The organism is Halobacteriovorax marinus SJ (assembly GCF_000210915.2).
GTDB lineage: Bacteria > Bdellovibrionota > Bacteriovoracia > Bacteriovoracales > Bacteriovoracaceae > Halobacteriovorax > Halobacteriovorax marinus.
In genome coordinates, this window is sequence record NC_016620.1 from 346,030 (window position 1) to 403,700 (window position 57,671).

The 57,671-nt window shown below is 35.1% G+C and carries 55 protein-coding genes (2 of these 55 only partly in view); 39 read left to right on the plus strand and 16 right to left on the minus strand.

All coding sequences use genetic code 11. The features are described from left to right. Positions 1-657, plus strand: the 3' portion of a protein-coding gene (gene galE / locus BMS_RS01615; protein ID WP_014243040.1) for a UDP-glucose 4-epimerase GalE. The gene continues 318 nt to the left of window position 1, outside the view; the window shows 657 of its 975 coding nt (coding positions 319-975); its start codon lies beyond the left edge, outside the window; the stop codon is at positions 655-657. A 12-nt stretch (positions 658-669) separates the two neighbouring features. Then, positions 670-1,866 (plus strand): O-antigen ligase family protein, encoded by a 1,197-nt coding sequence (locus BMS_RS01620; protein WP_014243041.1) that lies wholly within the window; start codon positions 670-672, stop codon positions 1,864-1,866. Between the two features lie 33 nt (positions 1,867-1,899). Here the strand turns inward: BMS_RS01620 and rfbB are convergent, their stop codons facing one another. The 3 genes from rfbB to BMS_RS01635 are packed head-to-tail and all read right to left on the minus strand — an operon-like array spanning position 1,900 to position 5,346. Beyond that, a complete protein-coding gene (gene rfbB / locus BMS_RS01625) occupies positions 1,900-2,910 on the minus strand; it encodes a dTDP-glucose 4,6-dehydratase (protein WP_014243042.1) in 1,011 nt (336 codons plus the stop codon). 1 nt (position 2,911) lies between these two features. Further along, positions 2,912-3,781, minus strand: a complete 870-nt coding sequence (gene rfbA / locus BMS_RS01630) for a glucose-1-phosphate thymidylyltransferase RfbA (protein ID WP_014243043.1) — start codon at positions 3,779-3,781, stop codon at positions 2,912-2,914. Then, positions 3,778-5,346, minus strand: coding sequence for a hypothetical protein (locus BMS_RS01635; protein WP_014243044.1), 1,569 nt, complete (start codon positions 5,344-5,346; stop codon positions 3,778-3,780). Before BMS_RS01635 ends, rfbA begins: the two co-directional genes overlap by 4 nt. 104 nt (positions 5,347-5,450) lie before the next feature. Here BMS_RS01635 and BMS_RS16580 point away from each other — a divergent pair, with 104 nt between their 5' ends. After that, entirely contained in the window at positions 5,451-6,137 is a 687-nt protein-coding gene (locus BMS_RS16580) for a class I SAM-dependent methyltransferase (protein WP_014243045.1), read from the plus strand. 24 nt (positions 6,138-6,161) lie between these two features. Then, positions 6,162-6,791, plus strand: a complete 630-nt coding sequence (locus BMS_RS01645) for a class I SAM-dependent methyltransferase (protein WP_014243046.1) — start codon at positions 6,162-6,164, stop codon at positions 6,789-6,791. On the opposite strand, the gene BMS_RS01650 is transcribed toward BMS_RS01645, so the two are convergent. From BMS_RS01650 to BMS_RS01660, 3 genes are read right to left on the minus strand one after another with little or no spacing between them, the layout of a single operon-like run. Continuing rightward, on the minus strand, positions 6,763-7,731 hold the full coding sequence (locus tag BMS_RS01650) for a glycosyltransferase family 2 protein (protein ID WP_044557174.1): 969 nt from the start codon (positions 7,729-7,731) through the stop codon (positions 6,763-6,765). The genes BMS_RS01645 and BMS_RS01650 overlap by 29 nt on opposite strands. Continuing rightward, positions 7,724-8,659 (minus strand): transketolase family protein, encoded by a 936-nt coding sequence (locus BMS_RS01655; RefSeq protein WP_014243048.1) that lies wholly within the window; start codon positions 8,657-8,659, stop codon positions 7,724-7,726. The genes BMS_RS01650 and BMS_RS01655 overlap by 8 nt, the downstream gene beginning before the upstream one ends. Beyond that, positions 8,656-9,426 carry a transketolase gene (locus BMS_RS01660; protein ID WP_044557175.1) on the minus strand — a complete coding sequence of 257 codons (771 nt, stop codon included), beginning with the start codon at positions 9,424-9,426 and terminating at the stop codon, positions 8,656-8,658. The genes BMS_RS01655 and BMS_RS01660 overlap by 4 nt, the downstream gene beginning before the upstream one ends. Before the next feature lie 272 nt (positions 9,427-9,698). Between BMS_RS01660 and BMS_RS01665 the strand changes: the two genes are divergently transcribed. Both BMS_RS01665 and BMS_RS01670 read left to right on the plus strand, forming a co-directional pair. Next, the gene (locus tag BMS_RS01665; RefSeq protein WP_014243050.1) at positions 9,699-10,997 is read left to right on the plus strand and encodes a hypothetical protein; all 1,299 of its coding nucleotides are present in this window, start codon (positions 9,699-9,701) and stop codon (positions 10,995-10,997) included. 9 nt (positions 10,998-11,006) lie between these two features. After that, complete coding sequence (locus tag BMS_RS01670; RefSeq protein WP_014243051.1) at positions 11,007-12,137, plus strand: glycosyltransferase family 4 protein; 1,131 nt, start codon at positions 11,007-11,009, stop codon at positions 12,135-12,137. Here BMS_RS01670 and BMS_RS01675 read toward each other — a convergent pair. Further along, entirely contained in the window at positions 12,134-12,910 is a 777-nt protein-coding gene (locus BMS_RS01675; RefSeq protein ID WP_014243052.1) for a hypothetical protein, read from the minus strand. The genes BMS_RS01670 and BMS_RS01675 overlap by 4 nt on opposite strands. Before the next feature lie 82 nt (positions 12,911-12,992). Here BMS_RS01675 and BMS_RS01680 point away from each other — a divergent pair, with 82 nt between their 5' ends. The 10 genes from BMS_RS01680 (at position 12,993) to BMS_RS01725 (ending at position 24,670) form a co-directional block, all read left to right on the plus strand. Then, positions 12,993-14,177 (plus strand): hypothetical protein, encoded by a 1,185-nt coding sequence (locus tag BMS_RS01680; RefSeq protein ID WP_157868211.1) that lies wholly within the window; start codon positions 12,993-12,995, stop codon positions 14,175-14,177. A gap of 83 nt (positions 14,178-14,260) precedes the next feature. Continuing rightward, positions 14,261-15,538 carry a nucleotide sugar dehydrogenase gene (locus BMS_RS01685; RefSeq protein ID WP_044557177.1) on the plus strand — a complete coding sequence of 426 codons (1,278 nt, stop codon included), beginning with the start codon at positions 14,261-14,263 and terminating at the stop codon, positions 15,536-15,538. Further along, the gene (locus BMS_RS01690; RefSeq protein ID WP_044557178.1) at positions 15,538-16,566 is read left to right on the plus strand and encodes an SDR family oxidoreductase; all 1,029 of its coding nucleotides are present in this window, start codon (positions 15,538-15,540) and stop codon (positions 16,564-16,566) included. The genes BMS_RS01685 and BMS_RS01690 overlap by 1 nt, the downstream gene beginning before the upstream one ends. An 11-nt stretch (positions 16,567-16,577) precedes the next feature. Then, positions 16,578-18,500 (plus strand): asparagine synthase (glutamine-hydrolyzing), encoded by a 1,923-nt coding sequence (gene asnB, locus BMS_RS01695; protein ID WP_044557179.1) that lies wholly within the window; start codon positions 16,578-16,580, stop codon positions 18,498-18,500. 201 nt (positions 18,501-18,701) lie between these two features. Next, on the plus strand, positions 18,702-19,646 hold the full coding sequence (locus BMS_RS17775; protein ID WP_075053413.1) for a glycosyltransferase: 945 nt from the start codon (positions 18,702-18,704) through the stop codon (positions 19,644-19,646). After that, complete coding sequence (locus tag BMS_RS01705) at positions 19,609-20,364, plus strand: CDP-alcohol phosphatidyltransferase family protein (RefSeq protein ID WP_014243058.1); 756 nt, start codon at positions 19,609-19,611, stop codon at positions 20,362-20,364. Before BMS_RS17775 ends, BMS_RS01705 begins: the two co-directional genes overlap by 38 nt. A 19-nt stretch (positions 20,365-20,383) precedes the next feature. Next, positions 20,384-20,812 (plus strand): adenylyltransferase/cytidyltransferase family protein, encoded by a 429-nt coding sequence (locus tag BMS_RS01710; RefSeq protein ID WP_044557181.1) that lies wholly within the window; start codon positions 20,384-20,386, stop codon positions 20,810-20,812. 148 nt (positions 20,813-20,960) lie between these two features. Beyond that, entirely contained in the window at positions 20,961-22,046 is a 1,086-nt protein-coding gene (locus BMS_RS01715) for a hypothetical protein (RefSeq protein WP_157868212.1), read from the plus strand. Further along, positions 22,024-23,442, plus strand: coding sequence for an O-antigen polymerase (locus BMS_RS01720; RefSeq protein WP_014243061.1), 1,419 nt, complete (start codon positions 22,024-22,026; stop codon positions 23,440-23,442). The genes BMS_RS01715 and BMS_RS01720 overlap by 23 nt, the downstream gene beginning before the upstream one ends. Next, positions 23,435-24,670: an MATE family efflux transporter gene (locus BMS_RS01725; RefSeq protein ID WP_044557182.1), complete on the plus strand. Its 1,236-nt coding sequence runs from the start codon at positions 23,435-23,437 to the stop codon at positions 24,668-24,670. Before BMS_RS01720 ends, BMS_RS01725 begins: the two co-directional genes overlap by 8 nt. Here the strand turns inward: BMS_RS01725 and BMS_RS01730 are convergent. Beyond that, on the minus strand, positions 24,665-25,678 hold the full coding sequence (locus BMS_RS01730; RefSeq protein WP_157868213.1) for a glycosyltransferase family 4 protein: 1,014 nt from the start codon (positions 25,676-25,678) through the stop codon (positions 24,665-24,667). The genes BMS_RS01725 and BMS_RS01730 overlap by 6 nt on opposite strands. A gap of 279 nt (positions 25,679-25,957) precedes the next feature. Between BMS_RS01730 and pseB the strand changes: the two genes are divergently transcribed. The 11 genes from pseB to BMS_RS01785 all read left to right on the plus strand — a co-directional run bounded on the left by pseB (position 25,958) and on the right by BMS_RS01785 (position 37,202). Continuing rightward, entirely contained in the window at positions 25,958-26,968 is a 1,011-nt protein-coding gene (pseB, locus tag BMS_RS01735; RefSeq protein WP_014243064.1) for a UDP-N-acetylglucosamine 4,6-dehydratase (inverting), read from the plus strand. A 3-nt stretch (positions 26,969-26,971) separates the two neighbouring features. Then, the gene (gene pseC / locus BMS_RS01740) at positions 26,972-28,138 is read left to right on the plus strand and encodes a UDP-4-amino-4,6-dideoxy-N-acetyl-beta-L-altrosamine transaminase (protein ID WP_014243065.1); all 1,167 of its coding nucleotides are present in this window, start codon (positions 26,972-26,974) and stop codon (positions 28,136-28,138) included. Then, a complete protein-coding gene (locus BMS_RS01745) occupies positions 28,138-28,590 on the plus strand; it encodes a GNAT family N-acetyltransferase (RefSeq protein WP_014243066.1) in 453 nt (150 codons plus the stop codon). The genes pseC and BMS_RS01745 overlap by 1 nt, the downstream gene beginning before the upstream one ends. Further along, entirely contained in the window at positions 28,587-29,639 is a 1,053-nt protein-coding gene (gene pseI, locus BMS_RS01750) for a pseudaminic acid synthase (RefSeq protein ID WP_014243067.1), read from the plus strand. Before BMS_RS01745 ends, pseI begins: the two co-directional genes overlap by 4 nt. 2 nt (positions 29,640-29,641) lie before the next feature. Continuing rightward, a complete protein-coding gene (gene hisH / locus BMS_RS01755) occupies positions 29,642-30,238 on the plus strand; it encodes an imidazole glycerol phosphate synthase subunit HisH (RefSeq protein ID WP_014243068.1) in 597 nt (198 codons plus the stop codon). After that, positions 30,238-31,023, plus strand: a complete 786-nt coding sequence (gene hisF, locus BMS_RS17705; protein WP_044557183.1) for an imidazole glycerol phosphate synthase subunit HisF — start codon at positions 30,238-30,240, stop codon at positions 31,021-31,023. Before hisH ends, hisF begins: the two co-directional genes overlap by 1 nt. Further along, positions 31,013-32,185 (plus strand): N-acetyl sugar amidotransferase, encoded by a 1,173-nt coding sequence (locus BMS_RS17710; protein ID WP_014243070.1) that lies wholly within the window; start codon positions 31,013-31,015, stop codon positions 32,183-32,185. The genes hisF and BMS_RS17710 overlap by 11 nt, the downstream gene beginning before the upstream one ends. A gap of 10 nt (positions 32,186-32,195) precedes the next feature. After that, a complete protein-coding gene (gene pseF, locus BMS_RS01770) occupies positions 32,196-32,897 on the plus strand; it encodes a pseudaminic acid cytidylyltransferase (protein ID WP_014243071.1) in 702 nt (233 codons plus the stop codon). Then, entirely contained in the window at positions 32,897-33,973 is a 1,077-nt protein-coding gene (gene pseG, locus BMS_RS01775) for a UDP-2,4-diacetamido-2,4,6-trideoxy-beta-L-altropyranose hydrolase (protein WP_044557184.1), read from the plus strand. The genes pseF and pseG overlap by 1 nt, the downstream gene beginning before the upstream one ends. A 53-nt stretch (positions 33,974-34,026) precedes the next feature. After that, positions 34,027-35,661 carry a hypothetical protein gene (locus tag BMS_RS01780; RefSeq protein WP_157868214.1) on the plus strand — a complete coding sequence of 545 codons (1,635 nt, stop codon included), beginning with the start codon at positions 34,027-34,029 and terminating at the stop codon, positions 35,659-35,661. 74 nt (positions 35,662-35,735) lie between these two features. Beyond that, a complete protein-coding gene (locus BMS_RS01785; RefSeq protein ID WP_157868215.1) occupies positions 35,736-37,202 on the plus strand; it encodes an MATE family efflux transporter in 1,467 nt (488 codons plus the stop codon). On the opposite strand, the gene BMS_RS01790 is transcribed toward BMS_RS01785, so the two are convergent. Next, on the minus strand, positions 37,181-37,717 hold the full coding sequence (locus BMS_RS01790) for a class I SAM-dependent methyltransferase (RefSeq protein ID WP_014243075.1): 537 nt from the start codon (positions 37,715-37,717) through the stop codon (positions 37,181-37,183). The two genes, BMS_RS01785 and BMS_RS01790, sit on opposite strands and share 22 nt — an antisense overlap. A 98-nt stretch (positions 37,718-37,815) precedes the next feature. On the opposite strand from BMS_RS01790, the gene BMS_RS01795 reads away from it, so the two are divergent. From BMS_RS01795 to BMS_RS01815, 5 genes are read left to right on the plus strand one after another with little or no spacing between them, the layout of a single operon-like run. Further along, on the plus strand, positions 37,816-38,748 hold the full coding sequence (locus tag BMS_RS01795) for an NAD-dependent epimerase/dehydratase family protein (protein ID WP_044557186.1): 933 nt from the start codon (positions 37,816-37,818) through the stop codon (positions 38,746-38,748). Then, a complete protein-coding gene (locus BMS_RS01800) occupies positions 38,738-39,979 on the plus strand; it encodes a glycosyltransferase family 4 protein (protein WP_014243077.1) in 1,242 nt (413 codons plus the stop codon). The genes BMS_RS01795 and BMS_RS01800 overlap by 11 nt, the downstream gene beginning before the upstream one ends. After that, a complete protein-coding gene (locus BMS_RS01805; RefSeq protein WP_014243078.1) occupies positions 39,976-40,413 on the plus strand; it encodes a dTDP-4-dehydrorhamnose 3,5-epimerase family protein in 438 nt (145 codons plus the stop codon). Before BMS_RS01800 ends, BMS_RS01805 begins: the two co-directional genes overlap by 4 nt. 3 nt (positions 40,414-40,416) lie before the next feature. After that, a complete protein-coding gene (locus BMS_RS01810) occupies positions 40,417-41,343 on the plus strand; it encodes an NAD-dependent epimerase/dehydratase family protein (RefSeq protein ID WP_014243079.1) in 927 nt (308 codons plus the stop codon). A gap of 6 nt (positions 41,344-41,349) precedes the next feature. Next, positions 41,350-42,222: a glycosyltransferase family 2 protein gene (locus BMS_RS01815; protein WP_014243080.1), complete on the plus strand. Its 873-nt coding sequence runs from the start codon at positions 41,350-41,352 to the stop codon at positions 42,220-42,222. On the opposite strand, the gene BMS_RS01820 is transcribed toward BMS_RS01815, so the two are convergent. The 4 genes from BMS_RS01820 to BMS_RS01835 all read right to left on the minus strand — a co-directional run bounded on the left by BMS_RS01820 (position 42,200) and on the right by BMS_RS01835 (position 46,479). Continuing rightward, on the minus strand, positions 42,200-43,111 hold the full coding sequence (locus tag BMS_RS01820) for a lipopolysaccharide biosynthesis protein (protein ID WP_157868216.1): 912 nt from the start codon (positions 43,109-43,111) through the stop codon (positions 42,200-42,202). The two genes, BMS_RS01815 and BMS_RS01820, sit on opposite strands and share 23 nt — an antisense overlap. Before the next feature lie 313 nt (positions 43,112-43,424). Further along, a complete protein-coding gene (locus BMS_RS01825) occupies positions 43,425-44,411 on the minus strand; it encodes a glycosyltransferase (RefSeq protein ID WP_014243082.1) in 987 nt (328 codons plus the stop codon). Then, positions 44,401-45,774: an undecaprenyl-phosphate glucose phosphotransferase gene (locus BMS_RS01830; protein WP_014243083.1), complete on the minus strand. Its 1,374-nt coding sequence runs from the start codon at positions 45,772-45,774 to the stop codon at positions 44,401-44,403. The genes BMS_RS01825 and BMS_RS01830 overlap by 11 nt, the downstream gene beginning before the upstream one ends. A 3-nt stretch (positions 45,775-45,777) precedes the next feature. Continuing rightward, on the minus strand, positions 45,778-46,479 hold the full coding sequence (locus BMS_RS01835; protein WP_014243084.1) for a glycosyltransferase: 702 nt from the start codon (positions 46,477-46,479) through the stop codon (positions 45,778-45,780). A 98-nt stretch (positions 46,480-46,577) separates the two neighbouring features. Here BMS_RS01835 and rfbH point away from each other — a divergent pair, with 98 nt between their 5' ends. From rfbH to BMS_RS01870, 7 genes are read left to right on the plus strand one after another with little or no spacing between them, the layout of a single operon-like run. Continuing rightward, complete coding sequence (rfbH, locus tag BMS_RS01840) at positions 46,578-47,867, plus strand: lipopolysaccharide biosynthesis protein RfbH (RefSeq protein ID WP_014243085.1); 1,290 nt, start codon at positions 46,578-46,580, stop codon at positions 47,865-47,867. Continuing rightward, on the plus strand, positions 47,864-48,883 hold the full coding sequence (locus tag BMS_RS01845; RefSeq protein WP_014243086.1) for a GDP-mannose 4,6-dehydratase: 1,020 nt from the start codon (positions 47,864-47,866) through the stop codon (positions 48,881-48,883). Before rfbH ends, BMS_RS01845 begins: the two co-directional genes overlap by 4 nt. Before the next feature lie 10 nt (positions 48,884-48,893). Continuing rightward, entirely contained in the window at positions 48,894-49,670 is a 777-nt protein-coding gene (gene rfbF, locus BMS_RS01850) for a glucose-1-phosphate cytidylyltransferase (protein ID WP_014243087.1), read from the plus strand. Continuing rightward, entirely contained in the window at positions 49,655-50,767 is a 1,113-nt protein-coding gene (rfbG, locus tag BMS_RS01855; RefSeq protein ID WP_157868217.1) for a CDP-glucose 4,6-dehydratase, read from the plus strand. The genes rfbF and rfbG overlap by 16 nt, the downstream gene beginning before the upstream one ends. Next, positions 50,733-51,587, plus strand: coding sequence for an NAD-dependent epimerase/dehydratase family protein (locus BMS_RS01860; RefSeq protein ID WP_014243089.1), 855 nt, complete (start codon positions 50,733-50,735; stop codon positions 51,585-51,587). Before rfbG ends, BMS_RS01860 begins: the two co-directional genes overlap by 35 nt. Then, entirely contained in the window at positions 51,565-52,998 is a 1,434-nt protein-coding gene (locus BMS_RS01865; RefSeq protein WP_014243090.1) for a DUF2079 domain-containing protein, read from the plus strand. The genes BMS_RS01860 and BMS_RS01865 overlap by 23 nt, the downstream gene beginning before the upstream one ends. After that, on the plus strand, positions 52,988-54,421 hold the full coding sequence (locus tag BMS_RS01870) for an ArnT family glycosyltransferase (protein ID WP_014243091.1): 1,434 nt from the start codon (positions 52,988-52,990) through the stop codon (positions 54,419-54,421). The genes BMS_RS01865 and BMS_RS01870 overlap by 11 nt, the downstream gene beginning before the upstream one ends. Here the strand turns inward: BMS_RS01870 and BMS_RS01875 are convergent. The 3 genes from BMS_RS01875 to BMS_RS01885 form a co-directional block, all read right to left on the minus strand. Then, on the minus strand, positions 54,343-55,326 hold the full coding sequence (locus BMS_RS01875; protein WP_157868218.1) for a hypothetical protein: 984 nt from the start codon (positions 55,324-55,326) through the stop codon (positions 54,343-54,345). The genes BMS_RS01870 and BMS_RS01875 overlap by 79 nt on opposite strands. A gap of 388 nt (positions 55,327-55,714) precedes the next feature. Continuing rightward, the gene (locus BMS_RS01880; RefSeq protein ID WP_014243093.1) at positions 55,715-57,217 is read right to left on the minus strand and encodes a glycosyltransferase family protein; all 1,503 of its coding nucleotides are present in this window, start codon (positions 57,215-57,217) and stop codon (positions 55,715-55,717) included. Further along, on the minus strand, positions 57,217-57,671 hold the 3' end of the coding sequence (locus BMS_RS01885) for a glycosyltransferase family protein (protein WP_083885931.1). It continues 826 nt past the right edge of the window; only the last 455 of its 1,281 coding nucleotides appear in the window; the start codon falls outside the window, past its right edge; its stop codon occupies positions 57,217-57,219. Before BMS_RS01885 ends, BMS_RS01880 begins: the two co-directional genes overlap by 1 nt.

Below are 57,671 nucleotides of genomic sequence, written 5' to 3' on the forward strand. Positions count from 1 at the left end.
AATAATATTAATAAATTTATATTCTCATCAACTGCTGCTGTTTATGGGGAGCCTGCGGGTGGAGTTTGTACTGAAGAAACTTCAACAAATCCGATTAACCCATATGGACGAACTAAGTTGATGACAGAATGGATGTTACAAGATGTAGCAAAAGCTCATAAGGACTTTGAATATATTGCTTTAAGATACTTCAATGTTGCAGGTGCAAGTGTTGACGGAAGAGTTGGGCAATGTTCCCCTCTTTCAACTCATCTTATAAAACTTGCTTGTGAAGCGGCGCTTGGAAAAAGAGAAGAACTTTTAATCTTTGGAGACGACTATGAGACGAGAGATGGAACCTGTATAAGGGACTATATTCATACTGATGATTTGGCTCGGGCCCACTTAGATGCTCTTGATTATCTTCTTGGTGGTGGTAAGTCTGAAGTAATGAATTGTGGATATGGTAATGGATTTACCGTTAAAGAGGTTATTGATGTTGTAAAGAGGGTGTCAGGAGTGAACTTTAGAGTTAAAGTTGCTCCAAGAAGGGATGGTGATCCTCCTGTGTTAATGTCAAAAACGGAAAAGATTTCAAAAAAGCTTAGGTGGAAACCTAAATATAATGATCTAAGTGTAATTGTAAAAACTGCACTAGATTGGGAAAGAGAATTGTAGGGAAATTATATCATGCACAAAATCTCACTTAAACTTACCTATGCATCTTTATTTATTCTTGCTGTTGGAATCTTTACTTCGGTAAGTATAAGTGCGATCAGTCATGTACTCTTAATTATTCCGGGTGTTTACTTTTTTTATAAAGACTTTATTAAGAAAGAAAAACCAATTGAATTATCTGGAAGTTCAGTTTTTCTACTTCTTATGATTGGGTCTATTATTCTCTCAGTAATCTTTAATTTAGATATCCTAGAGAATCCTTTAAAGAATCTCTTTAAAATTAAATACTTCATTATTCCATGGCTTGGAGTCTTTGCAGTGCAAAGACTCATTGATGAAGACCTATCTCCAAAAAAGAAGAATATTCTCATCAATACTTTCTTGATTGCAACAACGGTAGCTACTATCTCAGGCCTAATTGGTCTCTATACTGGCTTTAATCCAATAAAGATGAAGTCAGCTTGTCATTCGACAAGAGCATGTGGTCTGTACGGAATGTATATGACTTATGGTTATGGAGTAAGTCTTTTTGCTGTTCTTATGACTTCACTTGTATTTCTAAAGAAAAATATTGTGAACAGACCCCTTTTATATATCGCCACACTCTTTGGATTAGTTGGTACTGTGCTTTCTTTCGCTAGAGGAGGATGGCTTGGCTATATCGCAGGTGTTGGGGCCTTCTTTTTTAAGAAAAATATTAAGGTCTTCCTAGTTTCAATTGTAGTTTTAATAACTCTAGTCACAACTGCATTTTTTACAAGTAGCACAGTAAAAGACATGGTGAGCAATAGATCTACTTCCAATGATCAGAGAATTGCCTTCTATCTGACGGCGTACGCTGCTTTCAAGGAGAGACCACTCTTTGGTTGGGGTTATAGAAACTTTGAGCCAAATGTAAAAGAAATAAAAAAGAAGTATAATATAGCTTATCCAGATTTTGGGGGACATGCCCACAATAATATTCTGGAGCATTTAGCGTCAACGGGAATTGTAGGGTTTATTTGTACTCTCGGCTTCTTTGTTACGTGGTTAATGGAGTCATATAAAAGAAAAGATCTTACAGGCATTCTAACATTTCCATTTGTGGTAAGCTTTCTTACTTCTGGATTATTTCAGTACACCTTTGGAGATGGAGAGAACTTATTTTTGCTTATGGGAGTTTGGACAATTTTTAGACTTAAGAAGTGTAGTAGTGAGGGGACTCCTTGAGTTGTGCTTCATGTTATGTACACTTAATTGATATTATATGATCCTTGCTTGTGCTAGCTGTACCCATTTCTGATTTTCTTTGTACCACTCAATAGTTTTGTCTATTCCTTCGGGGAAAGAAGTTTTCGGCTTCCAACTAAGTTCCTCTTGAGATTTTTTAATGTCAACAGCATAGCGCCAATCGTGTCCAAGTCTATCTTCGGTGTATATAATTAAATCTTCACTTCTATTTATTCTTTTTAAAATATTCTTAGCAATCTCTATATTTCTTTTTTCACATTCTCCTCCTAGGTTGTAAGTTTCTCCAGATTTTCCCTTGGTGTATGCAGCCCAAACTCCTCTATTATGATCATCTACATAAATCCAGTCACGTATATTCATTCCGTTTCCATAAATAGGTATTGGCATACCGCTTAGTCCATTGATTATAGTTTTAGGAATAAGTTTTTCCGGAAACTGAAAAGGGCCATAGTTGTTGGAACAGCGAGTAATAACAGTATTGAGTGAGTATGTATGAAAATATGATTTTACTAAAAGGTCGGAGCCTGCTTTTGAGGAACTGTAGGGGCTGCTTGGTTTGATTTGATGATTTTCTGTAAAAGCATTTTCAAGTTCTCTTAGGGAGCCGTAGACCTCATCAGTGCTTATGTGTAGGAATCGAAAGTTGGAATTTGTTTCTCTGAGTTTTAGTGATAAGTTGAGTAGATTTAACGTTCCGATTATGTTTGTTTCAATAAATATATTGGGATTTTTGATTGAGTTGTCAACATGGGATTCAGCTGCAAAATGTATAATTCCATGAGGGTTTTTAATCTTTTTAAGTTCAGCGACTTCAGATGGGTTTCTGATGTCGATCCTTTTGAAGGAAAGGTGTTCATTGTTATCAATAGACTCTTTAATTGATTCATATATTCCGCAATAGGTAAGGTTGTCTATAATTAAGAAGTTGTATGCTTTCCTTATCTCATTTATTTGGGCAATTGAGTTGACAAAGTTACTTCCTATAAAGCCTGCACATCCTGTAAGTATAATTGTTGGTTTCATATTATTCCTTAACTAGGTTTAGAATGTATTGCCCATACTGACTCTTTGAAAGTTTTTCACCAAGAGTCTTTAGTTTTTGTTTAGAGATGTAGCCTTTGTTGTAGGCAATCTCTTCTGGACAAGAAATCTTGAGACCTTGCCTTTTTTCAATTGTTGAAATAAAGGTGGACGCCTCAAGCATGCTTTCGTGTGTACCAGTATCAAACCAGGCTATTCCCCTGCCGAGTAGTTCAACTGAAAGTGCCCCTCTCTTCATGTACTCCTTATTTATGTCAGTTATTTCTAGCTCTCCTCGCGGAGAGGGTTTAATAGTTTTAGCTATTTCTATAACGCTATTGTCGTAAAAGTAGATTCCTGTAACTGCATAGTTTGATTTAGGGTGATGAGGCTTTTCTTCAATGCTTACTACCTGTTTGTCTTTTGAGAACTCAACTACTCCATATCTCTTGGGATCTTGAACGTGGTATGCCATGATTACTGCGGAGGTATTATTGAGCTTTACTGCCTTTTGGAGCTTTTCGGATAAATCTGTTCCGTAGAACACGTTGTCTCCAAGTACTAGGCATACCTTGTCGTTGCCAACAAAGCTTTCTCCAATGATAAACGCCTGAGCGAGTCCATCTGGTTTTTTTTGCTCGGCGTATGATAGCTTAAGTCCCCATCTTTCTCCACAACCAAGTAATTTTTTGTATAAGGGGAGATCTTCAGGGGTAGATATGATTAGTATCTCTCTAATACCACTTAACATAAGTATTGACAATGGGTAGTAGATCATTGGTTTATCGTAGATTGGAAGAAGTTGTTTTGTTATGGGGAGGGTTGCAGGATAAAGTCTTGTACCTGTTCCTCCGGCTAAAATTATTCCCTTCATATATTTACCTTTGTCGATTTCTTTATAACTAACTGATCTTTTGAGAGCTTGTAAAGTCGATATCCATTACTTTCAAACACTGGCTTGCTCTCGATCGTGTAGGGGGTGGTTTTTGTATTGTATGAAGTTTGAGTGATGTACACATTTTTTCCAATGTATTTATTGGTAATTTCTTTTAGGTTTTCAGGGGATAGCATCTTTAAAAAAACAATCCTTTTGTCTAGGTTTCCATAGGAGAGGTACATATAAAATAAAATTTCGTCATTAATTAAGTATAGATCAGTCTGTAAAAGGTGGTTGTCAATGTGTTTAATGAATTCTGTTGACTGCTGGTAGTTATGTCTATCGATTCTTTTATTCATTGATAGAAAGTAAGTCTTGGTATCAGTAATCATTAAAATTGAAAAGTATACAAGAACAGGACTTATTACGATTCCTTTGATTGTGTTTTCTAGAGGCTTACTGAAGGTCCTTGGAATATAGCTTATGATGAATTGGGCTAGGAGTAAGATCCAGGCGTATTTTAAAAATCTAAAAATAAGTTCAACTCTATTAAATAGCTCGAGAGGGTACCTTGGGAGGTTATGAAAAAGAGAGAGAAAAACAAGTAAAATAATACCGTAGCTAAAGAGAAGGGAGGGTCTTGTTATGAGGTTTTTCTTGTGAAAGTAATTAGCCGTAAGGACTATAAGTAGGGTTAAGCTACATTGAAGTATGCTAGAGGCACTATTAAGTTTCCCGAAAGCCATTGAGAGGTTATTAAGGAAAATTGTAAAGATGTCCTTGTTGTCTGCAGTGGGGAGGCTGAAGCTAAGTGGAACGTCTTTTACTAAGATAGGGATAAGTAGGGCTGCGGCCGTGATAAGAATGAATAAAGAATTTCTCAGGAGGCTTTTTAAGAGCTTTTCCTCACTGTTGAAAACTGTAAGCATTATTGTAACAAGACTATATAGTTTTCCCATTGGGTGGCACAACATAGATAGTGCAGAAATTATTATAATTAGTATAATGCTTTTTCTTTTGATTGCTAGCGCCCATGAGACTGCAGAAATTCCTAGAGCTAGATTTGAGGGAACCATTATATGTATCCCCTGGGCCTTGAAAATTGCAGGGCTTGTTATAATAAGTAGACAGCTTGCAATAAACTTAGGGAATAGGAGGTAAATTAAGTATGCAATTGCACTAGATATAAAGATCACAGAAAGTATTCTAAATACTTTGTATGTCTTTGTTATGTCACTAGAGAAAGTATTGAGTGCTTTTAGTAGTAGGGTGTAAAGAGGCTTGTAGACTACTAGTACGCCTGCTCGGTCAACTGCTTTTCTAAATGCTATTTCTTCTGAGTTGGATCTTGAATTAATATCAGACTTGATGCCCTCAATGCTGTTGCAGGCATTTTTTGCACATTTGTTGAGAATATTAACTCTCGAGGTATACATGTATGCATCATCTGCCTCGGTGGGAAGTTTTCTTGAAAGCTCAACAGTTGATACGAAAAGAAATTTTGAAAATATAAAGATAGCAACACTTGATATAAAAAAGTAGTTTTTGTGTTTCTCTATCATAGAGGATCATTTTATATTGGTAATTTCTAATTTACAAGTGTTTAATCTGTGCTGTGGTTTAGAAGTGAAGAGATGTAAATCTCAGAAAATATTTAAGGATTGCAATGAAAAAGAAGAATGTTTTTGATGAGTCTCCTAGCACTTATGAGGATATTGTTAATGAAAATATTTCTATGTCTGGTTTGGATATTACTTTTTTTACAAAATTAAAAATAGATGAATTTAGGCGTAGATTACCGTCCTTGGGAATTGGAGATAATCCTCGAATCTTGGACTTTGGTTGTGGGGTTGGAGAGACTCTAAAGTACCTGAAGGATCTTAGTAATGATGTGTGTGGTTTTGATATTAGTTTGGAAAGTGCAGACCTTGCTGCGAAACGAAATCCTGAGGTCTCCATTTTCTCAAGTTTGAAGGAATTGAAAAAGGAAAAAGAATTCGATATTATTGTGATTGTAAATGTTCTTCATCATGTGCCTCCGGAAGAGAGGGAGGAGTTTTCGACTCAATGTAGAAACTTACTTCGTAGTGGTGGATGGATCTTTGTATTTGAGCATAACCCCTTGAATCCTGCGACAAGATATATTGTTTCGAACTGTGAAGAGGATAAAGACGCGTCTCTTTTAAATCGTAGAGCGCTAGATAGTGTTTTCAGTAGTAGAGATTTTCAGTGCTCTAGTGTATCTTATATTGGTTTTTTTCCGTTTCGACCCAAGTTGTTTCGTGTTTTCGAGAGGTTTATGTTCTGGATACCATTTGGAGCACAATTTTGCTATCTCGTTCAAAAGAAGTAGTTTAGTTTTTAAGATGGGGGTTTTGTGAGAATTAATCAATCTACATTTTCTAATTTATGGCGATTGTTTCAAATTACTATTGGTGCGACTTTCGCTAAAAGAAGGCTGTTGAGAAGGTACTATAATAATGAAAGTTCTGTGCTTGAGGTGGGGTGCTCTTTGGGGAATCTTACTCCTGCTTTTGCTCCGTATCATAATATGACGTATTTAGGGGTTGATATTGATAGTAGGGTGATAGGGTATGCAAAGAAGTCGTTTCGAAATATAGAGAATGTCAGCTTTGTTTGTGCTGATCTGAGGAAAATGAGCAGGGAGGAGAAGTTTGACCTAGTTATGTTGCCAGGAATGTTGCATCATGTTTCTGATGAGTTATTGGTGGAGCTTTTAAGGTCTGCATGTGAACTTGTTTCTGTTGGCGGTAGACTTTTAATAACCGATCCTTTGGAGACTAGTTCTTCGGATCCTTTGATGTATAGAATTTTTATGAAGCTGGAGCAGGGTAAGTTTCTTAGGAGTAAGGAGGAGTTAGATAAGCTGGTCTCTTCTGCCGTTGATCTTGAGCTTTTATCTTCGGAAGTTGTGCCAGTTTATCCTACATTTATTAAAGTCCCTAAAGTCTGTGACTTTAGGGTTTATTATTTTCAGAAAAGTTAAGCCTATGGCAGTTGATGGTTTCACTTATTATTGAAGTTGGTCTTCTTTTTATTTCGGAGTAGATTCTTGTGATATACTCTGAGATTGTGCCTAGGCATATTAGAAGGAGGCTTCCTAGGATCAAGTTGAGAGATATAAGCATTAGGTAGCCCTCTGGTCCTTTAATGTTGAAGATATACATTAAGAGGAGGCTCAGAAACCAGAGAATATTAATCCCTGCTGTGACAACTGCAATTAGTGATAGAAACCTTAGTGGTTTGTGGGAGAAGGATGTTATAGCGAAAATAGCCCAGGACAGATAGTTATATAATGATTGGGTGGTTGTGCCGGAAAATCGTTTGTCTCTGTGGAATGGGACACATGTTTGCTTAAAGCCTACCCATGCTCTAAGTCCTCTGAAAAACCTCTCTTTTTCTTGGAGCTGGTTGATTACATCCACAACTTTTCGGTCTATGAGGGAGAAGTCTCCTGAGTCGTGAGGGATTTCGAAGTTTGAAAGTTTGTCCCAGAGTCTGTAAAAGAGCCAATAGCCGATTTTTCTTAGGAGCTTTTCGTCTCTACTTATTGCTTGGCCGTATACAACGTCGTAACCCTCTCTCCATTTGTCTATAAACTTTGGAATTACCTCTGGAGGGTCCTGAAGGTCTCCATCCATAAAGATGACACAGTCTCCAAGAGATTGTTTTGCACCTGTGTCATAGACACTCATTAATCCAAAGTTTCTACTGTGGTGTATTACTGTAAGCTCTGGGTGTTTATCAGCTAGAGAGTTCAGAACTTCTTTGGAGTTGTCTGGGCTTCCGTCGTTGATATAAATAACTTCATAGGTAAGTTGCTTGTCTTTAAGTGTTGACGATAGTCTGGCGTAAAGCTCTAGTATGTTTCCTTCATCCTTGTAGCATGGGACCACAACAGAAACGTCATAATGGGCTCTATTCATTGTCAATCTCTCGAATTTTTTTAGCTATGGATAGTTCATCAATTGCCGCAAGTCTCATTAGGTCTTTTTCTGATCCAGCTTTTTTTATAAACTCATCAGGTAGATTAAGTGAATTAAAAGATTTTATTTTTAATTGATTTTGTAGTACTTGATTTGCAATTAGTGATGATAGTCCTCCATTGAGAATGTTTTGCTCAAGGGTTAGTATTTTTGAGTTCTCTCCTATGGCTTTTAGTAAGCACTCTGTCGGAAATGGCTTAAGCTGGGTTATGTTGTATATTGATAACTTGCTATTTAATTCTGAAGATATGGATTCAAATGCTTTTGTGGCATAGTTGGTCATTGAGCCTGTTGTAAAAACTTGAATATGGTCATTCTGTGTCGATTTGTTTGTTAGGATCAAGTCAATTTCAATGATCTTGGAGTTAGAATTTTTGAGTGCGAACGGCTCAGATCGACCAATTCTTATGTATGAGGGTTTTTTATATTTTGCTTGATGTTTTACGGTTCTTTCTAGGTCAGACGGAGACATAATGGAGTATATGTTAATGCCTGCCATGGATAGCATCACGCCGAGATCTTCTACTGAGTGGTGCGAGCACCCTTGTGGTCCATATGCATATCCGGCACCTACACCAATTAGGGTAATGTCTTGTTGTCCGATAGATAAATGCATTCGCACCTGTTCTAGGCATCTTAATGTTACGAAGGGGCTCATAGAGTAGCATATGACGGACTTTCCTGTTCTAGCAAGGCCTCCTGCTATGCCAATCATATTTGCTTCAGAGATTCCTACGTTGAAAAATTGATCTGGAAAGTTTTCCTGTAGTTCTTCAAGGAGCATGAAGCCAAGATCTGCAGTTAGGAAAATTGCATCTTTATCATTTTTAAGTCTGTTGGAGATTGAGTTTAGGAGTGCATTTTTCATAGTCCAATCTCCTTTTTTACTACTTTTTCCAGCTCTTCAGTTATTGGTAGGTAGTGCCAGCTTAAAGAGTTTTCCATGAAGCTGATCCCTTTTCCTTTTGTTGTGTTTGCTATAATTGCAAGTGGTTTGTCAAAAGTGTTTGTTTCTAGGGCAAGGTTTATCGCATTTGTATCATGGCCATCAATGGAGATTGAGTGGAAACCAAAGCTTGTAAATTTTTGAGCGATATCTCCCATTGGTACAACGTCATCAGTTTCTCCAAAAGCTTGGAGCTTATTGTTGTCTATAATTACTGTAAGGCTGTTAAGTTTGTTCGCTCCTGCATATAGTGCTGCTTCCCATATGCTTCCTTCTTGAAGTTCTCCGTCTGAAACTACACAAATCGTTCTGTAGTTGTTTCCATTTAGGCGATCAGAGAGTGCCGAGCCGACAGCTACTGATAGCCCATGTCCTAGAGAGCCAGAGGTGAAAAAAACACCCTCTGGGAAGGGGTCACTGATAAAGGATGTAAAACTAAATTCTTTGTTGTGGTATTTCATGATGTCAGAGTCAGTCATATACTCAAAATATTTCAATGTTGCGTAAAGGCATAGTGCACCATGTCCTTTGCTAAGTATGAACTTATCTTTTCCACTTCTCATGTTGAAAAAAGAGCAAACGAGAATCTCAACCATTGATAATGCTGAGCTTATGTGTCCTGTCTTGCTCTGTAGGGCCATTCGGACGATGTCTTTACGAACTTGTTTGCAAGCGCTATTCTTATTCATTATAAAATACCTAGTTATGGACAATGGGTTAAAGATATCATTTTATTACAATAATAAAATGATTTTTTTTTAACTGATTGTATGGAAACTCTAAAAAATAGTTATGTTTAATGAGGGCTATCCGTCTAGTTGGAAAATAAGTTGCTAAATCTAGATTTTATTCTCGTTTCGAGTATTTTTACTTTGGTCGAAGTGAGAGTCCTAGGTTGGGGAAGCAGTGAGGATAGCTGGCTTGAAGGTCTAGTTTTGTAAACTTAAGTTGGTGGGGATTTATGAAGAGATTACTTTTTATAGAGCTAAATGAGGTCAATTTCTCATACGTAGAAAAATATATTGCTCTTGGGAAACTTGAAGGGTTTAAAAAAATTTTAAGTAAATATAGGCTTTCAAAAACTAGTGTTGAGGTGGATTATAGTGCTTGTGAGCCTTGGATTCAGTGGGTGTCTGCAAGAACAGGGAAGGCGTTCGAGGAGCACAGAGTCTTTCGCTTGGGAGATATTGTCAATACAAGCGAGGTTCAGGTATGGGAAAAGCTCGAGCGCGATAGGGGTTTAAGGGTGGGAGCAATTTCTCCAATAAATGGAAGGAACTCTTTAAGAAATCCTCTTTATTTTATTCCAGACCCTTGGACAAAAACCAAAGTAAGTGGAGGCTTTCTGGACCGAAAGCTTTCAGCTTCAATTGCTCAAATTGTAAATGACAATGCTCATCATCGTGTAGAATTGAGATCTTTATTCTTTCTTTTCGTTGGTTTTTTAAAGTATTCAAGATTTATAAACTATATAGAATACTTTAAAATTTTATCTTGCCTTAGGTCTAAAAAGTGGAATAAAGCGATGTTTTTGGACTTACTGTTAGCGGATATGCATATTTGCAAGGTAAAGAAATTGAGACCGGACTTTTCAACGTTATTTTTGAATTCAGCTGCACATATTCAACATCACTATTTATTCTCATCAGAGGTCTATGAAGGGAAAAATTATAATCCTGAGTGGTATGTACCAAGAGGGAAAGATCCGCTCTTAGATGTTTATAAGTTGTATGAGAGAATTATTTGTCAAACTTTGAGAGAATTAGAAAAAGGGGGGGATCTGATGCTTGCAACTGGGTTGCATCAGGATCCATGCTGTGAAAATATTTTTTATTATAGACTTAAGGATTATGAGTCTTTCTTTGAAGAGGTTAAGGTAGATTTCTTGCGTATTGAAGCAAGAATGTCGCGTGATTTTCTGATGGTATTTAAAGATTCCGCAAGGGCATTGGACGCTGAAAGAGCTATATCATCATTAGTTGCAAGCGCTTCGGGAGACCAAGTCTTCTCTGTTGACAATAGGGGAGATAGTTTATTCGTCACACTTGTATATGGAAAAGAGATTGTAGAGAATTTTAAAATTCATAACGATGAGAGTACTGTCTATAACTTTGAAAAATACTGTAGTTTTGTTGCGATTAAAAATGGCATTCATAATTCAGAGGGCTACTTTTTGGATACCACTTGTCAGGGAGGGGACTGCAGCGATTCCTTTCCGCTTGAACACGTATCAGAAAAAATACTTAACTACTTTTCTTAATAGGCAGTTATGAAAAAAATACTTTTCTTTGTTAATCCTCTAGCATTTTTTATCTCTCATCGGCTGCCAATAGCAAGAAAGGCTATTGAGCTCGGTTATGAGGTTCATGTTGCTTCAGGAACTACTGAAGGAAAAGACTTATTGTTAGAGGAAGGAATAGGTTTTCACTATATTCCTCTTTCCAGAAGTGGTATGCATATGCTTGAAGAGCTTAAATCTATATTTAGCATTTTTAGGCTCTATAAGAGATTATCCCCTGATATTGTTCATCATGTAACGATTAAGCCAATATTGTATGGAACTCTTGCTGCCAGAATGAATCGTATTCCTCTTATTGTTAATGCATTCACAGGTCTTGGCTATATCTTCACGCAAAAAGGATTTATATCATATGTTAGAAGATTAATCGTTATTGGGCTTTATAAACTTATACTTAAGAAAGATGGAATACTGAGTATCTTTCAGAATATGGATGACATGAGGTATATGTCTAGTTTGAATATTATTAAGAAGAAGAATTCATTTCTAATTAGAGGTTCAGGCGTTGATCTTGAGAAATTTTCTTATGTTGAAGAAGACAATAATGGCCCGTGTAGGGTTATTTTAGCATCAAGGCTTTTACGAGATAAAGGAGTTTTAGAGTTTGTTGAAGCTGCTTTATTGCTTAAAAACAAGAGGGCTGATGTTCGTATGATTCTAGTGGGAGAAGTGGATGAAGGAAACCCTTCAGCTATTTCAAGGACTGAGCTTGAATCATGGGTGAAAGAAGGAAGGGTCGAGTGGTGGGGTTACCGATCGGACATGAATACAGTCTTAGCTTCCGCAAATATAGTTTGCTTACCATCATATAGAGAGGGGTTGCCTAAGGTTTTAATTGAAGCTTGCGCCATTGGGAGGGCTATAGTTACTACGGACGTTCCTGGGTGTAGAGAAATTCTTTCTAATAATCATTCTAATGCTTTGCTTGTTGAGTCTCGGAGGGTGCTCCCGTTACTGGATGCGATTGAGGTATTGGTAGATGACTTTAACTTAAGGGTTAGTATGGGCCTTGCTGGACGTAAGCTTGCTGAGGAAGAATTTTCTATTTGCAAGGTCGTATCTGAAACAGTGAAAATTTATCAATCATCTAACAGTATTTAAGTTAAAGTTATTTTCTTTCTTAGAGTATTTTTAATGAAGGCAAGCGTAGGTTCTCTTTGGTACTGCATGTTAAATAAGTCTTCTCTGTAAGACCAGTTTTTTGCTGGGTTCAGTTGTATCATTAGTTGATCTCTGTGTTCGTTTGCATTTGGAATTCCAGCCTTGTGCATGCAGAGATTTGGTCGTACAAATAAAACTTTAGACTCTTTACCGTCAAATACAAGAGAAGGATTTTCTTGTAATTGTATGTTTGGTAAATTCTCTCCTCTCATGAATCCGTTACTTGTTAGACAAAGTGTTTCTTTGAGGGAAAGAGCTTGAAAAGGGCCTTTTGCGCTATTGATTGAACTTGGTAGACAAAGAATTTTTACACTGTTCTCTGTTAGAAGGGTGTCAGTGTGCCAATGATTTGCGTAAAATGATTTGTTCTGTAGTTTTTCGGGTAGAGAGTAAGTTCTGTAGTATGTTATAAAGTCGATGCTAAAAGGGCTGTTAAAAAAGCCTAAGAGCTCATTTTGGATCTGGCTATCTTTTAAAATAGATTTAACAAATGCCTTTAATGATTCTTCTTCGATAATTAATTTCGAAGAGTAATTTGAAAGTTTAAATTCTTCTTTTATCTTAAGTTTGTTTAAATTTATGTTTTCATTATAATGGAGGACAAATCCATTTTTTAGAAGAGGGCTGTTGGATTGATTTGAACTATTTTTAAGAAAATACAGTCGTTCAAGTTTACTAACTAGTGTGATGATATAAGAAATTAGTTTATACATATTTAACCTTTTAGTTATAGATAAATGTTTAAACATTGTCGCTGTTGTGTCAAGATTAGAGAGGCATTCACTCTATAAGGCTATGATGGAGAAGACAAAGTTAAAGTTTTTACTTTTATTTTTTTTACTTTTTATACTGTTAAACATTCTTGTTAATCAGCCATTTTTGGCAATTTCATATTTTCCTCGAACTGAAAGGTTAATTCTTGAGGGTGGTATACTGTTGGTGCTGTTTTTTGTGGGGGTCTGGGATAGGTCTTATACAGAGTTATTGCTAACGGTCTGTGGTTTTGTTTTAATGTTAGCGACTTGCTATATTTATAGTGAAGACCCTTTTAGGTATATAGGATCTGCAAATAAGTTAGCTTTTGGTCTTCTGTTTTTTTCATTTGTTGGGTCTAGAGTGTGCCTTTTGAAGTGGTTCAGTGGGTTGTGGATTGTTGTCTGGATTGCTATTGGTTTTTGGACCATTTTTGGGAGCTGGTATTATTTTTTTGATCCTCAACAGTTGCCAGTTGTCAACTTTTCTAGTGTAGATAAATTTGCGAATTATCCGTATAAAGTCTCTAGGTTTGGTCATTTTATAATTGAAAATAAAGTATTTGGCTTGTTCATTGGTCGGAATACTGGAGTTTTTTTTGAACCAAATCAGCTTGGTTTCTTTGCGTGGCTAAATTTCTTTTTTGCTGAGTCTGCTTGTAAGAGTAAAAAGTGGAAACTGAGATATCAGCTATTGAGTTTAGTAATAGGTCTGTTGTCATTTTCTCTTGCTTTTTATGGAATGGTATTTTTGGCTATCGTCTCTTTTCTTGTGTTGAAGATCAAGAGGAGGGAGCTTAGGGGGTATGTCTTTTTAGTATTAATCCTTATTGTTCTGCTTTGCCTTAATCTGTATCAATTTGAAGAAACTCTTATCGGATCTGTTGGGAATCGAATCGATCGCTTTCGTGGGGGGGTGTCAGTATTGAGGGGGAACTCTATTGTTAGTTTCTTTTTAGGAAATGGCTTTAATGCTCCATATTTGTATATGCCATTTTCTTTTTCGAGTGGATATTTCGACTTACTTGCAATTAAAGGCTTTTTATTCTTCTCTCTTGTTTTTTATTTTATATTGAGAGTCACCTGGGGTGATCTTGGCTTGATGCTTTCTTTGTTTTTATATTTTTTAGTAACTAATCCATTTCAATATTTGCTGTTCTATTTTTTGATCGTACTTATACATTGCCTTAAGAGTAGTAAGAATACTTACTTTAAGCAAAAGTTATAGACAATATTTTCGTATAAAGTATTTGTCACTCCTGTAGATTCTTGAGATTATATAAATAATTAATAATAGTTAAAGGTTTAGTGATGCGTAAAGTTTCCGTTATTGGTTTAGGTTATGTTGGTTTCCCCGTGGCTGTTGCTTTTAGTCGTTTTGGGCAAGTTATTGGATTTGATATTAATGAAACTCGGCTTAAAGAGTTGAGGGCTGGATTTGATAGTACTAAAGAGCTGACGTCTAAAGAGTTAGAAAGTTTAAATATTAAGTATACTTCTGATGTGAATGAGATTTCTGAAGCAAATTTTCATATTATTGCTGTACCTACTCCTGTAAATAAGGCTAAGCAGCCTGATCTGTCTCCTTTGATATCTGCCTCCAACCTAGTTGGTGGAGTTTTGAAGGCTGGAGATATTGTCGTTTATGAATCAACGGTTTATCCAGGAGCAACTGAGGAAGACTGTATTCCCGTTCTTGAGAAGGCATCTGGATTAAAAGCTGGACATGATTTCAAAGTAGGGTATAGCCCTGAGAGGATAAACCCCGGAGATAAGAAGCATACCCTTGAATCTATTGTTAAGGTTGTTTCTGCACAGGATAGAGACTCATTAAAGGTTCTTTCTGAAATGTATTCCAAAGTAGTAAGTGCAGGTGTTTATGAGGCAAGTTCGATAAAAGTGGCAGAAGCGGCTAAGGTGATTGAGAATTCTCAGAGAGATATAAATATTGCATTTGTTAATGAGTTGGCTATTATTTTTGAAAAAATGGGTATTAACACTCTAGATGTTTTAGAGGCTGCAGGAACAAAATGGAACTTTTTGAACTTTAGGCCTGGCCTTGTCGGTGGCCACTGTATAGGAGTTGATCCTTATTATCTTACTCATAAGGCTGAGCAGCTGGGGTTACACCCTGAGATAATTCTTTCGGGAAGGAGGATCAATGATAGTGTGGGGAAGTTTGTTGCAGAAAAAGTTGTTAAACAACTTATTCATGCGGGAGTTCCCATTAAGAATTCTCTTGTGACAATCCTAGGGTTGACCTTTAAGGAGGATTGCCCTGATTTGAGAAATACTAGGGTTGTAGATATTATTGACGAGCTGAGGGATTATGGAGTGAAGATACAGGTGCATGATCCTGAGTGTTATGTTGATGAAGCTTTTCGGCTTTATAAAACTCCTGTCGTGAGCAAAGAGCAACTTTCTGAATCTAATGCTCTTATTGTTGCAGTGGCTCACTCTGAATATACAAAGTGGCAGAGACTGGACATTGAAAAGCTTGCTGGGAATAGTGGTATTATTTTGGACTTAAAAGGTGTTTGGAGGAATAGTACTATTTCTACTTCTTTTGAAAACTATTGGAACTTGTAATGAGTGAATTGACAAAAATTTCAAAGCTCTTAAGTCAGAAAGAGAAAACATGGCTGGTGACGGGCTGCGCTGGATTTATAGGTTCGAATTTGATTGAGTTTTTGCTTTCTTCTGGACAGCGGGTAGTAGGGCTGGATAATTTTTCAACTGGCCGGAGAGAGAACCTGAGTGATGTTGAGAAAAGTGTTGGGAGTGAAGCCTGGTCTTGTTTCAGCTTTATTGAGGGGGATATTTTAGATCTTGAGACTTGCAAGAGGGCTGTTGCTGGAGTGGATTATGTTTTGCATCAGGCTGCATTGGGGTCAGTCCCAAGGTCAATCAAGGATCCGTTGAATTCTCATAACTCTAATGTTAACGGTCAGTTGAATATGCTTTGGGCTTCAAAGTTATCAGGGGTTAAGAGTTTTGTCTTTGCTTCAAGTAGTTCCGTGTATGGTGATCATCCAGCTTTGCCGAAGGTTGAGTCTGAGATTGGAATGCAACTTTCTCCTTATGCTGTGACAAAGCATGTAAATGAGTTGTATGCAAATGTGTTTTTTAAAAACTATGGATTGAATACTGTAGGGATTAGGTATTTTAATGTTTTTGGTAAAAGGCAGGATCCTAATTCTGTTTATGCTGCAGTAATTCCTCGGTGGGTGAAGGCAATGTTAAGCGATGAGAAGGTCGTTATTTTTGGTGATGGAGAGACGAGTAGAGACTTTTGTTATATAGATAATGTTGTTCAGATGAATATCCTTTCTGCTTTGTCTCAAGAAAAAGCTGTTTTTGGAACAGTCTTTAATTGCGCTTGTCATGATAGAACAACTTTAAATAAACTATTTTTTCTAATAAAGAGGGAACTAGTTAAGTATGATAGTTCCTTGGCTGATATAGATGTGGGATATGGGGACTTTAGGGATGGGGATATTAGACATTCTCATGCAGATATATCTAAAGCAGCCGATCTACTTGGTTATTCTCCTTCTCACATGGTTGAGGAGGGCCTTATAGAGTCTATTGATTGGTACTATAAAAATTTAAAATAGTGAGTTAGTTGATGTGTGGAATTCTGGGCGTATTTTCTCCAAAGTTTGAAAAGTTTGAATATGAAAAAGCAGTATTTGAGAAAGCTCTAGCTTCTATGTCTCATCGCGGTCCAGATGGGAGTGGTATAGAGTATTTTAAAAGCGCCATTATGGGTCACAGTAGATTGAAAATTTTAGATTTGTCATCAGCTTCATCTCAGCCAATGCTCTCTTTTGATAAGAGGTTTTGCCTAGTGTTTAACGGAGAAATTTATAACTACATTGAGTTAAGAGATGAGTTATGTCGAAAATATAGTGTCAAGTTTAGGTCAACTGGTGATACTGAAGTTTTACTGCTGGGGTTAATTCATGAAGGAGTACGTTTCTTAGATAAGTGTAATGGTATGTTTGCATTCTCTTTTTATGACATTGTAAAGGAAGAGATGATTATTGCTAGGGATCGATTTGGAATTAAGCCCCTTTATTACTCACAAGAGGGGGACATCTTGAAGTTCAGTTCAGAAGTCCCACCATTGTTAGAAATATTAAAGAAAAGAAAGAGCGTGAATATGAGCGCTGTATCTTCTTACTTATCTTTTCGTTATCCGATTTGTAATGATACGTTCTTTGAGGGAGTAAGTTCTTTAGCTCCTGGGCATTTTATGCTTATTAATAAAAAAGAAATTAAAATTAAAAAATACTATGAATTTGAAAGTTGTTACTTTTTACAAGATGAAGATCGTGGAGAAGACTTTTACCTTAACGAAGTATTAAGGCTACTCTCTGACGCTGTCTCCCTTCGGATGAGAAGCGATGTTCCTTATGGTGCTTTTTTGTCTGGAGGAGTTGATTCCAGTTTAATTGTTGCATTGATGTCTAAGTTATTGAGAGAAAATAAGGGTCGTATTAATACTTATACAATAGGTTTTCCTGAAGAAGGTTATAATGAGCATAGGGAGGCTAATCTTACGGCATCCAAGTATCAGACAAATCACCATGCCTTACATATGGGGGATGAGGAGTACTTTAGTATAACGAAGGAGCTTATAAAGAAGAAGGGCTCCCCTTTGTCTGTCCCTAATGAAATTCCACTTTTTATGATGTCTAAAGAGTTGAAAAAAGAGATAACTGTTGTTCTTTCAGGAGAAGGTGCAGATGAAATATTTATGGGTTATGGAAGAATTTTTAGAAGCCCGTTAGATTTCAATAGGTATAATAGTGAAGGTAATGATGGGCTTAAGCAGAGCCTTCTTATGAAATTTAGGAAAGAAGACTTTGAGACTAAAGCGAAGTTTTTTTACGAAAACTATTGTTACATAAAAGCTAGAGAGAAGAAAAAGATTTTCAACCTTGATAATGTAGATGTTGAATTGATTGAAGAAGAGCTCTTTTCTCAGTTTGAGCCATTCTTTAGGGATAATGGTCTCTCTTTTGAGAACCAGATTTCATACACTTTTTCTCAGAAGCACCTGCAGGGGTTATTGATGAGGGTGGATAGTTCAACGATGCAGGCTTCTGTTGAGGCAAGGGTGCCATTTGTTGATCATAGGCTTGTGGAGTTCGTTGCTCAAATTCCATTGAAATATAAATTGAGGTGGATAAGTGATGAGAGTGAGTTAAAGGCTCAAAATAGGCCTTCATGGGATATTTCTGAAAAGCTCGATCGCCCGAAGCATATTCTTAAAGAATTAGGTAAAGGTCTGGTTGTGGATGAAGTTTTAAATAGAGTTAAACAAGGGTTCCCTGTTCCTCTTCATAAGTGGCTGGGGGGGGATATGAATGGTTTTGCTAGAGATATTTTACTGAGTGAGTGCTCTGAAAGAATGGGAGTTTGGGATATGAGTTATCTTAAAAAAAACCTGGATAAATCATCTATAGAGTCAAATCATTCTGAAGGTTTGAAGATTTGGATGATGCTAAATTTTAATATCTTCTATGAGAGCTTTTTAGGCTAATGGATAATAAGGAGCTTTTTCATTAGGAAAATCTTACGTATTAGTACTTATCCAACCAGCCTGTTTCCCGGAGCAGGTTACCATCCCTATAAAATAACTAAGTTGGATTCTAAATCATTTGTACATTATGTTTCTCCTCGTTTAGATGGTGAAAAATTTAGTGTGCCTTTAAACTGTAGTCATGTGTCGGTTTGGCAGTGGATGAGGGCGAGGCCCAGAGGTCGAGGCTTTCTAGACTCTGTATTACATTCCTTCTTGAGATCTTTATCTATCTTATGGATAAGTATTGTATCTATTACTATCTTAATAAGATACAGAATTAGAGTCGTTCATGTTCACTCGCCAATGTATTTAATAGTTGCATTATTCAATAAGGCTGTAGGAGGGGTAAACTATATTACATTTCATGGAAGTGACTATTATCGAGTTAAGAATAAATGTTGGTTTAGGCTTTTTTCAAAGTGTATTTGTAGAGTATTTTGTATCTCTCCTCAGATGATCGATGGTATGAGTAATATATTTGGAGAGTCAAGGGTACATATAGTACCAAACGGTATTGATTCAAATCTGAAAAACAATGAAGTAGTAAAAGATAGAGAAGGTTTTTTGGGTGTCGGTTTTCTTAAAAATGAAAAAGGGTTTTCATTTCTTATTGAAGGGTATGCGAAGTTTGTTGGGGAGATGAAGTCTTTAAAGAAAGAATACCCCAGACTAAGGATTGCTGGCGAAGGTTACTTAAGAGGTGATCTCGAAGAATTGATTAAAAAGCTTGGACTCTGTGGAGATGTTCTTCTTTTAGGGCATTTGGACATAGATAAAATGAGTGCTGAGTATCTGAAGTCAGAGTTCTTTATTTTATCTTCTGTATCTGAAGGTTTTCCTAAGGTTGTTCTTGAGGCATTTAAGAGTGGGTGTAAGGTAGTTTTGACAAATGTTGGGTCTTGTTCAACTATTGTAGGCGATGAATATCCATTTTTAATTAATCATAGTAGCAGTGATGAGATATCTAAGGCTTTGGTCTCAATAGTTGATGATCGATCTTTTGACTTTAGGGGTTTAAGAAGAGATGTTTTGTTTAAATATAGTTGGGAGAATGTAATGAGTAAGTATGATGATCAGTGGAGTAATGATGTATTCGATGCATGAGGTTAAATCAAGATCTCGACGTGAAAACTATAAAGATAATGCAATTTTGCACTTTTTTAGTGCACACGTTTCAATTTATTTTACATTTATTTTTGTAAACTTAAAAATGTCTGCAAATGCAGTTACAGTCCTTTTTTTTCTAACAGGGTTTTCAGGTATTCTTTTTTTAAGTAGTTTTGAGGGAAAGGTTGCTTCTTTATTTTATTTAGCCTGGAGGTTACACATAATCTTCGATATTTGCGACGGAGAAGTTGCTAGATTTTTTAAAAAATTCACTCTTAATGGTGTGTATTGGGACTATATGATACATAGTTTACTATACCCCCTTTATGGAATAGGTATCTGCATTCACTATTATATGTCTTTTTCAGATGTTCAGTTTTTGTATCTTGCGATAGGTTATAGTGTGACAGGAAGCTTTTTGAGTGGAGTTAAGAATAATTATAGTCGCGCCCTGCATGAGAAAGGGATAACTAAAGAGAGTTCTAAGGTTCGAAATACAGCAAGGGGTAAAAAGCTTTATATATTTAACTTGGTATCTGCTAGTGTTGGTTTTGAAGGCTTCTTATTAGTAAACTTTGTATTGATATTTTTTAGTTATAGCTCTGCAGGCATTATTAAGTATACCCTTTTCACTTATTTACTTACGCATGCAATGATTATCGCAGTTAAATTTTTGTCTCTCTCTAAGAAGGGACAGTACCTTGCTCGTAACTAGTCAGCCTTGGGGAGGAAGTATGAAGAAGGAAGTTGTAGGATATACTACAGGTGTTTTTGACTTGTTTCATGTTGGACATGTTAACCTACTTAGGAATGCAAAGTCGATGTGTGACAAACTTATAGTGGGGGTTTCTGTTGATGAGCTTGTCAGTTATAAGAATAAAACCTCCGTAATTAAGTATCCAGAAAGAGCTGAAATCGTAAGGTCTGTAAGATACGTTGATTTAGTTGTTCCTCAGATTGATATGAATAAGCTTGATGCATGGGAAAAGTATAAGTTTGATATTATGTTTGTAGGAAGTGATTGGCAGAATACCGATAAATGGAATGAAATTGAGAAGGCTCTTGGAGAGAAGGGTGTGAGAGTAATTTATTTCCCTTATACCAGGGGAGTTTCTTCAACACTTATTAACGAGATATTAAAGGAAAGACGTGAAGACAAATAAAAATAGAATCATTTCCTACTTACTTATAGCTTCTCCATTTGTATTGTTTTGTAGTTTGGGAATATATTCTTCTTTTATTCAAAAAAAAACTGAGGCTAATAAGCAAAAAATAGTTGAGATTGGATATGGAGGTTCTCGGAAGATAGATTTGATAAACTTCTTAAGATCGAGAGATGTTTTTGATGAAGTTTACTTTAGTGAGTTTGGAAAAAAAGCAGGCATTACAGATTATAGAAACTTTATTAATAATATTTCATTTGAAGAGTCATTACTTGCAGAGTCAGATACTTTAAGAGTGGTTTGGAAGAAAAATAGCCTATTAAAAGATAATTTTTTTAAGTCATATTTAAACCTACTTTATAAACATGGTGAGGTTACAAATAGACCTTATCAGCAGGTATATTTTAAAATAGATCAAGACCTGTATAATTTTGATAATCAATACCCTTATTGGTTGCTTGCTTACTTAAAGTCTTCCCAGTTTAAAAAATGTATCCTTAGACATGGTGATCATTCAATAGTCGAGGCATTATTGAGAATGATTTCCTTTATGGAGATATCTGGAGCTGTGGGAACTACTGGAACGATTAACACTTCAAGCTTTGATATTCCTAAAACTAGTGAAGCAATGAGGATGCTGACTGAGATGCAGAATTGTATTCAGTTAGAATTCTTAGCGTGGGGGGAGAAGTTCTCTATAAAAAGAATCGTGGGGATAAAAATAGACGAGCATGCTGTTACCTTGGAGCCATCGTATGGAGAAGTTGTTGATTTTCAAATTGGTCGGAATAGTTTAAACTCTCTTGATAACTTCCTATCGGTCAATAGTCGAAGGAAGTTTAGATGTGTAAGGCAACTTGGGAGCAAAAAAACTTTTTCTCAAATAAAGATACAATATCTAAAGAAAGGAATTGCTCTTTATTCAACTCGTTACTTATCTCCTCAGGGGATGGAATTCTTGAAGAAGGTGGCAGAGAAGTGTCCTGGAGATGTGACTTTCTCACTTGATACTAAGGCGATTTTCTTAGGTTATGAAGGAATTGAAAAAATAGTCTTTGGGCACTTCATAAAATCTAGTCGAGGATTGTATTACATATCGGAAATTAGCACATCGGAACGAGAGATCGTTAAAAGTAAGAAATTTAATTTGAGGAAATTCTTTTTATTTTCCTTGTTTGGGATACTTATTAGTTTTATTGTAGGACTCCTCCGTGCTAGAAAAATTCACAGATAATAAAATCGATCATATCGGATTTATTATTTATCTTGTCACTGTATTGGCCAGTTTGCTCTTTGATCAGTATGATTTGTTGCCGATTGTAAATTTTATTTTTTTTGTATGTTTTTTAGTACGCTTTTATCGTGTCTCAAGTGGTTTTTTCTCATTTGAATTTATTTCGTCAATTGCTTTCTTTTTCTACATTGTTACTTCTCCTTTTGGGAAGAAGGTTTCTTTTAGTTATTTTTCAGAAGAAGTATATTATAGTTCCTATGTGACTGCGACCTTGGCAATTGCTTCTTTCATCTTTTTTATGCTGATATATAAATTCAAGTATCTTTTTTATAAGCAAAGCAAGCCTAGTATATCATTAAAGTTGTCGAGTCTTTATATTGCATATTTTGCAGTTCTTAGTGTGGGCTATTTATTTTTATATCTGCAGTATAATAAATATGGAGGGGTTGAAGCGTCTTTCTCTTTGGTAAGGGCAAGCAAAGTAGGTTTTGCAATGAAGAAGTCTAGTAATTATCCATATGATTTATTTTTCTATTGGGGAACATCTGTTTCAATGGCAATCTTAATAAGTGTTTGTAATAAAAAAAAATCACTTAAGTCACAGTTTTTTCATCTACTCCATGTTTTTTTTCTACTTCCTGTGTTGGGATTATGGCTAGCTGAAGGCGAACGTTCATCACTTATGTATGTAGGTATTATTAGTGTTGTTATGTTTGGAGCTCTTGTGAAGCAGATTTTGTTGAAGCTACATCATGTTGTAGTGTTACTTTTTTGTTTTTGTACTTTTTCAATTCTTGGACATTATAGGTACTGGTTAACTAGAGCAGTCGCAAATAAAGATTTTAGTGAGTTAATCAAAGGGTTTTCACATATTAAGTTGGGGTGGATATTTCCTGCTGAGTTTTCAGCAATAAACTTCTCATTAACTGGAAGTATCTTTTTAGATAGGCCTTTGTTATTGGGCGAGTCCTATGTGCAGTCGTTGTATCAGTTAGTTCCTCGTTTTTTATATTTTGGGGTAAAAAAGCCATTGGCTTTGTCTCAGTCTTTTGGAGGAGAGGTTAGAGCTCTTACGGAGTTTCCTCAAAACTTTGGTGTGGGAATGTCTCCACTTGCTGAAGCATTTATTAATTTTGATGTCTTGGGTGTAGTCTTTGTGATTTCTCTTTGGTGTTTATTGATTCGTTTCTATAGGGAGGCAATGTCAAAACCTGGAAACCCAATTGTTACATTGTTTGTTTTTGTGCTCGCTCCTATGTCATGGTTTTTTTATAGGATCCCATTCTCTACATTACTGAACTACTTTTTTAGAAATTTTTGTATAATGATATTCGTTTTTCTTGTTGTAAAAGTGGGAGAGCACCTTCTGGAAAAGAGTGAAAAAACTCATGTTTGAAAAAGTAAGTACTAATTTCTTGTGGTCTCTTTTTGGGCGGGTTTTATATGCTATATCGCAATGGTGTCTTGTCGTTATAATTCTAAAGTTAGGAAGTATTAAGATCCTAGGTTTGTTCGGGATTGTTATGGGAATATCGTCTCCTATTTTTGCCTTTGCAAATCTAAATATACGATCTCTATTAGCTACAGATTTTAAAAAAAATAATAGCCTTGAGGACTATTATAAAACTCGTTTGTTAACTTCAATCTTTGGAATTTTACTTTTAATAATTTTGACTATTTTTTATGATACTTCGTTAATGGAGCTTATGTTTGTTGCTGCAATTGTTAAGTTGTTTGATGCTATAAGTGATTTAAATCAAGGTGTTTTTCAAAAAGTTGAACGATTAGATAAATCTGCGTATTCTCTCATAATAGCAACAGTGTTATCCGTAAGTATTAGTTCTTTGAGTTTATATTACTTTAAGTCATTGTTACTATTCTTACTTAGTTTAGCTTTGGTAAAGCTAATTGTTATCGTTGTTGAATTTTTCATGATGAGTGAATTAGGTATTAATATTTCTTTTAAAGAGGTGTTGAGGCAACCTTTCTTAGAGTGTAGACAGAAAAAAATAATTTTGAGTTCTGTTCCTCTGGGGATAACAGCGTGTCTGGTCTCATTAAACTCGAACATACCTAGATATTTGATAGACAAATTTCTAGGGGCATCCCATTTGGGAGTTTATGTAGGTATTGGATACTTCTTAGTTGGTGCAGCAGTTATTACTGTGGCAGTAAAGCAGGCTGTTATCTCTAGACTTGCTGAACTTTGGCATACAAATACAGATAAGTTTGTAAGCTTTGTTTTAACCTTATGCTTTTTATCTGTTTTTGTAGGTTTTGTCGCGATTGTTTTGAGTATCACATTTGGAGATATGGTTCTAAAGGTAATTTATGATGACAGCTTTGTTGGTAATTCGAATCTTGTGGCACTAATGTTTTCAGCAGCAACTCTAATGGCCGTATATTCCTTTGTAAACGCTTCTTTAACTGTAATGAGAGTTTTAAAGCCGCAAGCATTTATATCAATGATAAGTATATTTCTAAGTTTCTCAGTAGGTGTGATCTTAATTCCTAAGTTTGGAATTATTGGGGCTGGCGTATCTGTTAATATTGGTAGTTTTGTTTTCTCGCTGAGTTCAGTAGTTATTTTTTATAAAAATTTACAGAGGACGGTGACTTCATAGTGCTGAGCTCGCCTTTCGATGAACACCTTTTTTTTTTATTTTAGAAAAAAAGCGGGTAAGTAAGGCAATGTATAAGATATTTAATGTTATCAAAATATTAACTGAAGTATCTTGGAAGTAATATGTCATTAACAATGAGATAGCACTTATTGTAACCAGTAGAGCTGTTGATTGATGGTGGCTTAAGCCACAATCTGTTAAAATGTGGTGAAAATGATTTCTGTCAGGGGAGAATGGAGATACTCCCTTGGTAAGCCGTATAATAAGTACTCTCAAAGTGTCAGCTATTGGAACAATTAAAATTGAAATCACAATTGCCGGTGAAGATAAAAAGTTGACCTGAATTTCTGTATTTATTGCAGATAACTCAATCGCTTTAATTGAAAAAATTGAAGTCATCATCCCAAGGATCAATGACCCTGTGTCGCCCATGAAAATTCTCGCTGGTGTTCTGTTGTAATAAAGAAAGGCTAATAAAGAACCAAGAAGTGAGAATGCAAAAGTTGAGTAGTGGTAGCTTTTAATAATTAAGAAGAATGACCCAAAGGTCAATGTTGAAAAAATTCCTATTGAGGCTGCTAGAGTATCTATTCCATCAATTAAATTTAATGCATTTGTGATACCGATTATTGTTATAAGTGTTATTATTACACTTATTGAGTAAGGGATCTCGTATATGTTGAAGACTCCGTGAAGACTAGATAGTCTAATGTCTGCAAAAAATATTAGGATTAGCGAAGATATTATTTGTGCGACTAGTTTTTTGCGAGCACGTGTATTCAAAATGTCGTCTTCTATTCCAATAAAGAACAGAATAGCAAGAGATGAAAAAATATATTGCTGGTTAAAGAAACTGATATTTATGGGGTTAAGGTTAGTTGAAAGTAGAAATGATGCAAAAATTGCTATTCCGCCGAGTGTAGGTATTGATGATTTGTGTTTTTTGCGGCCATCGGGTTCATCAAAAAGATGCTTTAATTTTGCAATTTTAATAATTGATGGAATCATAATATAACATATCAAAAAACTTAGTAAGAATGAGATAATTATACTTGTTAACGGTTTCATTTTTCCTCTATTGATCCCTGAATTCTATGTGCGAATGCGTCATTTTGGGAAGTTGTAAAAAAGACACCTTTATTTATAGTATAAGAAGTAAAGGTTATCTATAAATAAATTAAAATATATATTCACAACCGGCTATTGGGTTTAGTGTATTTGACTCAAGAGACTTCGACAATTCATGCAAAGAAAGATAGTCTCTAGTGATAACTTTTCGGAGAAGTAATGTTGAATAATAAAGCAATTTTAATAACTGGTGGAACAGGCTCGTTTGGTAAAGAGTTTGTTAAAACAATTCTTAGGAATTACCCTGGGGTGAAAAGGCTCGTAGTATATTCACGCGATGAGCTAAAACAGTCGGAAATGGCTCAAGAGTTCTCTGCGGAGAAGTATAAGGCAATTAGGTACTTTATTGGCGATGTAAGAGATGCTGAAAGGCTTAAGATGGCTTGCGAAGGAATCGATGTGATTATACATGCAGCGGCAATGAAGCAGGTCGTTGCTGCGGAGTATAACCCAATGGAGTGTATTAAGACGAATGTACTTGGAGCGGAAAATGTTATTAATGCGGCTTTAGCAACAAACGTTTCTGATGTTGTTGCGCTCTCTACTGATAAGGCCGCTGCACCTATTAACTTGTATGGTGCAACAAAATTATGCTCAGATAAGCTTTTCGTTGCTGCCAATAACATGAAAGGTTCTCGAGAGTTAAAGTTCTCAGTTGTCAGGTATGGAAATGTTCTTGGTTCTAGGGGCTCTGTAATTCCTTATTTTTTGAAAATGAGAGAGACTGGAGAGTTGAGTATAACTCATGAAGAGATGACTCGTTTTAGTATCAGTCTTCAAGATGGTGTTCAGTTGGTTTTAAATGCAATAGATAAGCACTGGGGTGGAGAGATTTTCATTCCTAAAATTCCTTCTTATAGAATCACTGATGTTGCTAAGGCTATAGCGCCGGACGCAAAGATTAATATTATAGGTATTAGGCCAGGTGAAAAACTTCATGAGGAGATGATCACTGAAACGGATTCAATCAACACGGTTGAGTTTGATGATCATTACGTAATACTGCCTTCCACTCCAATTTGGGATGTCGATGAATTCGAGAAGTTGAAAAAGGGGAAGAGGCTTGATTATGGGTTTAAATATAACTCAGGAACTAATGATGAATGGCTTACTGTTGCGCAGATTAGAGAAGAGATTAGACTTCATGTAGACCCATCTTTTGAGGTTTAACAAATGGACAAAAAGATTCCTTATGGCAGGCAAGAAATTTCTAAAGAAGACATAGATCTAGTTGTTTCTACTTTAAAATCAGACTTTTTAACTCAAGGGCCAAGGGTTGTTGAATTTGAAAACGCTTTTGCCTCCCAAGTAAAAGCAGAGTATGCACTATCCTGTTCGAATGGAACAGCCGCTCTCCATCTCGCAATGATGGCTTTAGATTTAAAGCCTGGGGAAAAAGTTTTAACCACATCTATTACTTTTGCAGCCTCCGCTAACTGTGTTTTGTATCAGGGAGGAGTCGTCGAGTTTATTGATATTTCATTAGATGATTATCTATTAGACTTGGACTTACTTGAGAGGCATCTCTCTGGCTCTGATGATAAGTATGCCGGAATTATAGTGGTGGATTTTGCTGGCTTTCCTGTAGATCTTGAGAGGTTGAGAAAAATAGCTGATCAGTACGGAATGTGGATTGTTGAAGATGCATGTCATGCTCCTGGAGCAAGTTTTACTGATTCAAAAGGTGAAGTTCAACCAGTTGGCGGCTCTAGATATGCGGACTTAACTCTATTCTCTTTTCACCCTGTTAAGCATATTGCTTGTGGTGAAGGTGGTATGATCACGACACATAGGAATGATTTATTTAAAAGACTCGAAATGCTTCGTTCACATGGAATTACAAAGAATAAGAAAGACTTATTGAATCAGTCGATGCCTGCATGGTTTCACGAGATGCAGGAGCTTGGTTATAACTATAGAATTTCCGATATTCAGGCCGCACTTGGACTATCACAACTTACAAAGCTAGAAAGTTCAGTGAGAAGGAGAAATGAGATAGCTAAGATCTATCTTAAAGAACTAGCAAGCCTTCCTCTAGTGTTGCCAAATATTCCAGATGAGATTGTTCATGCCCTACACCTTTTTGTTGTAAGGACTTCAAGAAGAGATGAGCTATATTCATATTTATCGTCTAAAGGAATATTTACTCAAGTTCACTATATACCCGTTTACCTTCATCCTTATTACAGTAAAAAGGGCTATGAGAAAGGTTTGTGTCCTGTTGCTGAAGAGTACTTCGATGGTTGCTTAAGTCTTCCTATGTATCCTTCAATGTCCAGTGAAGATATATCATATGTTGTAAAAGTGATTGTAGAATTCTTTAGTGAAGTGGATGATTAATGTTTAATTTAGAAATGAGGCCTGCCTGCAGTTCAGATGTTGAAGTTTACTATGAATGGGTAAATGATGTGGATGTTAGGAGGAATTCATTCAATTCTAATGAGGTTAAGTTCGAGGACCATCAGAGATGGTTCAACTTAAAGTTAAATGATGCAAATAGTGAGCTATTGTTGTTCTTGATAAATAGTAACCCTGTTGGACAGGTTCGTATCGAAGTTACTGAGTACGGACTTATTAACTTTTCTATTGATAGGGGACATAGGGGACTTGGACTTTCCAGTAAAATGCTAATTGAGTCTTCCAATTATTTCTTCTCTAGGTTTGGGGAGAAGCTTAGTTTAGTTGGCTTTGTAAAAAAAGAGAATATTCCATCTCAAAAAGCTTTCAAAAAAGCTGGTTTTGTGGAGATTGATTTAAAAGATAAGCTTAAATATGAATTGAGGAAGGTATGAAGTTTATAGAAATTAATGGCCGAAAAATTGGTTCAGAATTTGCTCCATATATAATTGCTGAAGTATCTGCAAATCATAATGGAGACTTAAATAAAGCTTTAAAGCTTATTGAGATAGCTAAAGACAGTGGAGCCGATGCTGTTAAGATTCAAACATATACTGCAGACACAATGACTGTTGATAGTGATATGGAGGACTTTCAGATAAAGGGTGGATTATGGGACGGATATACTTTGTATAAATTATATGAAGAAGCTCACACACCATGGGATTGGCATAAGCCAATTTTCGAAAGAGCTAAAGAGCTGGGAATAACTGTTTTTAGTACTCCTTTTGACGAATCATCGGTGAACTTTTTGATGGACTTAGATGTACCTGCATTTAAAATTGCCTCCTTTGAGATGACTGACCTTCCTCTTGTCGAATACATTGCAAAACAAGGGAAGCCAATAATTATGTCAACAGGAATGGCTTCACCTGAGGAAATAGAAGAGTCAATAAATGTAATTAAAAAATATAATCAACAAATCATCGTATTACATTGTGTAAGTGGTTACCCGACTCCGATAGATCAATCTAACTTATCTACCATTAAAGAAATATCTAAGAGGTTTGATGTTGTGTCGGGGCTTTCTGATCATACATTAGGAACAGCTGCTTCTGTAGCCGGTGTAGCTTTAGGTGCTTCTGTAATTGAAAAGCACTTTACTGAAAGTAGGTCTGAAAAAGGTCCTGATTCGGAGTTTTCTTTGGAGCCTTCAGAACTTGAGAGTCTAGTAAATGAGACAAGGTCAGTGTGGAACTCCGTGAGATCAACACCTTTCAAAAGAGAGTCTGCAGAAAAAGTAAATTTAAAATTTAGAAGATCGATTTACTTTGTAAGAGATCTGGAAGAAGGGGAAGAGATTACCCTTGATTCAGTTAAGAGAATTAGACCAGGTTATGGACTTGAACCGAAGTATTTCAATGAAATAATTGGCAAAAAAGTTTTGAGGAAGGTAAGCAAGAATACTCCAGTAAAACTACTTGATATAGATATGGGGAAGTAGCAATGTTAGGAGTTATTGAGTATGGAGCTGGGAATATAAGATCTGTCTTAAATGCTTTAGATTTTCTAGGTATTGAATCCTTAGTTATAAACAATTGCGAAGATTTTGATAAAGCTTCTCACCTGATTTTACCTGGAGTAGGTGCTTTTGGGCACGGAATGCATGAATTGCAAAGGCTTGGCTTTGTAAACAAAATTTTAGATCATGTTAATAATAAAAAACCGTTACTTGGTATATGCCTAGGGATGCAATTACTATTTGAAAAAAGCTATGAACAAGGAGAGTTCGAAGGCTTAGGTATTTTAAAAGGAGAAGTCCTACCATTTTCTAAAGTAATTGATGATCTTAGAGTTCCACACGTTGGCTGGAACGAATGTAAGCAGTCTAAGGATTCACATTTCAATGTAAATGAGAGTTATTATTTTACTCATAGTTATTACTGCGCACCCTCTAATCAAGAGGACATCTTGTCATCAACGGAATATGGAGTAGAATTTACTTCATCAGTGTTAAGTGACAATGTCTTAGGCTTTCAGTTTCATCCTGAGAAAAGTCATCATGATGGCTTAATGTTGTTGAAAAAATTTCTGGAAATGTGATGTTAAAAACTAGATTAATACCTGTCTTGAATATTATGAATGGCCTAATTGTAAGGAGTGAAGACTTCATAACTCATCAGAGTATGGGAAATGTTGTTAATCAAGCATCACGATATAATGAGTGGAATGTTGATGAATTAATTTACTTAGATATAAGTAGAGAATTTAGCTATGACTTAGGAAGAGACGATCATAAAATCTCAAGGTATTCAAATATAGAAGAAATTATTCAAAGAATTGCTAAGGTATGTTTTATGCCTCTAGCCTTTGGTGGTGGAATAAAAAAAATTGAGGACGTCGATTTAAGAATAAAAAATGGTGCAGACAAAGTGATAATTAATACTAAGGCTTTAGAAGATTCTAGTTTTATTACAACTATTTCTAATAAATATGGAAGTCAGGCAGCTATTGTATCAGTTGATTATCGAATAATAGATGGTCAGGCAATGGTGTTTGATAACTTTGGAAGTATTCCTACAAATAAGAAATTAGTGGACTGGTGTCGTGAGATTGAGTCTTATGGAGCTGGTGAAGTGTTCATTAACTCTATTGATAGAGACGGAAAAGCCAACGGCTATGATATTGAAAATATTGCTGAGGTAGTTGATGCTCTAAAAATACCTGTGATTGCCTGTGGTGGAGCAGGCATTGTTGATGATTTTTTAGAGCTTGCAGAAGATACGAATGTTTCAGCAATTGCAGCTGGAAACATCTTTCATTTCACTGAGAATGCATATCCAAGAGCAAAGAAGTTTTTAAAGAGGGAAGGAATAAATGTTAGATAGTAAGTATAGTAAAGAACCTGCCAAAATGAAGTATTGTTCAAGTTGTGTTTACCCTGGTGTGTCCGCTACGCCTTTAACCTTTGATGAAAAAGGTCTTTGTTCTGGTTGTAGAACATCTGGTCAAAAGTCCGAAATCGATTGGGACAGAAGAGCAAAGCAGTTTGAGAAACTCATTAATAGATATAAATCTAAAGATGGAAGTAATTATGATTGCATTATCCCTGTGAGTGGAGGAAAGGATAGTTATTTTCAAATTCATATAATTAAAAAAGTATACGGGCTAAATCCTCTACTTGTTACATATCATGGAAATAATTATACCCCTACAGGGATGAAAAACCTTTTAAATATGAGAGAGGCGTTTGATGTTGATCATATTTTCTTTACTCCTAGTATAAAAGTTTTAAAGGCGATGAATAGAATCGGTATGGAAATGATGGGGGATATGAATTGGCATGGGCATGCGGGAATATTTACATATCCTATTCGCGAGGCTGTGCAAAAGAGAGTTCCACTAATGATTTGGGGAGAGCATGGCTTTATGGACTTAGGTGGTATGCACTCTTACAATGATCTTGTTGAGTTTACATACAGATATAGACATGAGCACTGCTTGAGAGGATATGAGTGGGGAGACATTCTAGAGAAGGGTCTGGAATATGGAGAGGATCTTAAGAAGAGTGACTTTATACCTTGGATGTATCCTACTGATGAAGAAATTGAAGATGTAGGTGTTCGAGGAATATATATATCAAACTTCTTTAAATGGGATGCAAATGAACATGGACCTCTTATGATGGAGAAGTATGGCTTTTTAGAATCTGAGGAGCCGTTTGAAAGAACATATAGAACAATGTCCAATTTGGATGATATGCATGAAAACGGTATTCATGATTATATGAAGTATATTAAATTTGGATACGGACGAGCCACTGATCACGTTTGTAAAGATATTCGTTCTGGTAAAATGACTAGAAAAGAGGGAATAGAGATTGTTCGCAAAATGGATCCGATAAAGTCTAAGGATTTATATCGATGGTTGGAATATGTAGGTTGGTCGGAAGAAAAGTTTGATGAAGTTGCAGATAGATTTAGAGATCCTAGAGTATGGTGGAAAGATTCTAATGGTGACTGGAAGAAGCATAATATTTGGGATGATTAAGTAGGTATAAATGAGTAAAAGAAAGGTTGTTGCGGTAATCACAGCAAGGGGAGGAAGTAAGAGAATTCCTCGCAAAAATATTAAGCCTTTCTTGGGAAAGCCATTAATTGAGTATTCTATAAATGCTGCTTTGAAGTCAGGGCTTTTTTCTAGAGTTCTTGTTAGTACTGATGATGAAGAAATTAGAGAAGTTTCCATTAGTGCTGGAGCAGAAGTGCCTTTTTTAAGGTCTAAAAAAAACTCTGATGACTTTTCAACAACTTCAGATGTATTGTGCGAGGTGGTTGAGCAACTTGAAGGGGTAGGTGAGTATTATGATGATATTTGTTGTTTATATCCAACTGCACCGTTTGTAACTTCGAGCAAGCTGAAAGAGTCTTACCAGATAATGCAAAAAACTCAGGCTAAAAGTGTCGTTTGTGTTACAGAGTACGCAAGTAACCCACAAAGATCGTTTAATATTACAATTGATAACCTTCAGTTCAATTTCCCAGAGTTCTTAAATACAAGATCTCAGGATCTTGAGAAATGGTATTACGATTGTGGCCAATTTTATTGGTTAGATGTGAGAGAATTTAAATTAGATAAAAAGATTTTTACCAATTCATCAGCACCTTTTATAGTTTCTTCTTTAGAATCCCAAGATATAGATACTCTTGAGGATTGGAAATTAGCAGAGCTCAAGTATTCGCTTATGAAGGGGTCTGTGTAGTGACTTCAAGTATTGTTTTTCGAGTGGATTCAGGGGCTCATATTGGCAATGGACACCTTTTTAGATGCTTGTCTTTGGCCGAAGAGTTTAGAGAAAGAGAGTTTAATGTAAGCTTTATCTGTAGAAAGCATCATCAAAATAGAAATTTATATATTAAGGAGAGAGGCTTTGATTTAAGAGAGTTGGAATCAAATAATGATTTAATTGATCTTAATAATTCTGAGATGTGGCTAGGGCAAACTAAAGAGGCTGAGGTTATAGAGGTAAATGAACTACTCAGTAAAATAAGCAATGTTTCTCTATTAGTAATTGACCACTACAGTATCGATGTTGAGTTTGAAAAGTTATTTGATGTTGATAGGATTTTGGTTATTGATGATCTGGAAAGAGAGCATTGTGCAAATATTATTATTGATCAAAGTTTGTCATCGTCAGGGACTCTTTATAAGAGAAAAAATCAAAGGGAAGAGGCGAAATATTTGTTAGGGCCAAGGTTTGCATTAATTAATAAAAAGTTTAGGAGAATGAGAGAAGCCAACTCTAAGAGAGGTAGTAAGAGAGTTCTCGCATACTTTGGGGGATTGGATCTTACAAATGAAAGTATGAAAGTTGTAAATGCTTTCTTATCCTTAAATATAGAAGGCTATAGTATGCGTGTAATTCTTCCAACTGAACATAAGGACTTTCTTGCTCTAGAAGAGATTGCACGACAAAAAGAGTCGATAGAGCTTCTAAGTTACACAGCTACAATGGAAAAAGAAATTGCAGAATCTGAGCTTTGCTTAGGGGCAAGTGGTGTTTCGATATGGGAAAGAGCTTGTTTATGTAAACCCTCGATTGTTATTACCTCTGCTGATAATCAGCTCGCAGGCTCAAAGAAGTTATTTGAAATGGGATTATTGAATCTTTTAGGTTCGGGGGACTCAACGACGAGTGACTCTTGGAAAAGTGCATTGAGTGAATATTTTGATAACCCTTTGAGGTATCAAGAAGTGGCAATGGAGCTTAGAAAAATCTGTGATGGAGATGGTATTCGTAGGGTTACTGATATAGCGATAGAGGAATTAGCAAGTTGAACAGTGAGTCTAATACATTAATCTTGGGGACAATTGAGAGTGGAGAATCCACTTTGGGAAAAGTACCCTTTGCTACATGGAGCCTCATCAATAACTCAAACAATAGTGGTTTCGACGATATAAAGTTTCCAAACGATCCCTTATCTACCCATTCGAACTTTGAAGCGATAGAAAAAAGTTATAATGAATATTATAAATATTACTTTCCTAGGGTAGTGTCATACCTGAATAAGATAAATGATACAAATTTATCGGCAAAGTACTGGAGTGTTATTATAGCTCCCTGGTTGTCGTGCTTAATTCAGACTGTCTTAGAGAGAAATATGAGACTTTCTATTCTTTTTGAAGAGCATGGGAAATCGAACCTTAAATTGAATGGAATAAACTTTCTAAATGAAGAAAGTCTTTTTGAAGACTCTTATGATTTCCAGGTTAATGGAATGAGGAACCCATACTTTCAAGAGTGGATCTTGAGTAGACTAATCGAATTGAGATGTAAGGAAGTTCCTAAAGGGTGGCATTTAGTTAAAAAAAGCATTCCTTTTAAAAAATTAAAGATACAGTCCTCTGATGGAATCAAAGAAAAATCCAAATTCTTTATAAAGAATCTTTTTTCGATCTATGGAGTAAAAGGCATATCATTTTTCGATAATTTGAAATTTAGCCTGACACTTTTACTCTCGAGAAAGAAAAGTATTAAGGAAACATTGTTTGAAAGTAGCCGTATTGATGGATTAGACCTTTGGAGTCTTATCTTATGCTCTATGCCTAGAAGGTACAAAACGATTTCAAGTCGAAGGAATTTGTTATCAGGTATCTTTTTGAAGAAAGCAATTATTGTCAGTGGAACTCAACTCTATACTGAGGATAAACAAAAAGAATACTTTGCTGATTTTGTAGAGGCCGGCGGGATGCTATATAGTGTTCAACATGGCTCTCACTATGGGTACATAAAGTACTATACTTACTGTAATGAGGTTGAGTATAAGCATGATGGGTTCATAACATGGGGATGGAAAAAGCAAGGACATTATCAAGGTCGATTTATCCCATTGAAGAGTCCTCAGATTTCGGAATTTTCTAAATCTGTAAAAGAAGAGAAAAGTAATGATATTGTTTTCATTGGAACTGCAATGCCTGCTTGCTTTGACAATATCATGAGCATTACACAGTCAAATAAATACCTATTTTATAGGAAAGATAAAATTTCCTTTCTAAGGTCACTAGATAGTAACGTTTTTAAAAACCTCTATTATAGGCCTTATTTTAATTTTGAATACTTGTATGCAGATGAAGAATATGTAAAAAGAAATGTTCCTTCTATTGAAATACTGAAGGGAGATTTACACTCTAAGTTAACTGATTCTAAGTTAGTGATTATGGATAACCCTGGAACAACACTTAATTTATGCATGGGAGCAAATATTCCAACTCTTTGTTTTTGGGAAGAAGGGGATTATATTTATACGAGCGATGGGAAGAGGTTGTTTGAGAGCTTAGTTCAAGCGGAAATCCTGTTTCACTGTCCTAAGAAGGCAGCAGAAAAAGTAAATGAGATAAATGACGATATTCAAAAATGGTGGCTTTCTGAGACTGTTCAGAAAGCAAGAGCGGACTGGGTGGATGAGTACGCTTTACTAGGTTCTGATTGGAGATCGGACTGGATGGAGTTTTGTAAGAAAATATGAAGACTAGCTATTTAAGTAACTATATTAAGCTGTATTTCTGGCAAATTATTGCAATCGTCCTAAACTTTGTGTCAATGTTTATCGTTTTACCTTACTTATCGAGTAATAAGGTTATATTTGGAATTTATTCTCTTTGCTTATCTTTTAATATTTTTCTAAGTTATGCTGACTTAGGCTTTATTGGTGCTGGATTTAAGTATGCAAGTGAAGCTTTTGCTAGAAAAGATAAAGAAGGTGAGCTGGAAGTTATTGGCTTTACAACTTTTATTTTACTTATTGCTGTTTGTATTTTCTCAGCAGTAATGCTCATGGGGGCATTTGATCCTTCTCTTTTAATTTCTGATATAGGTAACGGCTCTGAAATAGATATAGCAAAGAGTATGTTCTTTATTCTATCTCTATTTTCAATAACTACAGTATTGCAAAGAGTGTTGCAGTTTATCTATGGGGTTAGGGTTGAGGACTTCATTGTTAGAAAAATTAATATTCTAGGGCATATTGCAAAAATTTCATCTGTATTCTACTTCTTTAGAGAAGGTTCCTATAATATTATAGGATATTATCTATTCTTCCAGGTTGTTAATCTTTTATGTGCCCTAATTGGCCTTGTGGTAGCACGGAGAATTTATTCACTAGATCTAAAGAAGCTGGTTAAGAATATTAGATTCTCATGGCCTGTTTTTTATAAGGTTAAGTCTCTTGCGCTTACTTCTTTCATTATGTCTGCTCTCTGGATTGCTTATTATGAAATAGATTCCCCTGTTATTGCTAAATTTTATGGAGCGAATAAGCTTGCATATTATGCGATAGGTTTAAGTTTACTTTCCTTTCTACGATCAATATTTGGTATATTATATTCCCCTTTTTCTGCTAGGTTTAATCATTTTTTAGGGCTTAGGGATGAAGAGGGGTTAAAAAGATTTTACTATAATACAATAGTTTACCTTCTGCCGATGAGTGTATTTTCTGTTTTAACAATTACCATACTGATGGAGAATATAGTATTTACTTGGGTTGGACAGCAATACTCTGAGTCTATTGTAACGGCTCAGTTACTAATTTTGACATTCTTATTTGCTTTTAATAATTATCCGGCGGGAATTCTTCTTATGGGAAAAGAGAAGAATAATGAGCTTAGAATTGTTAACTTATTTATTGCAGTAGCTTTTTGGCTAATTATTTTGTTACTCAATAATCAATATGACTATCAGTCCTTTGCGATATCAAAGTTGATAGTCTTTAGTGTGTCTACAGTGTTTTATGTGTACTTTACGAGAGATTATATATTTGGAGCTAATAAATATATTAAAGAGATTATAGTTCCAATGTTTGTAGGTGCAATTACGACTTCTGTTGTAGCCTATTACTTCTCATTGATATTGCCGGTGGGGCAAAGCAAAGCAAATTTATTCTTAGTTGCTGCTGCTTGTGCTATTTGCTGCTTTTGTGGGCTGTTGAGCTACTTTGTAAGCAATAGTAAGTTTAGAAAAGATATAGTGTCTACTGTAAAAGAGACTAACTATTTTAAAACTTCTAAGTGAAATGTTAAGGAGTTTAGCGGATATAAATGAGATAATTTATGCTCATAGATTCGTGTATGCTTTTCTGCAAACTTTATCATTAACTTGTGCCATGGTTTTATTCCAGGCCTTTTCCATTCTCTATCAAACTCAACGTTTTTTACACGAATTGTACTTTTAGAGTAACAATACTTCTTAAAATAATCATGGTCTGGGTCAAAATAATTAAACCACTCCGCAGTAAAGAGGTTTTTATGAGTTGGGTCTATTGCTGAGTAAAGGCTTCTAAAATATGGAACTCCAACATGTATTGTTGCTCCAGCCTTCGAAATTCTAAATAACTCATTTACACAATCAAATGGGGAGTCTAAATGCTCCAGTACCTGATCCATCCAAATTTCTTCAATCGCGTTGTCTTCAAAAGGATATGGGAAAACATTCAAGTCATGAACGACATCAACATTCTCTAGTTGTAAGCAATCCACTCCAGTATATCCAATTCTCTTAGAGTTTCCGCACCCAATATCTAGCTTCATACTTCCCTCTTTGTCATTTAAGACAATTATACTGAAAATTATAAATATGTCTTGTTACTTTCTGGAATAAATAGCTTTAAGTGTCTATAATTTACCATATGGAAAATACTAAAAAACGAACACTTGTTATTGGTGGTAGTGGCTTTATTGGAACTCACACTGTCAACTCTCTGCTTGACCAGGATCACCAGGTTGGAGTTATTTCGCGAAGCATAGGTATCCATAACAATGTTGAATATTATTGCGGAAATATTTTAGACGAGGATTTTTTATCTCAGTCTATTTCTGACTTTGATCCAAACTTTGTCATTCATCTTGCCGGTTCAAAAAATAGGTCTATTCAAATTGATGACTTTAAAAGTGATATTAATACAAACTTAAATGGGACATTAAATATTTTTGGATGTTTAATTTCTCTAAAGTCTCTAGAGCAAGTGATTGTTGTAGGTTCTACAGAAGAGTATGGAGATGCAGAATCGGTCCCTTTTGTAGAAAGTATGAATGAAACTCCGATTAGTAGTTATTCCTTTTCTAAAACTTGTACTAAGTACCTGGCAGAAACTTTTGCTCGAGTTTACGGCTTACCTGTAGCCTATGTAAGGCCTTCCATTGCTTATGGACCAAGGCAAAACCCTGATATGTTTATTTCTTCACTTTGTACGACTCTTCTAAAAGGAGAGAGGTTTCAGATGAGCTCTGGGGAGCAAAGAAGAGATTTTATATATATTGATGATTTAGTAGAGCTGTTTATGGCAATAATTAACTTCAATTCTCCTGTGACAGGAACTTTTAATGCAGGAGGTGGTTCTAGTGTGCAGATTAAGAAAATTGCAATGATGATTGCTGATAAATTATCTAGTGAGAGCTTAATTGATATTGGGCATATTAAAACGAGAGCATTAGAAAGCGATGAACATTTATTAGATAATTCAAAAGCGTCCTCTCTTTTAAATTGGAATCCTACGACTTCCCTAGAGGAAGGTATTAGTAAAACAGTAGAATTCTTTAGTAAGAGTACTCATGAAGAGTAATTTACACTATCATTCAGATTGCCCTTTTTTTGGTGGTTGTGAGAATATGATTGCTAATTTCTTAAATAGTGATCAAATACACGATCAATTTAGTGTAAGTTTCACATATAGAAAGTCGGCTAGGTATGAAGCAGGACTTAGGCAGAGAGTAGAGAAAAATATTCTGAAAAAAGGATTAATACTATTCTGTTGGCCATCGTACTTAGGTTGGATTAACTCTAAATTCCCTAGTATTATATCCTTGATAATTAAAGGGGTTTCCCTTTTACTTCAATTTAAAACTATTTTCTTCTTAATTGATATTTTTATTCTTTATTTTACCTTTAGAAAAAGAAATATAGACATTCTGCACATTAATAATGGAGGATTTCCTGCTGCAACATCTGCTAACTCTGCTGTTATTGCAGCAAAAATGCTTGGAATAGAAAAAATATTTTATGTTGTGAATAATATTGCTTCACCATATTCAAAAATAGATAGAATATTTGATTGGCCAATTGATTACCTTGTAAAAAAGAGTACTACAAAGTTTATAACTGGATCTAGGTATGCTGGAAAAGAATTAGTAAAAGTATTAGAACTTCAGACTGAGCAATATTCTACTATTAATAATGGGATTTCACATCGTCCTCTAAGTGAAAGTCGAGAAGAGGTTTTAGAACGGTTAGGTATTCCTACTACAAGAGTTATTGTAGGTATCGTAGCAAATCTCGAAAAAAGGAAAGGACATAAGTACTTACTTTTGGCATTTGCAGAGATTATTAAAAAAGTTGAGAATGCTTTTCTTATAATTGAGGGTGATGGAGAGGAATTAAACAATATACAAAAAGATATTGAAAATTTAAATTTAAAGAATTTCACACTTCTCATTAAAAGAGAGGAAAGAATTTTTAACTTAATAAATGCATTTGATGTACTAGTGCTGCCTTCCATTTATAATGAAGACTTTCCTAATATTATTATCGAAGCAATGAGCCTCGAAAAGCCCGTTGTGGCCACAAGAATAGCAGGGATTCCAGAGCAAATTGACCAAGATAAAACAGGTCTAATTGTAAAACCTAAAGATGTAGAAGAGCTAACATCGTCTCTTAGTTCTTTGATATATGATAGAGAGATGAGAGAGAAGATGGGGCAGTTCGGAAAAGTTAAATTTGAACAAAAATATGAAGTAAATGTTTCTATAAGTAATTATATTGATTTATATACGAATCAGAATTTGGAGTTAATATGATAGAAGGCGTTAAGATAACACCATTAAAAACTATAGCTGACGATAGAGGAAAGATAATGCATATGCTCAGAAGTGATGCTGAGCACTTTTCTAAGTTTGGAGAAGTCTATTTTTCTTTTGTAAATAATGGCGTGATTAAGGCCTGGCATTACCATAAGGAAATGACTATTAATTATGCTGTCCCTGTAGGAAAAATAGATTTCGTCTTATATGATTCAAGAGAAGAGAGTTCCACTTTTGGGGAGACACAGGTTATAACGATGAGCCCTGAGGACTACTTCTTAGTGACAGTACCACCTAGAGTTTGGAATGGTTTTAAAGGCTTGAGTACTGAGCCAGCTATGGTTGTTAATTGTACAGATATACCACATCGTGGCGATGAAATTGAGAGGTTAGACTTTAATACAGATAAAATTCCATTCAAGTGGGACTAAATTGTGAAAATTCTTGTAACTGGAGGAGAAGGATATGTTGGAGGTAGAGTTACCAGCTATCTGAGAAAAAGTAGTAAGTTTGAAGTAGTTACAACTTCTACTAATAAAGATTCCTCCAACTCTATTTATTTTGATTTGTGTGATGACTCTAACCTTTTTGATAAAGTCAGAGATGTAGATACACTTGTTCATCTGGCAAGTGTTAATGAAGTGGTGTGTGCACAGGATCCAGAAAAGGCTTTGAATGTTAATACTCTCGGTAGTTTTAAACTAATTAGAGATGCGATCGAAGCTGGGGTAAGAAGAATAATTTACTTTTCAACTGCACATGTTTATATGTCTCCTCTTGTAGGTAATATCTTCGAAGAAACAGCTACTCGTTCTACTCACCCCTATTCTTATACACATAAGTTTGTAGAAGATTACCTTTTTACAGCTCATGATAAGGGAGATGTGGAAGCCGTTGTTCTGAGATTGACGAACTCATTCGGTGCACCAGAAAAAAAGTCTGTTAATAGATGGACATTACTAGTAAATGACCTATGTAAAAAAGTTGTTCATACTAAAGAGCTCCACCTTAAAAGCTCAGGTGTACAGAAGAGGGACTTTATAACGCTTACTGATGTTTCAAGAGCTGTTGAACATTTCGTAAACTTAGATATAGATAAAATTGAAAATGGACTATTTAACCTCGGAGGGGAGAACTCGATGAGGGTAATAGATATGACTACTTTTATTCAAGAACGATGTGAAGCTGTACTTGGGTTTAAGCCTGAAATAATAACTCCCAGTTTGAATAGTGATGAAGCTAGTGAAGAGCTAAATATCTCAATAGAAAAACTCAAAAAGACAGGCTTTAGACTAGAAAATAATATTAAAGAGGAGATAGATAGAATGCTACTTTTTTGTAAAGATAATTTTAAAGAGTAGGATCCAATGGCCATTGTTTCAATTATAATTCCAACATACAATCATGCCCACCTTATTTCAAGATGCCTTACTTCTTTAATTTCCCAGTCCTTTTCTGATTGGGAGGCGATAGTTGTGAATAACTTCTCTTCGGACAACACTATTGATGTTGTAAATAGCTTTCAGGACCCTAGAATTAAAATTATTAACTTTAATAATAATGGAGTTATTGGAGCAAGTCGTAATAAAGGGTTAGAGGAGGCCAGTGGAGAGTATATTTCATTTCTTGATAGTGATGATTTTTGGAAAAAAGATAAGCTTGAGATTTGTGTTTTGAAACTAATTGATGGAGCAGATATTGTTTATCATCCAATGGAAATATACACTTCGAAAGGAGAGTCAGGGGAAGTAAAGTACTCTAGAAAGCTCTCAAGGCCTGTTTTTAATGATTTTATGTTACATGGAAATGAAATCATCAATTCGAGTGTCGTGATAAAGTCATCTATAATAAAGAAAGCAGGAGGATTGAGTAACTCAAAGAAACTTTTTGGAGTCGAAGACTATGACTTGTGGATAAGAGTTTCAAGAGTGACTGAAAAATTTGAATTTATAGATATGTGTTTAGGTTACTATTGGGTAGGAGAAGGGAATAACTCAAATCCTTCTCCTGAGTATATTGAAAGATATAAATTTTTATATTCACAATACTCTGCATTTGTCCCTTCTGAATTAACTTCAAAGCATAAAGCATTTGTTCAATATGAGATTACAAGACAGGCTCACAAGTGCGGAGAACTTCAAAGTTCACGAGTATACTTCGAAATTTTTTATAGATTAGATACATTAAAGCAAAAGTTGAAGGCCTTCTACTTCGGACTTAAATTGTCCCTAGGTTTTTAATTTTTCTAATCATTAAGAGAAGAATTAGTTCTGAGAATATAAGGCTATATACTGCCCCTTTTAGTCCAAAATAATGAATAAAAGGGAAGCAAGTCACGAGTAATATTGTTCTACTTATAATAATTTTCTTGTTGTACTCTTTTATATTTTGAAAAATAAGAATATATTTTGAATAAAAGTACGTTGATATCTTTAAAAATATCAGTATTGAGGAAGTCTTTGCAATTGGGATGGAGTCAATATAGTTATCTCCAAGCAAAAGGGGAATATAGAAGTCAGCACTTAAGTAGAGAAGTAATGAGAAAACTAATCCTGAAAACAGGAGGAGGTATTTATTTCTGTTGTATCTTACAACGAATTCATTCTTACCATAGTCTGCCCAAGAGTTTGTAATAGTATTGCTAATAGTATTTACAAATTCTTGAGATTTAAAAGTGTACATAGTTCCAGCTTCATATAGACCAATTAAGGATGGATTTATAAAACTGACAAATGCTTTATCAATTGAATTACAACTAATAGTAACAAAGTGAGTAAGTGTAAGCTGTAATGATTCTTTAATATAATCTATTTTCTCATTGGACTCTTTCAAATATTTTTTACAAGTACTATAGCTTAAATAGCTTAAAGTAAATTGATAGAATACTCCTCCAATGAGAACAATATTAATATTCTTTGTGAAATAAGCCGTAAGTCCAAGTCCAGAAAACCTTAGAAGAGATGAAAATACTAAGAGATAAGTTAATTCTTTAAACCTCTTAAATGCAGGTAAGACGTCATGATGTTTCTCATAAGTTCTTAAGCTTATAAAAACCAGCGAGAAAATAATTAGTTTAATATCAAAGTATTTACTCTGAATTTCAAAGATGTTACCTAGGGCTACTGCCATAGTGATTATAAAAAATGAAAAAAGAACTGAAGTATAAAACGAGAACCGATATATACTCTTATAAACGCCAACTTTTTTGTGATGAATTGATTTATTCAACAGTATATTTCCACCAGGTATACTAATAAAATTTAGTAGCTCTATCATTACAAAACAAATCGTAACTTTATTAAAATCCTCGAGACTTAAACTACGGGCAAGCAATGTGATAGTAGAAAGTCCAATAAAGGTTGTAAGTACTTTTCCCGTTAAAGTAATATTGATACTCTTCATAGTTTCTTTTGAGAGTATTTTAAGTATATTAGAAATGAGCTTATTCATTGTAGACTTTTACTGTTTCTAATATACAGTTTTTTATTTCGTATTTATTTTGAAATTGGGCTGATCTTGCATTGTTAATCTTATTTAAAAATGAAGATTTGTTGCCTAGTTCATAAAGGTAATCCTGTGTCAGTAGATCTTTGTGTCCAGTTACATTACTTACGAGAACTTTTCTATTTGAAGATATTGCCTCTAATAAAGAGTAAGGTAAGCCTTCACCCTTTGAAGCACTTACAAAAATCGATATTCGTTCTAAGAATTTAGGGATATCTTCTATTTTTCCAAGGAATTCAACATTCTTTGGGGCAATGCTATTCAGGTACTCCCATTCTTCACCATCTCCAGCAATCAATAACTTAAGGTGAGGAAGTTCTTCCATAAATTGGACCAGTTCTAAGTTATTTTTATGAGGGTCTAGTCTTGAGATCGTTCCTATCGTATTTGATGGGCCTAAAGGAATATTTTTAAATTTCGATGTATTTATCCCATTTGGAATAACGACAAGATCTCTTTCATTGGCAAGGTTTAAATTGATTGCATTTTTCATTTCACTATCTGAGACAGAGATAAACTTCTTTGTAAAAAACTTAAGTATAGACTCTATAAAGATAATGATTCTTTCTTTTAAGTTTTTTGGCCTGTGAACACCATGAAATGTGTGAATTACATCAAAACCGAAAGGGCTTAAGAGTCTCGAGTATATACCAGCGCCTCTACCATGGGAATGAATGGTGTTTATGTTATTTTCTTTACAGAAAATTAATAATTTGAAGAATGTATTGACTTGAAATTTTCTGTGAGGAAGTTTAAGAAAGCCTTTTGAATTTTTAATAAATAGTTTGCCATAAGGCTCTTCTAAGGGGGCTGCAATATACACATGACTTGTTTCTATATGAGTTACAAGGTCATAAAGGTGTTTAGGACCTCCTCCTGTATCAGATCTTGCAGAAATATATAATATATTCTTATTAATACGCATTCTTATTGATAAAGCCCTTTACAAATGTGAGTAAGAGAATTTTAAAGTCTAAAATCAGCGACCAATTTCTTATATAGTAAATGTCGCATTCAATTCTTTTTGAGAGATCTGTGTCTCCTCGCCAACCATTTACTTGCGCCCAGCCGGTGATACCAGCTTTCATTTTATGTCTAAGCATATAGTTTGGAATTTCATTTTTAAACTTCTCCACAAAGAATGTTCTCTCTGGTCTTGGTCCAACTAAAGACATATCACCTATTAATACATTCCAAAGTTGAGGTAGCTCATCTAAGCTCGTGGACCTAATAAATGAGCCAAATTTTGTTTTTCTAGGGTCTTCTTTCGATGACCAGGTTGTCTGATCTTCATTGTCATTAGCAACTCTCATTGATCTAAATTTCCACATATTAAACTTTCTTCCATTGATTCCAACTCTTTCTTGTCCATAAAAGATAGGGCCAGGGCTTGAAAGCTTAACCCCAATTGAGAGCATAAGCATGAAAGGGGAGATTATAAGAAGGCCCATGAGTGAAGCTAAAAAATCAAAAAGTCTCTTTAGAAAGAGTTCAAATGAAGAAAATGATGGCTGATTAAAGGTAAGAATTGGTATCCCTGCAAACTCTTCAATTTGATGCCCTACTAGAGAGAAAGAGAGATCAGGAAGAAGCTGAATTGGAACAATATCGTTATAATTCTTTTGTAGAAACATTTTTTGCTTATCTATACTACTTGAATCGTAAGATAAGATAATACTATCTGGAGTTATATTTTTCGAATACTCATCATAGCTTTGAGTTATTTTTTCAACTTGTATGGATGTGTCACTAGGGGGATCAATCCATCCCATGAAAGATATTCCACTGTCTTTATATTTCTTTACAGCATGATAATAATTCTCAATATTTTTTCCGTCACCCACAAGTAATACATGTCTTAAGTTCTTTCCTTTTGCTCTTAGAGTTCTAAGAAAATTTCTAATCGTAATTCTTGTAACTAGTAATATTGTGGATGAAATTGAAAAATAAATTGCTAGGTGAATTCTAGAAAGTCTTTCAAACTTTAAAAAGTATAGGATAACGATAAGAGCAATAAAGCTAAAGAAGTTGGCTTTTAATGTATTGAGAATTTCAATAAAGCGTGATGAAAACCTTTGAGATTTATAGAGTTCGAACTTGTCAAAGAAGTATAGTGAAATAGGTATTAATATAAGTCCAACTTTAAAAAAATCTAAAAATAGTCCTTGTTGGCCATCTGGTATAAAATTGAATCTTACATAATAAGCTATAAGCCATGCAATGAGGATGATTGTTGAGTCTATAATTCTTTGCAAAAGTGCAAACGTCTTCTCGCTTTCTTTAAGCATGAGTTAAACCTTCATAAACCTAAGCTTAATTAGAGTGAAAATATAAGTCATGATGAACTTTGGTAGATTTCTCTTTGTTTCTCCAAACATGCGTTGCTTGAAGCTGAAGGGGATCTCTTTAATTTTAAGTCCCTTATTTTTCTTGAGTAATTTGTAGAGAACTTCTTCAACAATATCGAAGTTCTCACATTTAAGTGTAAGCTCTTTCAGCTTTTCACCATCGTAAAGTCTAAAGCTATTTGAAACATCCTTGCACTTTATATTTAGGACAAAAGCAAAGCCCCAATTTACAATTTTACTCATTAATATCAAAATAGGGCTATTTTCTGTGTGACCACCTTCCATGTATCTTGACGCAATGATGACATCAGAGCCGTCTTTTTCATGATAGAGTTTTTTAATAAACTCTGGATGGTGCGACCCGTCAGCATCCATAAAGATAATTTTCTTTCCATTGGCCATGGATATACCTGTTCGAATAGCTGCTCCATATGTATTACCACCAGTTCTATTGAAGTACTCAACCTTAGACTCAGCGCAAGCATTTGGAGTGCCGTCCATGGAAGCTTCTGTGTCTACAACTATGACTTCATAGCTTGATGTAATTTCTGAACAGACTTTTGTGATTCTTGGCAAAAGAAGTCTTAAATTCTCCTCTTCTAGGTACGCCGGGAGAATAACGCTTAAATCTTTAGTTAATTCCATTAAATTTCTCTTTTATGTAAGTATTCTCTTAAATATACACTATTATTTTGATAAATTAATCCCTAAATAAATTCGTAAATGACAAAGAGAGTTACTGAATGCGCAGTGAAATTATTGCTAAGTCACGTGAGTTCTTTAAAGAAGAACTAAATAAGAAGAAAATTATTCCTGGAGAAAGCTACATTCCTCCATCGGGAAAAGTAATGGATGAAGATGATATGGAGTACTTAATTGATGCTTCATTAGATATGTGGCTTACTGCTGGAAGGTATCATAAGCAATTTGAAAAAGAGTTTGCTAGCTTTATGGACCAGAGATTTAGCCTGCTTGTGAATTCTGGCTCCTCTGCCAATCTTGTAGCTTTTGCTGCGCTTACTTCTCCGAAGTTGGGCGATAGACAGATTAAGCCTGGCGATGAAGTTATCACTGTTGCAGCAGGGTTTCCTACTACTGTGAACCCTATAGTTCAGCATGGTTGTATTCCTGTCTTTGTTGATGTTGAGCTTGAAACATATGAGCTTGATATATCCCAACTTGATCTTGCTCTTTCTAAAAAAACAAAAGCTGTTATGGTTGCTCATACACTTGGAAATATGTTCGATGTAAAGTCAGTTAAAGAATTCTGCGATAAGCATGGTCTCTGGTTAATAGAAGATACGTGCGATGCTCTTGGGGCAAAGTTTGATGGAAAAATGGCCGGAACATATGGTGATATCGCTACAGTTTCATTTTATCCAGCTCACCATATGACAATGGGTGAAGGAGGGGCTGTTTTAACTTCAAACCCAAGACTTAAAAAAATTATAGAATCATTTAGAGACTGGGGAAGAGACTGTTGGTGTCCTCCTGGTGTAGATAATACATGTGGTAAGAGATTTACTTATCAGCTGGGTGAACTTCCTAAAGGCTTTGATCATAAATACACTTACTCTCATATTGGGTATAATTTAAAAGTTACTGATATGCAGGCAGCTGTTGGATTATCTCAATTAAAGAAAATCAAAAAGTTCATTAAGAAGAGAAACTCTAACTTTGATTACTTGAAATCTAAATTAGAAGGCCTTGAAGATAAGCTAATTCTTCCTAAAGCAACTGAAGGTTGTGAAGCCAGTTGGTTTGGCTTTCTAATTTCAGTAAAAGAGGGGAGTGGAGTCTCAAAGCAAGAGTTATGTGAGTTCCTAGAAGACAATAAGGTTGGAACGAGACAGCTTTTTGCTGGGAACTTAGTTAAGCAGCCTTTGTATGAAGGAGTTGAGAAAAGAGTTATCGGTGAGCTTCCAAATACTGATTATATTCTGAATAATTCTTTTTGGGTAGGCTGTTGGCCGGGGCTTAATGAAGAGCATTTAGACTATATTGCTGATAAAATAAGAGAGAAGATGTCGTGAAGTATCTTATTACAGGTGGTTGTGGATTCCTAGGCTCAAACCTTGCTGCAGAAGTATTAAAAAGAGGTGATGAACTAGTTATTTTTGATAACTTATACCGTCATGGAACTGAAAAAAATCTTGAATGGCTTAGGTCGCTTGGAGAATTTAAATTCTATAGAAACGATATAAGAAATAGAGATGATGTTCAGTTCTGTATTAAGTCAGAGAAGCCTGATGTGATTTTTCATGTTGCTGGACAAGTTGCGATGACGACATCTCTAGAGAGACCAAGATTTGACTTCGATATTAACGTAGGTGGAACATTCAACTTACTAGAGGCCGTAAGGGATCATTGCCCTAATGCTTCAATCGTTTACTCCTCTACAAACAAAGTCTACGGGGATTTAGAGCATTTAGAATATCACGAAAGTGATACTAGATACTCTATACCTAAATTTCCAAAGGGGCTACCTGAGTCGATTGGACTGGACTTTACTACACCATATGGATGTTCAAAAGGTGCAGCTGATCAGTATATGAAGGACTGGGCAAAGTGCTTTGGCCTAAAAACAGTTGTTTTTAGACATTCATCAATTTTTGGGGGAAGGCAGTTTTCTACATTTGATCAAGGCTGGATTGGTTGGTTTGTCTCTCGAGCAGTCGAAACACAACGTGGAAATTTAAAAGAGCCATTCACGATTCAAGGAAATGGAAAGCAAGTAAGAGATGTTCTTTTTTCTGAAGACATAGTGAAGTGCTATTGGGCTGCCGTGGAGAATATTGAGAAAACAAAAGGTCAGTCATTTAATATTGGTGGCGGTATGGATAATAGTTTATCTATATTGGAGCTCTTTGCTCATCTTGAGAATGAGATGGGAATAAAGCTTGATTACAAAGAATTAGCACCAAGAGAAAGTGATCAGAAAATGTTCGTTGCGGATATTGCTAAGGCAAAAGAGTATTTTGGATGGGAACCGAAAGTTAAGACAGCTGAAGGTTTGAGAAAAATGATTGAATGGGTAAAAACAATTTAAGGAGATATATATGAAAGTATTAATACTTGCTGGTGGTTATGGAACTAGAATTAGTGAAGAGACGGGAATTAGGCCAAAGCCAATGGTTGAAATAGGTGAAAAGCCAATTATTTGGCACATTATGAAACACTACTCTTCTTATGGCTTTAATGAATTTGTAATCCTTTGTGGTTATAAAGGTCATTGTATTAAAGAATATTTTGCAAATTACTTCGTTAGAGAGAGTTCAGTTACTTTTGACCTTGCTAATAACTCTATGGAAACAATTAGCAGCGACGGTGTTGAAAAATGGAAAGTAACGTGCTTAGACACAGGGGATGGAACATTAACTGGTGGAAGAATTAAGAGAGCTCAGGACTTTGTTGGAAATGAGCCATTTATGCTTACTTATGGTGATGGCGTTTCTAATGTCGACATAAAAGCATTGGTTGAAAGTCACAAATCATCTAATCGTTTATGTACCATGACTGCTGTCCAGCCAGCTGGTAGATTTGGTGCACTAGAGTTTGATTCTTCTGAACAACTTACGGCATTTAAAGAAAAGCCAAAAGGTGAAGGAGGATGGATTAATGGTGGCTTCTTTGTGTGTCAGCCTGAAGTCTTCAACTATATTACAGAAGGCGATAAAACGATTTTTGAGAGATCTCCTCTTGAAAACCTTGCAAGCTCTAATGAAGTTAACTGTTATAGACATAGCGGTTTTTGGAAGTGTATGGACACGCTTGCCGATAAAAACGCATTAACTGAGATGTGGTCATCTGGAGAGGCAAAGTGGAAAACTTGGTAAATCAAAACCTCTTTGGAGGAGTATATAAAGGAAAAAAGGTTTTTGTAACTGGGCATACTGGCTTTAAAGGTTCTTGGATGTGCTTTTGGCTAACGCAAATGGGAGCAGAAGTTTATGGTTATTCTTTGGAAGCACCAACAGTTCCTAATCATATTGAAAAGCTACAGTTAAATATTCAAGAAACTATAGGGGACATTCGAGATAAAGATTCTCTGGAGTCCGCGCTAAGTGGATTTCAACCAGATATTGTATTCCATATGGCAGCTCAGCCTTTAGTAAAACTATCTTATAAAGAACCAATTGAAACATTTGAAACAAATGTAATTGGGTCGATGAGAGTTTATGAAGCTTGTAGGAAAACTCCATCTGTAGAGTCGATTGTGACAATTACTACTGATAAAGTTTATGAAAATAATGAATGGGATTGGGGATATAGAGAGAACGATAAACTTGGTGGAAAAGACCCTTATTCTGCTTCTAAAGCTGCAATGGAAATTATGACTAACTCGTATAGAGAGTCATATTTTAATATAAATAAGTACGGCTCTGATCATAATGTTCTAATGGCCACTGTTCGAGCTGGTAATGTTATTGGTGGTGGAGATTGGGCATTAGATAGATTAATTCCTGATATTGTAAAGGCCTCTGTTGATGGAAACCCTGTTTCCATAAGAAGTCCATACTCTACGAGACCTTGGCAGCATGTTCTTGAACCTCTTTCAGGATATCTGATGATAGGGCAAAAGCTTATTGAGAAAGACAAATCTTTTGCTGATGCGTACAACTTTGGGCCATCTGTTACTGAGGATGTCAATGTTGAAGAAGTTGTTACTATTTTGCGTAAGTATTGGGAGACGATTGACTATAGAATTGAGAGACCGAAAGAGGTCTTACATGAAGCAGGTCTCTTAAAGCTCGACTGTACTAAAGCATATAGAAATTTACGATGGATTCCTGTCTGGAATGTAGAAGATGCTCTTAAAAATACAATTCTTTGGTATAAAGAATATTATGAAAATAATGAGATTAAGACAGAGCTCGACCTTAATAACTATATAGCATGTGCAAAAGAGAAGTCACTTGCTTGGACAAAGTAAGAGAGCTCTGGTTAGTGGTGGGACGGGCTTCCTCGGAAGTCATGTCTCGCGATTCTTACTAAGTATTGGCTTCTCTGTAACTATAATAATAAGAAAAAGCTCATCATTATCAAGGCTTGAAGATGTCTCAGATCAGCTATCTTATATTTTAATCGATGACTTAAATTCTATAGAGCCTTCATATGATTATTTCTTTCACCTTGCGACTTGCTATGGAAGAAATGGAGAAACTAATAGTGAGATGGAGGCCATTAATATTTCTTTTCCCATGATGGTAATCGAAAAACTTTCAGAAAACTGTGTTATTTATAACTTTGGAACCTCGCTGAGTTCAGATGTTAACTTTTATGCGAAATCAAAGAATAAGTTTTATTCAAAACTCACCTCTGAGTATTCTTCTAGAACTATTGTTAACTTAAAATTAGAGCACTTTTTTGGTCCTAAAGATGGAAGCTTTATCGAGTTTTTAGTTCGTTCTTTTCAGGAGAAGGTGAACTCTATCCGATTAACTAAGGGTGAGCAGATCAGAGATTTTATATACTATAAAGATGTCATATCTGCTTTGCACTACATCTTAAAATCCGATAATTCGGGAGATTACTCTATTGGTTCGGGAAGAGAAATTCTATTAAAAGATGTTGTAGTTAAGATTAAAGAGATCGTAGGGAATAGTGTGACTCAATTAAGGTGGGGAGATGTCCCATATCGAGAAAATGAAGTTATGTACTCAGTTGCAAATACAAAAAGATTAACGGATATAGGGTGGGCTGCAGAATTTAGTCTAGAGGAAGGAATACGTGATCTACTTAAAGAAAAATAAACTAATTGCTCTTTCAAGCCTACTTGTCGCATTTATATTTCTACCATTAATAGTGAATCTAAAGGGTGTGTTGTATAACTGCTTCCATGCTTATGACCTTGGTCTTTATCAACAGGCTTTCATCAATATGGCTGATGGCAATTGGAATCCTTATCTTACTATTCGCGGATTAAATATTTTTAATGACCACTTCATGCCGATTATATTTACATCCATTCCATTCGTCTGGATTTCAAACTATAGTCCATTTTCAATGATATTTTTAGAGTGGTTTTACTATATAACCTTTATCATTGTTACATTTCTTTATGTTAAACCAAGAGGATTGGGGAGAGCTCTATTTGCAGTGTTTATGATAGTCTTTTCAAAAGGCGTTATGAGTGCAATAGAATTTCCAATTCATCCAGGAACTTGGTCAATGTTTGCTTGGTTCTTACTTGTTTATGGTATTAATAAGAAAAATAACTACTATATTATTATTTGCTCAGTTCTCGTTTGCTTATTTAGAGAATCTTACCCTTTTTCTATTTTTATGCTCTCCTTGTACTATTTAGTAAAAAAAGAAGTAAAGCTAGGCAGTGTCTTACTATCTTTCAGTGTCATTTACTTACTCTTTATTTTTAAAATAAGACCGACCTTTATTGGACCTGTGCATGATTATGGTGGCTGGATCGTAGAGGGAATTTTAAGTAACCCTATCTTATTCACTTATCAAAAAATTATAAGTATCGATTGGATGGTTCCTTTAAAAATATTTGCACCTTTCATTATTCCTGTCATTTTGATAATAAAGTCGAAGCAAAGAAAATTAGATACCTTGTTCACTCCTTGTTTTCTAATGTTGATCCCTCTTTTTGCAATACATATTATTTCTGGGAAGTTTCATTTTCACTATGGCCCACCATTTATGTCTGTGTTAATTGCTTATCTTTGCTTTGATGATGATTTTTGGAAGTTAATTGAAAATAAGAAAGTTCTATATTTAACGATTTTTTTATTTTTAATAACTAGCTCTTCTCGTTATACAAAGTTTTTTAGATTCCTTGTGTTAGGAAAAGGTAAAAACTGTCGAGTAGTTGATGCAAAGTTAGATAGTACAAAACTAATTAAAAATAAGATGAAGAATATTTCCAATGATAAAATATTTTTATCTACAGGAGGAGTTATTCAGATGATTTTAAAGCCTGGTTTAAAAGTATACCCTCCATATACTTTAGTGACCTTGCCAGATAAATTTGATTACGTATTATTTGAAAAGAATAATCATGGGGATGTTTATCCAATGACTAAAGAAGAAGTTGATCTTGCAATAAAGAAGTGCCATGAATTCTCTAATAAAGTATTAATGAATGATGATTATTTCTACTTTGCAGAAGGAGATTTTCCCAAAGAGTGTGTGAGTGTTAAATAGACTGCAGAAATACTCTAAAGAGTTATTACTGATTTGTACATTCTTAATCTTTTATGGGCACTCAATAAACCTCTGGGGTTTTTTTCATGATGGATATCTATATGCCGCGCTTGGAAAGAATTTTCCTTGGGATAGTTGGTTAATACCATCTCAATCTGCTAGCCAGTTTCATGAATTCTCTCACCATCCACCACTTTTCTTTATATTAGAGGGAGTTTTTTTCAAGCTCTTTGGAAGTAGTTTTGCTGCAGCAAGAATATTTGGGTCATTGTGGGTACTTGCTTCAGCATTGATTACCTTTCACTTTATAAAGAAAAACTATAATAGCATTCTTGCATCCGTAAGTAGCATTCTTCTTTTAACTTTACCCAGTCTAATGAAAAAGTCTCGCTTTCCTAATATGGATCAAGCTTTACTTTTTTCTTATTTAACATGTCTTTTAATCTACTTTGAAGCCTATAGAAATCGATCTTCGAAGACTATGGCGTTGAGTGGATTATTTTGGGGGTTATCATTACTGATTAAAGGACTTTCTGGAGTACTTATATTGCCTCTCGTATTTATTCATCAGTTGATGGTAAGAAAATCACTAAGGTTTCTACTGGAAAGGGAAATTTGGGTGGCCTTTATTGTTGGTGGGCTTGTTTTTTCTTTGTGGCCAATATCGCTTTTTTCAATTGGGCGATTTGATATTTTCTTAAGCTATTTGGATTTTCAATTATTTTCGACTGCAATATCTGGCAGGGGAGAGACTGAGCTTAACTTCTTTCTGTACTTTTTTCACCTACTAAAATCAGCTCCACATATATGTTTTTTAACTCTTTTAAGTGTTTATCTCTTTGTTAAAGGAAGAATTAAGGAATTCAGAGAGTTTTATTTTTTTAATTTAGTATGCGTTGTAAGTTATTTGTTGATTTTGTCATGTATGAAATTCAAGTATTCGCATTATCTTATCCCAATTTACCCCTTTCTTTCTATTTTAGCAGGGTTCTCTGTCTACTCTTTAGTTGAAAAAAATCTAAAGAGGGTGACAATATCTTATGTCGCAATTCTTATTATTTCATTTGTCGTTTTATTCCCATTAGGTGTTACAAATAAGGTTAAGCGAGATAAGGAAGTATATGAAATCTCTAAATTATTTAAATCTCTTGAAAGGGTTCCAAGAAATTGGGTCATTGTAGATAATTCATATAGCTATTGGGCAATATCTGGATTGAGTTCCTACTTGTATGGAGCAAATCCTTATAATCTAAACTCTGATGAAGCACGAAAGAAAGCCCTTAGTTTATCAGATACGCTCTTTGTAACAAGAGGAAGTCTAATGAGTTCTGAATTGAAAAAGAGCTATAAACCACTTATGTCAGTGGAGTCAGATTTAAAATTCTGGGTGCCTAAAAAATCTTTAAAGCGAAAGATTGAGTAGAGCAAAATCATAAAGGCAATTAGATAGTAGTAGTTACAAAAAGCCTGCTTACCAAAAAGAAAAACGATACAGTAGTTAATTACTATAAAAAAAAGAAGATCTGTAATACTTGAATGAGCTTTCTTCATTAAGTAAATGGCCCCAAGAACTGTAGGTGTGAAATATATTATACCGGTTAAATAACCAGGGATTTTAACCTTATAATGAAAGAAGAGCCAAGAGTACCAAGAGAGAGAGTCTCCCCTTGGTTGATATTTGAGTACATCTAGAAGAGTTGTTTGAAGAAAAGAATCATAATCCCAAATTAAAAATGGGAGAAAAACTAAAAGAGAGCTGGTAATAGCAATTAAGGTATACTTTGCTGCTCCAAGTAAGCTTGAATTCTTGTAGACATAGAAGAATGAAAGAATGGCCAGGAAGATATTGTACTGCTTCGTTGCACATAATAAACCAAGTGCAATTGCTGCATAGGAGAACTTTTTTAAGTTTAGGAAGAAAAAAAGTATGCAAAGCTGAAGTATAATTAAGTTTTCCGTCCATGTTTGTTCAAGAACAAAAAATGTAACTGGGAATAAAGACCAGAGTAAAGGAAAGGACTTCGCTTGAAGTCGACTATAGCCAAGCTTTAGTGATAATCTATAAAGAATTAATAAAGTAAGTAATTGAAAGAATATATAAGAATATCTCACATCTCCAAAAATCCATTTGAATGGACTGAGTGATAAGAGGACTCCTGGCCAGTATACATATCCAGCAACATAACCATATCTCCCTTTAAAGATATCAGTATAAGATTGAATATATGGGTTAAGTCCTTGTTTCAGAAAATCTGCTCCCTCCATTGTTACGACAAAGACGTCAGTGATAGGGTTTGACGATGAAACTATTGTTAATATGTAGGACATAGCTATAAGAATAAATGAGATTGAAAAAATGCGATTAAGAATTAACCTCTTTTTTATGTTTGAAAAAAAAAGTAGTGTGTAGATTGATCCTGTGAAAATAATTCCACTACATAGCTGTATACCTAAAAGAGCATATTGGTTTGTTGGGTAAAATAGATCAGGCTTAAGTGAAAGAATAAGACTAAAGATTGATGTCAGGATTGGAGTAATTTTTTCATTGAATGAATATTTAATATTTTTAAAGTGAAGCAATGTGAAGACGACAAGAGCTGTAGACAAGTAGATGAGGTGGCTAGTTTTGATAAATCCATGAGTTCTTCTAAGGCTATATGCAAGAAGACAGAAAAATATTAATGGGAAATAAAACTTTATGTTTAGTTTTATTGAGTTATTCATTTAGGCACCTATATATAGTCCAAGCTTTAGATCTCTTTAGTACTTTTTTAAACATATTAGTGAACCAATTGGGGTAAGTGCTAAACTCTTGAACACAACTTTTCATTTCAAAGAAATTAAAATCGGAGATTTTCTCAACAAGAAACCAAGTTTCTTTTTCTGACAGAATCGCTTTTTCAGTTTCTTCGTCAGAGTTAAGAGTTATGAACTTAATATTATTCTTCAGATAAATTTTTAGAACATCTCTTTGGTGATTTTTATATGTATACAACGTATTGATTCTGTCACTTTTCTTATATAAGAACTTATATATGTCTATTGGGGTATAAGCTGGTTTTAGAGATGATATAAATAAGAAAATCAGGTTTACAACGATACAAAGAGAAAAGACCTTCTTGAGCCACTTCGCATTTAAATAGTGGGAATATTTCTCAAAAATAAAAGCACATACTATAGGAATAAAAATAGTGAGAGGAAATATGTATCTCAGTTCTTTGTGCCCTATTGCTGAGTGTAGAGCAAAAACAGGGAGAGTAATCCAAGTTAGAATATTCTTAGGGTACTTTAACCAGAGAGTAAGAAAAGCTAGGATAATTGCAATACTAAATGGAGGCACACCTTTTGAAAAAGTCTTACTGATGTAATAATACCATGGAGAAGTTCCAAACCCACTTGAAACATTTCTAGTGAACTCTTGGTAAAGATAATTCCAGGTACTATAAGTGATTTCTCCATAGCCCCAAGTATCAAAGCCGATAGTAAATAGAATGGATATCAGTGTCCCACTCAGTATCAGGAGAATAGACTTCAGCTTAATGTCGCCAAAAAGATATAGCCATAGAATTAGAAAGAAAGGCATTGGGGCGAGAGGAATTCTGAAGTTTACAGACATCCCAAGTAGGAAGCCTCCTACAATGGACTGCAAAACAGGAATGGAACTTTTCTTATTAAGAAGAGTTGCTTTAGCTTCTCTGACATTTTGAATATGTGACTTTTCAACTAATAGCATTAGGGCGATTGCAAAAACATTCATGCCGAAGTTCTCAGCTGTTGTTCTCGCGTGTATAAATGGGAAGAACCAGAGACCATAGAATAATATATTCGCAAAATTTTGCGATTGAGTAGATTTTAAGAAACTCTTGGAGAATATAGAGAAGCGGTACAATGTATAGAAAGAAAATGCAGAGGTCACTAATCTAAGTATAAAAGTTAAAATAAATGGGTTTGTTAATCCAAGTGTATAAAAGGGCTTTAGTAGAAAATAGTACAGTCCAGGCTGAACCCAATTTCTAATTTTTACAGGGTATTCCCAGGAAAGCTCATCTATAGGGTATTGACCAAGCTTAACGAAAACATACCTTAACATTCCTAGGTGTTCGTCTGGGCGGTGGAATCCTTCTGAAAATATAACCGCTAGGATGTGAAAACCAATACTGAAGATCAATAACTTTTTAAATAATTCTTTGGAGTCACTATTTATTAATTTTTCAAACATTAGTTCTTGCACCTGAAAATTGACCATAATTCAGAACGTGAAATCCAACTTCCAATATTAATACTGAGGGTCCACTGAGGTATACTCATATATTGTATTTCACATAAAGAGTTATTTATAAGCTTAAAGTAGTTTTTTCCACGACTAGCGAAGACTAGAATTTCTTCGTTATTTATTAATAGATCTCTAATATTATTTTCTAGTTCGTGTTCTGAAATAAACTTTTCAGTAGGGTAGTGAAAATTATAAAAATGCATATCCAGTGCAGCAACTCCATAAGGCTTCAAATCTCCAACAACGTAAACCTCTTTGAAAGGGTTGTTATATGCCCATTTGTAGAATGGTATTGAAGTCTGAACTGGTCTTAAGATAGCTTGCCCCAGCAGTATAAGGTTTACTGTAAATACTAATTTTAAAGAAAATTTAGATAGTTTAGATTGTTTAAATTTGAACT

Bases quoted from the DNA above. Each gene is read 5' to 3' on its own strand.
- BMS_RS01820 (WP_157868216.1), bottom strand. From the start codon at position 43,111: ATGGCAGTAGCCCTAGGTAACATCTTTGAAATTCAGAGTAAATACTTT.
- BMS_RS01620 (WP_014243041.1), top strand. From the start codon at position 670: ATGCACAAAATCTCACTTAAACTTACCTATGCATCTTTATTTATTCTT.
- BMS_RS16580 (WP_014243045.1), top strand. From the start codon at position 5,451: ATGAAAAAGAAGAATGTTTTTGATGAGTCTCCTAGCACTTATGAGGAT.
- rfbH (WP_014243085.1), top strand. From the start codon at position 46,578: ATGCGCAGTGAAATTATTGCTAAGTCACGTGAGTTCTTTAAAGAAGAA.
- hisF (WP_044557183.1), top strand. From the start codon at position 30,238: ATGTTAAAAACTAGATTAATACCTGTCTTGAATATTATGAATGGCCTA.
- rfbB (WP_014243042.1), bottom strand. From the start codon at position 2,910: ATGAAACCAACAATTATACTTACAGGATGTGCAGGCTTTATAGGAAGT.
- BMS_RS01705 (WP_014243058.1), top strand. From the start codon at position 19,609: ATGATGATCAGTGGAGTAATGATGTATTCGATGCATGAGGTTAAATCA.
- BMS_RS01680 (WP_157868211.1), top strand. From the start codon at position 12,993: ATGATGGAGAAGACAAAGTTAAAGTTTTTACTTTTATTTTTTTTACTT.
- BMS_RS01655 (WP_014243048.1), bottom strand. From the start codon at position 8,659: ATGAAAAATGCACTCCTAAACTCAATCTCCAACAGACTTAAAAATGAT.
- BMS_RS01685 (WP_044557177.1), top strand. From the start codon at position 14,261: ATGCGTAAAGTTTCCGTTATTGGTTTAGGTTATGTTGGTTTCCCCGTG.
- BMS_RS01660 (WP_044557175.1), bottom strand. From the start codon at position 9,426: ATGAATAAGAATAGCGCTTGCAAACAAGTTCGTAAAGACATCGTCCGA.
- BMS_RS01710 (WP_044557181.1), top strand. From the start codon at position 20,384: ATGAAGAAGGAAGTTGTAGGATATACTACAGGTGTTTTTGACTTGTTT.
- BMS_RS01825 (WP_014243082.1), bottom strand. From the start codon at position 44,411: ATGCGTATTAATAAGAATATATTATATATTTCTGCAAGATCTGATACA.
- pseF (WP_014243071.1), top strand. From the start codon at position 32,196: ATGAGTAAAAGAAAGGTTGTTGCGGTAATCACAGCAAGGGGAGGAAGT.
- hisH (WP_014243068.1), top strand. From the start codon at position 29,642: ATGTTAGGAGTTATTGAGTATGGAGCTGGGAATATAAGATCTGTCTTA.
- BMS_RS01650 (WP_044557174.1), bottom strand. From the start codon at position 7,731: ATGAATAGAGCCCATTATGACGTTTCTGTTGTGGTCCCATGCTACAAG.
- BMS_RS01805 (WP_014243078.1), top strand. From the start codon at position 39,976: ATGATAGAAGGCGTTAAGATAACACCATTAAAAACTATAGCTGACGAT.
- BMS_RS01880 (WP_014243093.1), bottom strand. From the start codon at position 57,217: ATGTTTGAAAAATTAATAAATAGTGACTCCAAAGAATTATTTAAAAAG.
- pseI (WP_014243067.1), top strand. From the start codon at position 28,587: ATGAAGTTTATAGAAATTAATGGCCGAAAAATTGGTTCAGAATTTGCT.
- BMS_RS01670 (WP_014243051.1), top strand. From the start codon at position 11,007: ATGAAAAAAATACTTTTCTTTGTTAATCCTCTAGCATTTTTTATCTCT.
- BMS_RS01785 (WP_157868215.1), top strand. From the start codon at position 35,736: ATGTTTATCGTTTTACCTTACTTATCGAGTAATAAGGTTATATTTGGA.
- BMS_RS17710 (WP_014243070.1), top strand. From the start codon at position 31,013: ATGTTAGATAGTAAGTATAGTAAAGAACCTGCCAAAATGAAGTATTGT.
- pseC (WP_014243065.1), top strand. From the start codon at position 26,972: ATGGACAAAAAGATTCCTTATGGCAGGCAAGAAATTTCTAAAGAAGAC.
- BMS_RS01730 (WP_157868213.1), bottom strand. From the start codon at position 25,678: ATGATTCCATCAATTATTAAAATTGCAAAATTAAAGCATCTTTTTGAT.
- BMS_RS01690 (WP_044557178.1), top strand. From the start codon at position 15,538: ATGAGTGAATTGACAAAAATTTCAAAGCTCTTAAGTCAGAAAGAGAAA.
- rfbF (WP_014243087.1), top strand. From the start codon at position 48,894: ATGAAAGTATTAATACTTGCTGGTGGTTATGGAACTAGAATTAGTGAA.
- BMS_RS01815 (WP_014243080.1), top strand. From the start codon at position 41,350: ATGGCCATTGTTTCAATTATAATTCCAACATACAATCATGCCCACCTT.
- rfbA (WP_014243043.1), bottom strand. From the start codon at position 3,781: ATGAAGGGAATAATTTTAGCCGGAGGAACAGGTACAAGACTTTATCCT.
- BMS_RS01635 (WP_014243044.1), bottom strand. From the start codon at position 5,346: ATGATAGAGAAACACAAAAACTACTTTTTTATATCAAGTGTTGCTATC.
- BMS_RS01665 (WP_014243050.1), top strand. From the start codon at position 9,699: ATGAAGAGATTACTTTTTATAGAGCTAAATGAGGTCAATTTCTCATAC.
- BMS_RS01745 (WP_014243066.1), top strand. From the start codon at position 28,138: ATGTTTAATTTAGAAATGAGGCCTGCCTGCAGTTCAGATGTTGAAGTT.
- BMS_RS17775 (WP_075053413.1), top strand. From the start codon at position 18,702: ATGAGGGCGAGGCCCAGAGGTCGAGGCTTTCTAGACTCTGTATTACAT.
- BMS_RS01675 (WP_014243052.1), bottom strand. From the start codon at position 12,910: ATGTATAAACTAATTTCTTATATCATCACACTAGTTAGTAAACTTGAA.
- asnB (WP_044557179.1), top strand. From the start codon at position 16,578: ATGTGTGGAATTCTGGGCGTATTTTCTCCAAAGTTTGAAAAGTTTGAA.
- pseB (WP_014243064.1), top strand. From the start codon at position 25,958: ATGTTGAATAATAAAGCAATTTTAATAACTGGTGGAACAGGCTCGTTT.
- BMS_RS01875 (WP_157868218.1), bottom strand. From the start codon at position 55,326: ATGTCCTACATATTAACAATAGTTTCATCGTCAAACCCTATCACTGAC.
- BMS_RS01835 (WP_014243084.1), bottom strand. From the start codon at position 46,479: ATGGAATTAACTAAAGATTTAAGCGTTATTCTCCCGGCGTACCTAGAA.
- BMS_RS01830 (WP_014243083.1), bottom strand. From the start codon at position 45,774: ATGCTTAAAGAAAGCGAGAAGACGTTTGCACTTTTGCAAAGAATTATA.
- BMS_RS01725 (WP_044557182.1), top strand. From the start codon at position 23,435: ATGTTTGAAAAAGTAAGTACTAATTTCTTGTGGTCTCTTTTTGGGCGG.
- BMS_RS01800 (WP_014243077.1), top strand. From the start codon at position 38,738: ATGAAGAGTAATTTACACTATCATTCAGATTGCCCTTTTTTTGGTGGT.
- BMS_RS01795 (WP_044557186.1), top strand. From the start codon at position 37,816: ATGGAAAATACTAAAAAACGAACACTTGTTATTGGTGGTAGTGGCTTT.
- BMS_RS01790 (WP_014243075.1), bottom strand. From the start codon at position 37,717: ATGAAGCTAGATATTGGGTGCGGAAACTCTAAGAGAATTGGATATACT.